The organism is Winogradskyella pulchriflava (assembly GCF_042434315.1).
Taxonomy (GTDB): Bacteria; Bacteroidota; Bacteroidia; order Flavobacteriales; family Flavobacteriaceae; genus Winogradskyella; species Winogradskyella pulchriflava.
This window is the reverse complement of record NZ_JBHLTQ010000001.1, coordinates 288,357-346,027: the sequence shown is the minus strand read 5'-3', so window position 1 is coordinate 346,027 and position 57,671 is coordinate 288,357. Positions and strand designations below refer to the sequence as shown.

Here is a 57,671-nt window from a genome sequence, read left to right as displayed (position 1 = left end):
CTAGATGAAGGCTCACCTTCATTAATAGGTTTAAATAAAATAGATGTAGAACTGACTGATTTTACAAATCAAATTTATGTCCAAACCATATTTAGAAAAGATTTTGCACTTCGTGTAGGTGCAGAATATAAGCGTCTTAAAATCACTTCTGAAACCATAATCGAAGACGAACAGGATGAAGATATTACTTTTGAAAACTCAAACTATTACAGCGTATTTGGAAATTTAATTTTTGATGATTACGATAGTAAATATTTCCCTAAAAACGGATTTTATTTTAATGGTGATTTTCATTTGTATTTAAATGCTTCAGATTTTATCGAAGGATTTGAAGAGTTCTCCATTGCTAAGGCAGATATTGGATATGCTTTTAGTTTTAGTGATAAAGTGGCTCTTAAAACCGAAACTAGTGGTGGGTTTAAAATAGGTGAAAGCTCTACAACAACTTTAGGCTTTGGTTTGGGAGGCTATGGTAATAATTTTATAAATAATTTTCAATCCTTTTATGGGTATGATTATTTAGAACTTTCGGGTGATAGTTTTGTAAAGGCAACATTTACGTTAGATTATGAGATTTTTGAAAAACACCATATTCTTTTAGCTGCTAATTATGCTAATATTGAAGATGGTTTATTTAAGTCTGGTCAATTCTTTTCTTCTCCAAATTACAGTGGTTATGCCGTTGGTTATTCTTTAGAAACTTTTCTTGGTCCACTTGAAGGGAAGTATGCATATTCACCAGAAACTGGAGATGGTCAATGGTTTTTTAACTTAGGCTTTTGGTTTTAATAAAATTAGTGTTGTCCTTTAGTATTTGTTTCAGCATTTCAGATAATTTTTAGATATTTGTATCATTATGAAACCATTCTGGCAAAACATAAAACTTTATCTTCATTTTCTCATCAAGAGAAACCCAGAATAAACACGCATTTTTTGTACCTTTAAAAACAGTTAGATTTATACAAATAAACGTATAAACCTTTTAACGTATAAACTTTATATAAAATGCCATTTTATCATAAATTAGGGAAAATCCCTCCAAAAAGACATACACAATTTAAAAAACCTGACGGCTCTTTTTATTACGAGCAGTTGTTTGGTACTATAGGTTTTGATGGGATGTCTACCAATAGTTATCATGAGCAACGTCCAACACAAGTCAAAGAAATTAAAAAACAGTACAGTGTTGCCCCAAAAGTTGCCAAGGCCAATAATATACAATCTTATCGTTTTCATGGATTTAAAGTAAAACCAGAAAACGATTATTTAGATAGTAGAAAGATTGTTTTAACAAATAGTGATTGTAACATCATTTTGGCAGCACCAAAACAATCAACCCAAGATTATTTTTATAAAAATACAGATGCTGATGAATTGATTTTTATCCACAAAGGCACGGGAAAATTGAGAACTCATCTTGGGAATTTAGATTTTAAATATGGAGATTATCTTTTAGTGCCAAGAGGTATAATCTACAAATTAGATTTTGACACAGAAGATAATCGCCTTTTTATAGTAGAATCTTACAGACCAATTTATACACCAAAACGCTATAGAAATTGGTTTGGTCAACTATTAGAGCATTCACCGTTTTGTGAGCGCGATTTACGTCAACCGCAAGAATTGGAGACTTATAATGAGTCTGGTGAATTTTTAATAAAAATTAAAAAGCAAGACGAAATTATAGAAATGGTTTATGCCTCACATCCTTTTGATGTTGTGGGTTACGATGGTTATAATTACCCTTATGCATTTTCTATCCATGATTTTGAGCCCATAACAGGTCGTGTACACCAGCCACCACCAATACATCAAACTTTTGAGACTGATGCTTTTGTGGTGTGTAGTTTTGTGCCGCGTTTATACGATTACCATCCTTTAGCTGTGCCTGCGCCTTATAACCACAGTAACATAGATAGCGATGAGGTATTATATTATGTGGATGGCGACTTTATGAGTAGAAATGATATTGATGCAGGACATATTTCATTACATCCAGCAGGCATTCCTCATGGACCACATCCTGGAGCTATGGAGCGTAGTATAGGTAAGGTAAAAACTGATGAATTGGCTGTAATGGTAGATACTTTTAAGCCGTTAAAAGTTACCGAAGAAGCACTAAAAATAGCTGACGAAGACTACTATAAATCTTGGTTGGAGTAGATTGTCATTCCTGTGAAGACAGGAATCCACATGAATTAAATAAAATAAACAGGTTCCTGCCTTCGCAGGAATGACAAAAGATTAAAAAATGAGTAAAGAAATAAAATCCGTTGATTACGGCTTAGAAAAGATTTTTGAAGGAGCGCAAGATTTTCTTCCGCTTTTAGGTACAGATTATGTTGAATTTTATGTGGGTAATGCAAAGCAATCCGCTCACTTTTATAAAACGGCATTTGGGTTTCAGTCATATGCCTATAAAGGCTTAGAAACAGGAAGTAAGGACACGGTTTCTTATGTGCTAAAGCAAGACAAAATAAGGTTGGTTTTAACTACACCATTAAACTCTAGCAATCCAATAAACGAACATATTGTAAAACATGGTGATGGAGTTAAAGTGGTAGCGCTTTGGGTTGATGATGCACGCAAATCTTACGAAGAAACCACAAGTCGCGGTGCAAAATCATACATGGAGCCAACAGTGGAAACGGATGAATATGGTGAAGTGGTTAAAGCCGGAATTTATACCTACGGTGAAACTGTACACATGTTTGTAGAGCGTAAAAACTATAACGGTGTATTTATGCCAGGTTTCACAAAATGGGAATCTGATTATAATCCAGAACCGGTAGGTTTAAAATACATAGATCACATGGTTGGGAATGTAGGTTGGGGAGAAATGAATACTTGGGTAAAATGGTATGAAGATGTTATGGGATTTGTCAACTTTTTATCATTTGATGATAAGCAAATCCATACAGAATACTCAGCACTAATGAGTAAAGTTATGAGTAATGGTAATGGTAGAATAAAATTCCCAATTAATGAGCCAGCCGAAGGTAAAAAGCGTTCGCAAATTGAAGAATATTTAGATTTTTATGAAGGTCCAGGTGTGCAACATATTGCTGTAGCAACAGATGATATTATAAATACCGTTTCAGCATTACGAGCAAGAGGTGTTGAGTTTTTATCAATACCTCCAGAAGAATATTACAGAGCAGTACCAGGACGATTAGAAGAGTTTAGCCACGAACTGCGTGAAGATATAGAAACCTTAAAAGGATTAGGTATAATGATTGATGCCGACGAAGAAGGCTATTTGCTTCAAATTTTCACCAAACCAGTTGAAGATAGACCAACTTTATTCTTCGAAATCATTCAGCGAATGGGAGCAAGAGGTTTTGGAGCAGGTAATTTTAAAGCCTTATTTGAATCTATTGAAAGAGAACAAGCCAAACGAGGCACATTATAAAAATAAAGCGCGTTTAACTCCCTACTGATAAACGCGCTTATAAAAAACCAACTCTAAATTTCTACACATAAATAATATCCTTAGAATCTTATGTGTTTCAGTTGTTCTGTATTACTATCGCTAAATTTTAAAAATGTGAGCATTAATCGAAATTTTTTTAAAATCAGCTAATGTTTTGGGTTGTTTTTCAGGGTTTTAATACATTTGGAATAGTAATTGTATTTAAGATAATTGTAACATGAAAATTGAGTTACATTATTTAAATTTACAAACTTGAGATTATGAAATATTTATTTACCATATTAGTATTCCTTGTAGGATTAAAAGGTCCAAACGCAAATCAAGAATCGGCTTTTCAGGAAGGCGAGTGGTTTAAGTTTAAGATGAGTTATAGTGGCTTTCTTAAAGCTGGTAATGCAACTTTATCACTTAAAGAATCAACGTTAAAAGGTAAGCCAGTATATCATGTTGTCGGCAAAGGTTGGACAACAGGTGCAATTAAATGGTTCTTTAAAGTGGAAGACCGCTACGAAAGCTATTTTGATAAAGAAACAGGGGCTCCTTATAAATTTATAAGAAAAATTGACGAAGGTGGCCATACTAAGGATATAGAAATAGATTTCGACCATAGTGAACGAAAGGCTATAGTGAAGGACAAAAAGAAAAAGAAAGTAGATACCTTCACTACAGCACAAGATGTTCAGGATATGGTATCTATGTACTATTATTTAAGAAATAATATTGATATTCCGTCTTTAAAACAAGGAGATGAAATAATGACCAATATGTTTTTTGATGAAGAAAATTATGGTTTTAAATTAAAATATTTAGGTAGAGAAACCGTTGAGCTTGATATCAACGGAACCGAAGTAAAAGTAAATTCCTTAAAATTCAGACCTTATGTAATGGCTGGACGTGTGTTTAAGGAAGAAGAAAGTTTAACACTTTGGGTAAGTGATGATAAAAATAAAATACCATTAAAAATTAAAGCAGATTTAGCTGTAGGCTCACTTAGAGCAGATTTAGTAGCTTTTAAAGGGCTTAAACATTCTTTTAAAACCTTTCATTAAAATTTATGCCAGACCAACCTAACTACGACGACATTATAAAAGCACTTCAGGAGAAGTACACAAAAATAGACCAAGATACAGACGACCATTTATTCGGCTTGCTTTATAGCAAGCCGATTACGTATTGGGATTATATACAAACAGATGCGTTGTTAAACCTTCAGATTCAACGAACTACGTTGCCAGATGAGATGGTGTTTATTGCCTATCATCAAATCAATGAACTTATTTTTAAGATGATTCTTTGGGAAATTTCTCAAGTAGCGGAAAAAAAGGATTTGGACGTGGTTTTCTTTGAAAATAAAATTATGCGCATCAGTCGCTACTTTGATATGTTGACAACCTCTTTCAATATAATGAGAGAAGGTATGGAGGTAGAACAATATATGAAATTCCGTTATACACTAACACCTGCAAGCGGATTTCAAAGCGCACAGTACCGTTTAATAGAGTTTGCATCAACAGAATTAATTAATCTCATAGATTACAGATTTAGAAAAGACATAGATAGAAATACTCCATACACTCATGCTTTTGAGCATTTGTATTGGCAAGCGGCAGGAAAAGATCATAAAACTGGAAAAAAATCCACACTTTTGGTTAATTTTGAAAAACGTTATAAAGATGAGTTTTTAAGGTTTATGGAAACGTATAACACTAAAAACCTTTGGACACGTTTTAAGGAATTACCACTTGAAGATCAAAAGGACGAAGACTTAGTGAAAGCCATGCGTCATTTCGATTATACAGTAAACGTTACTTGGGTAATGGCACACTATAATGCCGCTAAACATTATATTGAAAGTGGTATAGGTGATGGTGAAGCTACAGGTGGTAGCGATTGGAAAAAGTATATGCATCCTAAATATCAGAGACGTATTTTCTTCCCAGATTTATGGTCTGAAGAAGAATTAGAAAATTGGGGAAATAATTTATAATTAGCATCATTAATGCATTTAAAACGATTAATAGCAATAACCGTAATTATAGCATGTTTTTGGGCATGCAAAGACGATAATTCAGCAGCTGAAGCTTATAAAAAAGAAATAGCAGAAACAGTAGAAGAGGAAAAAATTCTAGAATTTGGCTTTGATCTTAGTCATTTCGAATTTAAAAGAGACACTGTAAAAAAAGGGGATACATTTGGGATTATTTTAGAGCGAAATAACATTGGTTACCCTGAAATCTATCAAATAGCAGAAAAAGCAAAAGATACGTTTGATATTGCAACAAAACTTCAAGTAGGTAAGCCATACACACTATTATTTTCTAAGCAGAATGTTAACGATAGTATTCAAAAGCCTACCACATTTATCTATCAAAAAACTTTAGAAGATTATGTGGTTATCGATTTTAAAGATTCAATACAAGCATACACAAGGACAAAACCAATAACCTACGTTGAAAAAACAGCAACAGGTATAATAACAAATAATATTTCCGAAACATTAGAAGAAAAAGGATTAAGCCAAATGCTAGCCTTTAAAATGGCAGATGACATATATGCTTGGACTATTGATTTTAGGCGTCTTCAACCAGGTGATCGGTTTAAAGTTATTTACACTGACAAATACATAAGTGATAGTATTTACGCAGGAGTACATAATGTAAAAGCCGCTTATTTTGAGCATAATGGCGATTCGCTATATGCATTTCAGTTTAAAACAGATTCTATTAAGAATATTGTAGATTATTTTAATGAAGATGCAAAAAACCTAAGAAGAGCATTTTTAAAAATGCCTGTTAAATTTGGAAGGTTATCATCTAGATATAACCTTAAAAGAAGAATTGCATATTACGGCTATAAAGTAAGACCTCATAAAGGAACCGATTTTGCTGCACCTATCGGCACACCAATTATGGCAACCGCTAATGGAACCGTTATAGAATCTACAAGAAGAGGCGGAAATGGCAAGTATGTAAAAATTAGGCATAACGATACCTACACCACACAGTATTTACACATGAAAGCCCAAAATGTAAAAAAAGGACAATTTGTAAAGCAAGGTGATATAATTGGTTGGGTTGGTATGACAGGTAATTCAGGCGGTCCACACGTTTGCTATCGTTTTTGGAAAAACGGAAAACAAGTTGACCCTTTTAAGCAAAAATTGCCTGAAGCTAAGCCTATATCAGATAGTCTTAAAGTAAAATATTTAGAGTATATAAAGCCAATTAAGCAAAGACTCGACAATATATTTTTCTTAGAAGCCGAACCTAAAGAAGTAGAAAATACAATAACTGAAGATCAAATTACAGACATACAATAATGGCATTAAAATCAACAAACCCAACTAAAACTGAATCCTGGAAAAAATTACAAGCGCATTTTGAAACTTTAAAGCCAAAACATTTAAAAGAACTTTTTAAAGACAGTGAGAGTAGAGCGAATGATTTAACCGTAAAATGGGAAGATTTTTATGTTGATTTTTCAAAAAACAGAGTTACTCCAGAAACTATAGATTTACTCATAGAATTAGCTAATGAAGTTGATTTAAAAGATGCTATTTCAAAATATTTTAAAGGAGATATTATTAATGCTACAGAAGGTAGAGCAGTTTTACACACAGCTTTAAGAGCTCCTAAAAATGCTGAGGTTTTTGTAGAAGGTGTAAATGTTATTCCAGAAGTACATGAGGTAAAGCAAAAAATTGAAGACTTTACAAATTCAGTAGTAAACGGAGTTCATAAGGGTTTTACTGGTAAAGCCATAACTGATGTAGTAAATATTGGTATTGGAGGCTCGGATCTTGGGCCAGCTATGGTTGTGGATTCACTTCAGTTTTATAAAAACCATTTGAATACACATTTTGTAAGTAATGTAGATGGAGATCATTATCAAGAGGTTATTAAGAGCTTAAATCCAGAAACAACACTATTTGTCATCGTATCTAAAACATTTACGACGCAAGAGACCTTATCTAATGCCAATTCTATAAGAACATGGTTCTTACAATCACTTCCTCAAGAAGCAGTTTCAAAACATTTCGTGGCAGTTTCAACAAACATAGAGAGCGTTAAGGCATTTGGTATTGATGAGGGTAATATTTTTCCAATGAAAGACTGGGTAGGTGGTCGTTTTTCATTATGGAGTGCTGTTGGTTTATCAATTAGTTTAGCTGTTGGCTATGAGAATTTTGATAGCTTACTAGAAGGTGCTAACAAGATGGATGAGCATTTTAAGACCGCTGATTTTGAAACCAACATCCCAGTATTATCTGCATTATTAACCATTTGGTATAACAATTTTTTTAATGCCGAAAGTGAAGCCATAATTCCGTACACACAGTACCTTAATCAGTTTGCTACATATCTTCAGCAAGGTATAATGGAAAGTAATGGAAAAAGTGTGGATAGAAATGGAAATCCTGTTGATTATCAAACCGGAACCATTATTTGGGGAGAGCCAGGAACTAATTCGCAACATGCCTTTTTTCAGTTAATTCACCAAGGAACTAAATTGATTCCAGCAGATTTTATTGGTTTTGTAGAGTCGCTTTATGGTAATAAAGACCATCACAATAAGCTAATGTCTAATTACTTTGCTCAGACAGAAGCCTTGATGAATGGAAAAACTGAAGCCGAAGTACTTTCAGAGTTAAAAGTTCAATCACTTTCAGAATTTGAAATAAGTAAACTTCTTCCGTTCAAAATATTTGAAGGCAACAAGCCTACGACTTCTATTTTAATTCAGAAGCTAACACCAGAAAGCTTAGGAAAACTTATAGCTATGTACGAGCATAAAATTTTTGTGCAAGGCATTATCTGGAATATTTATAGCTACGACCAATTTGGTGTAGAATTAGGTAAACAATTGGCAAAATCTATCCTTAAAGAGCTTAACACGGATGCAATTTCTTCAAACCACGATGCATCGACGCAAAGCTTAGTATCTTATTTTAAGAATAAACGTTAAAAAGTGTTAAAAAGTTTTTGAGAAATTAATTATGCACGCATAAAACTTAACGATTCTATAATTAACTTCAACGTGCGCAATTATTAACATTCAGTTAATATAGCAACTAGAGATTTGCGTAATTTAGCGCCGAATAAAAAACCAATTAACTTAAATTTTATATGAAAAAATTTAATCAATTTTTATGTGTTGCTGTTTTGACCCTATTCTCAACAGTAATGTATGCACAAAGCACTATCAAAGGAAAAGTTCTTGATGGTGACATGAACTCACCACTTCCTGGTGCTAATGTAATAGTAAAAGGAACGACTAATGGTGTTACAACAGATTTTGATGGTAATTTCACATTAATTGCTCAATCAAATTCTGGTGAGATAGTAATTTCTTATGTTGGCTTTGCAACTAAGGTTATTAAATTTAATGGCGATATTGATTTAGGTTCAATTACTTTAGACCTAGATAATTCTTTAGAAGAAGTAGTAATTGTTGGTAGTGGTGTAATTGATTTAGCTGAAGGAAGAGAGACTCCTGTAGCGGTATCTACAATTAAAGGTAAAGACATTCAATTAAAAATAGCAGGTAATGCTGAATTTGGTGAGTCTTTCAAAAACACACCATCTGTATATGTTTCTAATCAAGCAGGAGGATTTGGAGATAGCCAAATATTCCTTAGAGGTTTTGATCAAGTTAACACAGCATATATGTTAAACGGACAGCCAATTAACGGTATGGAAGACGGTAAAATGTATTGGTCTAACTGGTCTGGAATGTCAGATGTTGCTAACGCTGTACAAGTACAAAGAGGTCTAGGATCTTCTAAACTTGCTATTTCTTCAGTTGGTGGTACTGTAAACATTATTTCTAGAACTACTGATAAAAGAAAAGGTGGTTTTGTAAGATTTACAGGTGGTAATGATAGCTATGTGAAAACTACAGCATCTTATAATACAGGTGTAAATGATAAAGGTTGGGCATTTTCTTTCCTTATAGATCACTGGCAAGCACATAGAAAGTATTCAATTGGTACTGCTGGTCAAGGACAAAATTATTTATTTTCAGTTGGTTACAAGCCAAATGAAAGAAATACATTCAATTTTTTAATTACTGGTGCTCCACAATGGCATGACCAAAACTTCTCTCAAGATTTAGAGTTTTACCAACTTTATGGTGAAAAAGCTAATAGTAACACTGGATTTTTAGATGGTGAGCGTTTCACAGAGAGACGTAACTATTATCATAAGCCAGTGGCTAACTTAAACTGGGATTTTAATATAAATGATAAATTAGATTTATCAACTGTATTATATGCGTCTTGGGGACGTGGTGGTGGAACTGGTAACGTAGGTAATGGAAGAGTTAGAGTTGGTGGTGATGGTCTTAATGCTAGAGAGATTGACTTTGATCAAATTGTTGAAAATAACATTGCTACTGCTACTACTATAGATGGTGGTCAGTATGGTACATTTGGTGACTCTTATTTAAGAAGATCTTCTGTAAACGCACATAACTGGTATGGGTTGTTATCTAACTTAAATATTGAAGCTAGTGAAAACCTTAATATTAATGTTGGTATAGATGGTAGAACATATAACGGTATTCACTTTAGACAATTAGAGAATACTTTAGGACTTGATGGTTATAATGATAATTTTAGAACAGATCGTCCAAGTGATTATGTAATAACAGAAACATTTGAAGCTAACCCATGGTCTGCTTTATTTGACTATGCTGATAACGACCAAAGATATGATTACAACTATGAAGAAGTAATCCAATATGTCGGAGGTTTTGGACAAGTTGAGTATTCTAATAGTAACTTCTCAGCATTTGCACAAGGTTCTGTATCTACTCAGTCTTACCAAAGAGAAGGATTCTTTACTGGTAGAGGTAATGGATTAGGTAAGTCAGAAAAAGTGACTAAAGGTGGGTATAACATTAAAGGTGGTGCTGCTTATAAATTTAATGATAACCACTCTGTATTTGCAAATGCAGGTTTTTATTCTCGTCAACCTTATTTAGATAACATCTTTGCTGATATTAGATATGATAATAGATTAGCTGAGCCAGATGTAGATAATGAAGAAATCACTGGTTTAGAAGGTGGTTACCGTTTTAAGAACGATGTATTAAGATTAAATATTGATGTTTACAGTACTGAATGGGGAAATAGGTTCTTATCTATAAATGGACCTGTGCAACCAGGAGGTGATGGACAGTTAGGTACTTCTGATGATGAATTTAGTACTTACAGAATGACAAATGTTACTCAAAAGCATAATGGTATTGAGTTTGATATGGAATACCGTCCATTAGGAGCAAGATGGTCTGTAAAAGGTTATGGTTCTTTAGGTAACTGGAAGTATGATGGTGAAACACCATACACCTTACAAAATGACGATACAGGTGATTTTATTACTACTGATGGTAATGTAAACTTAACTGACGTTAAAATTGGTAACGCACCACAAACTTCTTTTGGTTTAGGGTTTGTTGCTGATATCTGCGAAGGCTTATCATTTGATTTAGATTACAATATATATACAGACCTTTATGAGTTCGTTGATCCTGCGGATGTTGCGGATGAGGCATTAAATGGAGGTAAATATGAGTCAATAAGATTACCAGCTTATACTTTAGCAGATGCTGGTATAACTTATAGATTTACTTTAGGAAGCAATCCATTAACATTTAGAGCTAACGTTTATAATCTTTTTAACGAAGCTTATATCAACCAAAGAGATTCTTTCGGTTACTATTTAGGTATAGGTAGAACGTTTAATGCTAGCTTAAGATATAATTTCTAATAATTATTTCAAAGCATAAAAAAAGCAGCCAATCGGCTGCTTTTTTTATGAATTATAAATCAAAGTTCTATTCTTTCCAGCGCACACTTTCCATGATCCGTTTAATGTCCTTTTTTAAATATTCTGAGGCAGGATAAATGGAATCGTAATTAGGTTTTGCGTAGAAATATAAAGAGCCACTTAAAAAATGGTTTGTACTATCCGTAACATAAAATTGTGATTGTGATGCTGCATCACCACCAATTTCATATAACATACCATAAACTTTAGCTTCTTTATTTTCAAAATCCTTATAAGCGATTTCATCAGCTTTAATAGTGTGCTTTTGAGTTAAATTTTGAGCATCTCGCAATAAACTATCTAAATTATCTTTGCTAACCGTTTTGTAGGTAAGGTAAATGGTAGCTTTTAAACCAGGATATTTTACGTCTATACCTTTTGCGTTATTTGATACTTTTATTTTTGAGATGGGTTGAGCTAGTTTGTTTTTTTCAAATGTAAAGGGAAGCGAAGGATTCGCTTTTTCATACACCGCATCAGGATACTCTAATCTTAAATATCCTTTTGGCTTGGGCAATGGGTCATCACCACAACCTATAAAAAAAAGGCTTAATATTGGTATTACGATGCGCTTCATAAGTTGGGCTTAATTAAAGTTAACTTTATTTGCTTTATGCGTTTACGTTCTAAAGCTTCTATAGTAAAAACGTAATTTTTAAAATTTATTTTACTTCCAATCCTCGGAAAACCACCAGAGATTTCTAATACAAAGCCAGCAAGTGTTTCTGCTTCGCCTTTTCTGTTTTCAAAATCTTCAGATTCATCCTCAATGCCAACTATTTTATAGACATCCTTTAAAGGTGTTTTGCCTTCAAAACTGTAGTTATTGTCGTCTAGTTTGGTGTAAACCAAATCCTCGTCATCATACTCATCGCTAATATCACCTACAATTTCTTCTATAATATCTTCTAAGGAAACAAGACCAGAAGTACCACCATACTCGTCAACAACAACAGCAAGGTGTACTTTTTTAGCCTGAAACTCAACCATTAAATCATCTAACTTTTTGTTTTCTGGTACAAAAAAGGGTTCTCGCAAAAGGCTTGTCCAGTTAAATTTTTTCTTATTTAAGTGCGGTAACAAATCTTTTACATAGAGCACACCCTTTATGGCATCTATACTTTCTTTATATACAGGAATTCGAGAATATCCATTGTCAACTATTTCTTTTATCATAGTTTCAAAAGGAGTGTCTATATTCAAGGCAAATAAGTCCATTCTTGGACGCATTACTTGCTTGGTGTCTGTATTTCCAAAAGAGACAATGCCTTGTAATAATTTGTGTTCTTCTTGCGTAGTGTCTTCATGGTTGGTGAGCTCTAATGCTTGTGACAGTTGATCGACACTAAGATTAGAATGTTGCTTAGCAAATCTATCTTGAATTTTTAGCGTTACAAATCGCATTGGTAAGCTAATTGGCGAAATAAGTACATCTAAAACTTTTAATGGCCTTGCCATAAAGGACGAAAACTTAACACTGTTTCTACTGGCATAAATCTTTGGAATAATTTCACCAAATAACAAGATTAAAAAAGTAGCAGAAACCACTTCTAAGAGAAACCTTAAAAGCAGATTAGTGACATTACTAAATAGAGTTTCGCCTATAAAAGAGAACAATAGTACTATGGCTATATTTATAAAATTATTAGCTACTAAAATGGTAGCTAGTAATTTTTTTGGACGTTCTAATAATGTTGAAATAATTTCCATAGCAGGAGATTTGTTTTCAATTCCTTCATCAATGTTAGATTTGGTTAATGAAAACAAAGCCACTTCTGCTCCAGAAATTAAGGCAGAACAAACCAGAAGAATAATAAGTAATACAACGCTTACTATAAAAGAGGTGTTGGTAACTAATAAATTTGAAATTAAAACCGTGGGTTCTGGATCCAAGAGAAAATTAAATTAAATTATTTAGAATGGTAAATCATCATCTCCTTCAGCTGGTGGTACAACACTATTCTGACTTGGTTGTTCAGGTTGATGCATCTGCTGTGCATGAGCTTGTGGAGAACCTTGTTGCTGTTCATTCTTATTTGTTAAGAATGTAAAATCAGTACACTGTATTTCTGTTGAATAGCGCTCCATACCTTTATCATCTGTCCATTTTCTGGTTTTTATACGACCTTCAATATAGACTTTATCACCTTTACTCAGATATTTTTCACAAATTTCTGCAGCTTTATTTCTTACTACGATATTGTGCCATTCTGTATTAGAAACACGCTCGTTTGTTTGCTTATTGGTATAGGTTTCATTTGTTGCCAATGGAAAACGACCGACACAATTTTTGTCGTCGAAATAATGCATTTTTACTTCATCACCCAAATGCCCAATTAGCATTACTTTATTTAACGTTCCTGACATAATTAATCTGTTTTAGATTGCAAAGTTACTGTTTTTAAATAGTAACATTAAAATTAATAAAAAAATGTGATGTTTATAAATTCTTAAAATTGAAAGTATTAATAAAATCACTTATTAAAACAGGAGCAGGATATTTGTTTAGGCTTTTAATAGGAATAGCTTCTTTTAAAGGAGCGTTAATTTCAACAATCCAAAATTTGGTATGCAAATGTTGGTGAGAAAGTTTGTGGACTTTATCCGTTGTGTTGTATAATGCGTAATCAAATTCTAGGTTGTTTAAAAAGGTGTCTTTTAAGTTTAAAAGATAAAACTCATCTGCTTTTAAGCTTTTTTCGGATTCAATTAAAGGAAATTGGTATAGATTTCTCCAAATCCCTTTTTCAGTTCTTTTTTCGAATAAGATATTTTTATTGGTATCAATACAAACTAAAAAATTAAAGTATTTAGTTGAGACTTTGGTCTTTTTTAATTTCACAGGAAGCACATCAACCAAATTCTTTTGAAGTGCAACACAACTATCTTTTAATGGACAAATTGTACAATCTGGATTTTTTGGCTTGCATTGTTGTGCACCAAACTCCATAATGGCTTGGTTGAATGTAGCAGGTTGCTCCTTATCTATTAAGGAGGAGGCTAAAGCCTTAAACTCTTTTATTCCTATAGTTGAATTAATAGGAGTGTCAATACCAAAATAACGTGCTAATACACGATATACATTTCCATCTACTACAGCAGCAACTTCGTTAAAAGCTATAGAAGCTATGGCACTAGCTGTATAGTCACCAATACCTTTTAGCTTTATGAGCTCCTTATAATTATCAGGGAATATCCCATTTAAATTAAAAGCAATATGTTTTGCAGTAGTGTGTAGATTTCTGGCTCTAGAATAATAACCCAAGCCTTGCCAAAGTTTTAAAATGGCATGTTCAGAAGCATTTGCAAGGTCAAAAATAGTGGGATATTGCGTCACAAAAGCTTCATAATATGGTAACCCTTGCTTAACTTGAGTTTGCTGTAAAATTATTTCTGAAAGCCATATATAGTATGGATTGGTAGTTTTTCTCCAAGGTAATTCGCGCTTATGAATTGAATACCAATTAGTTACTTTGTTTGTAAAATCCATCAGGTTTTTTTATGATTTGGTAAAATTAAATCTTTATACCATTAAATTTTAATTAATTACGCTTGAAATATTGAAATTAAATTACATATATTTGCATCCCTTAGAATTTATAGTAACCCTAAAACTAATAACAATGACAAAAGCCGATTTAGTAGCTAAAATATCTGATAAGTTAGGTATAGAAAAAGGTGACGTACAAGCTACAGTAGAAACTTTTATGGAAGAAGTAAAATCATCACTAGAAAGTGGAGATAACGTATATTTAAGAGGTTTCGGAAGTTTCATTATTAAAACCAGAGCTGAGAAAACAGGTCGTAACATTTCAAAAAACACTACGATTAAAATACCAGCTCACAACATACCAGCTTTTAAGCCTGCTAAAGTATTTATAGAAGGTGTAAAGTCTAATGTTGAAGTAAACTAAAATATTAATTAAAAAGCATTATTTATTATGCCAAGTGGTAAAAAAAGAAAAAGACACAAGGTAGCGACGCATAAGCGTAAAAAACGTAGACGCGCTAATCGTCACAAAAAGAAATAAATTGTTAAAAGTAGTTTTACGACTACTTTTTTCAGTTTTAAAGAAACGTTCTTTGATATAAAATTTAAGCACATTTAATAGAGTGTACTTAAGTTTGCTGGATACTCCTGATGAATTATCAGGATTCCTGTGTCAAATAATTTAGTAAAATCCATCTATCTCAATGAAGAGTTAGATATAAATTAACATTATGAACAAAGAATTAATCGTAAGATCGAGTTCGGATATTGTTGATTTTGCCTTATTAAAAGATGGAAAACTTATTGAATTACATAAAGATGAAGAGGATAATAACTTTGCTGTAGGCGATATTTTTATTGCTAAAATCCGTAAAGTTATGCCTGGTTTAAATGCCGCGTTTGTTAACGTAGGCTATGAGAAAGATGGTTTTTTACACTATCATGATCTTGGACCAAAATTACCTTCACTTTTAAAATTCATTAAACGTGTAAGCACAGGAAAATTAAGAGATTATACACTCCAAAACTTTCCGTTTGAAAAAGATTTAGATAAGCATGGTACAATTGCCAATGCACTTAAATCTAATCAATCAATTTTAGTACAAGTAGTAAAGGAGCCAATTTCCACAAAAGGACCACGCATTAGCTCAGAATTGTCTATTGCTGGTAGATACATTGTCTTAGTTCCTTTTTCTAACCGTATTTCAATTTCTCAAAAAATTGAATCGCAAGAAGAAAAAGACCGACTAAAAAGACTCGTAAAAAGTATTACTCCTAAAGGATTTGGTGTTATTATTCGTACTGTAGCTGAAGGCAAAAAAGTTGCCGAGCTAGATAGTGATTTACAGAATTTGTTGGCTAGATGGACAGCAATGTGTAAAAAATTGTACAAAGCGCATCATCCTACCAAAGTATTAGGAGAAATGAACAAAGCATCCTCTATTTTAAGGGATATTTTTAATGATTCATTTTCTGGTATTGTAGTAGATGACGAAGAACTGTACATACAAGTAAAAGATTACGTGCAACAAATTGCACCGAAAAAAGAATCTATTGTAAAGTATTACAAAAACGGAGTTCCAATTTTTGAAAAATTTGGAATTGAACGCCAAATAAAAACATCGTTTGGTAAAACCGTTTCCATGGCTAGAGGAGCGTACTTGGTTATAGAACACACTGAAGCTATGCATGTTATAGATGTTAACAGTGGTAACCGTTCTAACAAAGAAAAGAGCCAAGAAGATACCGCTCTAGAAGTTAATATGATCTCTGCAGGAGAAATTGCACGCCAATTGCGTTTGCGCGATATGGGTGGCATTATTGTTATCGATTTTATCGACATGGGACGTGCAGAGAACAGAAAAAAACTTTACAACTATCTCAGAGATGAGATGAAAGATGACAAAGCAAAGCACAAAATATTGCCGCCGAGTAAGTTTGGTTTAGTGCAAATAACCAGACAACGCGTTAGGCCAGAGCGCAATATTAAAACAAAAGAAGAGAACCCTAACCTTGTAGGAGGAGACGAAATCGAAGCACCAATTAAAGTGGTGGAACGCATTAAGCAAGACCTAGAGCGGATTCTCAAAAAAGACTATAAAAAGATAACACTAAATGCACATCCTTTTATAGCTGCCTTTTTAACCAAAGGGTATCCATCAATACGTACTAAGTGGTTCTTAGAACACAAAAAATGGGTAAAAGTTTTGCCTAGAGATGCTTACACTTATCTTGAATATCATTTTTTTGACAAAGATGGTAACAAAATCAATTAATATCTATTAGAAAAGCCCAACTGAAATTTCAGTTGGGCTTTTTGTTTTTTATAACTATACAGTTTTAAGTCGCAGGATTAGGAATCTCTGCATGCACTTCGTTAATAGCTTTCATTACTTCCTCTGATAACGAGATATTAATACTATCAATATTTTCTTCTAACTGCTCTAAATTGGTTGCTCCAATAATATTGCTCGTTAAAAATGGTCTTTCATTAACAAATGCCAATGCCATTTGTGCCAACGTCATGCCATTAGCTTCAGCAATTTTTAGATAACGTTTTGTCGCTTCTGTAGCTTGTGCACTACTGTATCTAGAAAATCTTGGAAATAATTTTAGACGTGCATTATCTGCTGCTGTTCCTTTTATGTATTTACCAGACAACACACCAAATGCCATAGGAGAGTATGCTAATAAACCAATATTTTCACGATGTGCTACTTCGGCTAAATCACCTTCAAAAGGCCTGCACAATAATGAATAAGCATTTTGGATGGTAATCACTTTTGGTAAATTATTGTATTTAGCTTCTTCTAAATAACGCATCGTTCCCCAAGCACCTTCATTAGAAATACCAATTTGCCTTATTTTACCGGATTTAATAATCTCATTAAGATTGTGTAGAATCTCATTAAAATTATCTTCCCATTTATCATTTGGATTATGCTTGTAATCTCTGACGCCAAAAGTGTTAGTGTTACGCTCTGGCCAATGTATTTGATATAAATCAAGATAATCTGTCTTAAGACGTTTTAGGCTGTTTTCAACCGCTTCGTTAAGTGCAGTTTTACTAAAACCCGTAGTTCTAATATGTGCTGTATAGTCTCCAGGACCTGCAATTTTTGAAGCAAGAATAACTTTATCTCTGTTGCCAGTTTTAGTAAACCAATTTCCAATAATACGTTCGGTTTCTGCATAAGTTTCTGCTGTTGCTGGTACAGGATATAACTCAGCAACGTCAAAGAAATTAATGCCTTTGTCTAGAGCCATATCCATTTGTGCAAAACCTTCTTCTTGCGTATTCTGGTTGCCCCAAGTCATAGTACCAAGGCATATTTTACTAACTTTAATATTTGTGTTTGGTAGTGTAGTGTATTTCATGTTTACTTCCCGTGAAAACGGAAATATTTTAAATTAAACTTCAAAGGATAAAGATAAGAAGACCTCACAGGTTTTTAAAACCTATGAGGTCTAAATATATCGTCATTTAGAACAAAATGACATCATTTTATTGAATTGGAACTTAAATTCAACAGATTGCTTCGCCGCTAAAAGGCGTCTCGCAATGACAATTATATCTCATTCAACAACTTAGAAATCTCATCTAATTTTGGTGTTAATATCACTTCAATACGACGATTTTTGGCTTTGCCTTCTGCTGTGTCATTCGTAGCTATTGGTGCATATTCACCACGACCAGCTGCTGTTAAATTTTCAGGATTTATAGCGTCATTCTCTCTTAGGATGTTTACAATGGCAGTGGCACGTTTTGTAGATAAATCCCAGTTACCACTGAGTTGTGCGTTGCCTTTATATGGCACATTATCTGTATGTCCTTCAATTAAAATGGCAATTTCAGGATTGTCTGCCAAAACACTTCCTAGCTGTTGTACAGCCTTACGTCCCTCAGTACCAACAGACCAACTTCCAGATTGGAACAATAACTTGTTTTCCATAGAAATATATACTTTTCCATCACGTTGTTCTACGGTTAAGCCTTTGCCTTCAAAATTTGTTAAGGCTTTTGAAATGGCATCTTTTAAAGCGCGCATATTGGCATCCTTGGCAGCGATTACACTTTCTAGTTCCGCTACGCGTTGCGAACGACTTTCTAATTCTTTCTTTAGTTTTTCTAAGCGTTCATTTTCTGCAGCTAAGGCTTGTTCTTTGGCTTCCAGCTGTGCTAATAACTCTCTGTTTTTCTTTGAATTTTCAGCAATTGAAGCCGAACTGTTTTTTTCTAAAGCATCGTAGGAAGCCTTTAAGTTTTCGAGATTGGATTGCGCTGCAGCAAAATCACTTTGTAATTTATCACGTTCGGAAACAGCTTTGTCATAAGCTTGTTGCAATGCATCTAAATCATTAGATAATTTATTTTTATCAGTATTTAGGGATTCTACTTCATCTGTTAAGCTCCTATTCTCTTTTTTTAGATTGGCATACTTATTTTCAAGATCTGAGTAGATTTTCTTTGATACACACGAAGTCATTAGACTTAGTGCTAGTACCATTGGTAAAATTCGTTTTATCATTATTTATGATTTGTTTTTAATTTATATATCTAGTTCTAATAAAATAGGGCAATGATCACTATGTACCGCCTCAGTGAGTATAACGCTTCGTTTTATTTTTTCTTGTAACGGTTTGCTTACCATTGCATAATCCAATCGCCAACCCTTATTGTTTGCTCTAGAATTGGCTCTGTAACTCCACCATGAAAATTCTTGCTTTTCAGGATGTAGATGTCTGTAACTGTCAATAAAACCACTGTCAATAAAATTACCAAGCCATTCACGTTCTTCTGGTAGAAAACCTGATACTCCTTTCATTTTAGGGTTGTGAATATCTATTTCTTCATGGCAAATATTATAGTCTCCACAGACTACAAGATTTGGTTTTTCTTTTTGAAGTTCATTGAGGTATTCATGTATCATATTCATGTATTCAAACTTATGAGCTAGTCTGGCGTCGTTAGTACCAGATGGTAAATACATACTCATTATAGATACTCCATCGTAATCTACCCTAAGGTTTCTCCCTTCTAAATCCATAGATTCTATTCCTGTTCCAAACTCTATATGATTGGGTTGTGTTTTACATAAAATAGCAACACCACTATAGCCTTTTTTTTGAGCACTAAACCAATAGTTGTATTGGTAACCTGCTTCGGTGAACATATCTAAATCGAGTTGTTCTTCCATGGCTTTTATTTCTTGTAAACAAATGACATCTGGGTTAGTTGCTTTTAGCCAATCAATAAAACCTTTATTTAGGGCGGCTCTTATACCATTAACGTTATATGATGCTATTTTCATAATCTCATTTTCTGATGAACTGCTAAATTAAATAATACCCTACTTTTACACTATTATTTTAAGCCTGTTTTAACTTTAAAATATTTTAAGCTTTAGACAGTTATTATTCTACATGAAGCAGATACTACTTTTTCTACTGATTATGAGTTCTTTTTTTGGTATTGCCCAAGAGAATTCTAGTAATTATATGAAAAAGCGTATCACAGTAAAAGATTCTATAAATATAGATTCTGTTAGCATCAATCCATCACGATTTATAATAAAAACCAAAGATGGGAAAGCTATAGATTCAACATTATATACCGTCGATTATGTAAAGTCCATTTTAGTTTTTAAACAGCCAATTGAGATAGATACCATTGAAATAGAATACTTACGCTACCCCAAATTTTTAACCAAAGTTTACAGGCAATTAGATGATAATGTTATTGTTGACAGGTCAGACTCTGGTACAAAGGCATTATATAAGCTTGAAAACACCAATAAACGCTCCGCATTTACACCATTTGATGGTTTGACGACTTCTGGAAGTATTTCACGAGGTGTAACCATAGGAAACAATCAAAATTCGGTTTTAAATAGCGAATTAGATCTTCAGATTTCGGGTAAGTTAAGTGATAAAGTATCGCTTAGAGCCTCAATTCAAGATGCTAATATTCCATTACAAGAAAGTGGGTATTCACAACGATTAGATGAGTTTGACCAGGTGTTTATTGAACTTTTTAGTGACAATTGGAATATACGTGCAGGTGACATTGACCTCGTAAACACCAATAGTTACTTTGCTAATTTTTCTAAACGTGTACAAGGTTTATTGGTAAGTGCTAATCTTAGTGATAAAACTTCAGCTTTTGTTTCTGGAGCTTTGGTAAGAGGGCAGTTTACAACAACACAGTTTACAGCACAAGAAGGTAATCAAGGGCCTTATAAATTAAAAGGACCCAATAACGAATTGTTTGTGCTCATAGTGTCTGGTAGTGAAACGGTTTATGTTAATGGTGTGCCTTTAGAACGTGGAGAAAACAACGATTATATTATTGATTATAATGCAGGAGAAATTATTTTCAATTCCACATTCCCGATTACTTCAGAAATGCGAATCACCGTCGATTATCAATTTAGTGAGCGCAATTACTCACGATTTACATTGTTTGGTGGTAGTACTTATAAAACCGAAAAACTAAACCTTAATGTTGCTGTGTATTCAGAAAGTGATGCTAAAAATCAGCCGTTACAGCAAAATTTATCTACAGAACAAACACAGATTTTAGCTGATGCAGGTGACGATACCAGTTTAATGGTTGCGCCATCGGCAACACCAGAATCATATTCTGAAAACAGGATATTATACCGAAAAGAATTTGTGGGTACCGAAGAAGTATTTGTGTTTTCTCAAAATCCAGAAGATGAATTATTTAGTGTGAGGTTTACTTTGGTTGGTGCTAATCAAGGAAATTATGTATTGAGCAACGATAATGCTGTTAGTAATATTTTTGAATATGTTGCTCCAATTGGTGGTGTGCCTCAAGGAAATTATGAACCGATTACACAATTAGTAGCACCAGAACGTTTGCAAATTGCAATTTTGAACGGTCGTTATCAACCTACCAAAAAAACAGATGTATTTTTCGAATTGGCCGGTAGTAAAAACGATAATAACTTATTTTCTAGCTTAGATGATAATGATAATGATGGTTTTGCTGGTAAGTTAAGAGTGAACCAAAAAATTATTAAAACAGATAGTTTGTGGAATTTATCTGCTTTAGTTGATGCGGATTTTATTCAAAAGAATTTTAGAACCATTCAGCGACTTTATAGAGCAGAATTTAATCGCGATTGGAACTTAGACAACACCCAAAATAACCAAGGGAATATCAACTTTGGAAATCAGGTATTAATGACAACAGGTTTGCAACTGTCACATTCAAAAAAAGGTATTGCTAACTATAACTTTGAGTACCTTGATTATTCAGATAATTTTAAAGGTAATCGGCATAATATCACTGCTAATTTGCGTTTGGGTAACTTTAGCATTTTTTCAAATTCTAGTTTTTTAAATAGTGAAAGTACCATAAACCGTTCTACTTTTTTAAGGTCTTTTAACCGAGTGGTATATGGTAATAACAACAAATGGGCTGGAGTAAAATTTGCCACTGAAGACAATGAGCAAACCGTTATTACAACAGATTCCTTAACACCTTTGAGCCAAAAGTTTAAAGCCTATGAAGCTTTTGTAGGTGTTGGTGATAGTACTAAGGTTTTTGCGGAAGTGGGCTACATTAAACGTTTCAATGACAGTTTGAGAAATAATAATCTGGAACGCGTTAATAGTTCAAACACCTATTATTTAAAATCGCGATTAATTCAGAATAATAACACTAACCTGCAATTATTTGTAAATTATAGAGATTTAAAAGCAGAAGATGACACGACTGAAGATGAACAAAGTTTAAATAGCCGTTTAAATTTTAATCAGAAATTATTAAATAATCTTATTGTCTGGAATACGAATTTTGAAACCAATTCAGGTACTTTAGCGCAACAAGATTTTACTTATGTTGAGGTAGAAGCAGGGCAAGGAGCTTATACATGGATAGATTATAATGAAAATGGCATACAAGAACTAAATGAGTTTGAAATCGCTCAATTTGCAGACCAAGGTAATTATATTAGGGTATTATTACCGAATCAAATTTTTGTAAGAACACACCAAAACCGACTGAGCCAAACCTTAACGATAAACCCAATTCAATGGAGTAAGTCCGAGGATAAGACAAAGAAGTTCTTTTCGCATTTTTATAACCAGACCTCTTATTTAATTGATAGAAAAGTGAGACGCGAAGGGAATAACTTTAATCTCAATCCATTTAAGGATGATGAAGAAAATCAACTTGCAATGAATAATAGCGTAAGAAATGTATTTTTTTATAATAAAGGAAAGCAACGTTATACAACATCATACACGTTCTTAACTAACACAAGCCGAAATCTACTATCTATAGGTTTCCAAGAAAATATTTTAACCAACCATCAGTTAAACTTCAATCATAAATTCGCAACAAACTGGTTGGCTAATGCTTTAGCCAGTTTTGGAAAGGATGAAAGTATTAGTGAGAACTTTGCCAACAGAAACTATATAATTGATGAGGAGCGTTTTCAACCAAAGTTATCCTATTTATTCAGTGAAAATGCTCAGTTTGATGTGTTTTATCAATACACTTCTAAAAAAAACACTATCGCCAGTTTAGAGTCTCTGGCCCAAAACAATTACGGCATATCATTTACATATAACAATGCTCAAAAAATTGCATTGACAGGAGAGTTTAACTTTTTTCAAAATGAATTTGAAGGCAACCCTAACACACCAGTAGCATACCAAATGTTAGAAGGCTTGCAGCCAGGAAAAAACTATACATGGAGTTTGTTGGCGCAAAAGAAACTAACCAAGTTCTTAGACCTAAACCTCAATTATTTTGGAAGAAAAACAGAAACGTCCAAAACGATCCATACAGGAACCATTCAGCTAAAGGCTTATTTTTAAAAATAAAGTAAATTCTTACGCAACCATTCATTTAATTTGTCATCTAAGAGGTATAATTATTGTGTCAGTTAAAACTTTAATCAATTACAATCCTTTATGAAAAAACATTTGATAACACTTTTAATGCTTTGCTCAATCTTTGCTATTAATGCTCAAGAGCAACAAAAAAAAGACATCCCTTACTTTGCTAAACACGAATTTAAGCTCAATGGCTTAATGCTAGTTGTTGGTGCTGTGGAAGTAGGTTACGAATATCTTTTAAATGAGGAGTCTGGTGTTGGGATTAGTGCTTTTATAGCTTATGACGAAGAGATAAAAGACGATGTGCAATACTATATTTCACCTTACTACAGATATTATTTCGGTAAAAAATATGCTGGAGGATTTTTCCTTGAGGGATTTGGTATGTTAAATCGCTCTGAAAGAGATATAGATTTCTTTTTTGAAGATGATGATGATAATTGGGTTACTGATTTTGCTCTTGGAATAGGTTTAGGCGGCAAATGGATAACTAAAAAAGGATTTGTAGGTAAAATTAATTATGGAATAGGAAGGAACTTATTTAAGACCGATGAGAGTGAATTTGACTTTATAGGGAAATTTGGCATCAGTATTGGTTACAGATTTTAAGAATAAAAAAAACCAAGCTAACTGCTTGGTTTTTTTATAATAGGGTAGAAACTTCTTATTTCATGCGCATTAACCAATGCTTAACATCGACTTCTGCTTTAATAATATCTTTTAATTCTTCAATTTTTACACGTTTTTGTTCCATAGAATCTCTATGACGAATGGTAACTGTGTTATCTTCTATAGTATCATGGTCAACAGTAATACAAAATGGTGTTCCGTTGGCATCTTGTCTTCTGTAACGTCTTCCTACAGCATCTTTTTCATCATAATCTACATTGAAATCCCATTTTAAATCTTCAACAATCTGTTTTGCAATATCTGGCAAACCATCTTTTTTAACCAATGGTAAAACTGCAGCTTTTGTTGGTGCTAAAACAGCTGGTAATTTTAAAACTGTTCGGGTTGTGTTGTTGTCTAGCTCTTCTTCAACCAATGAGTTTGAGAATACAGCTAAAAACATACGGTCTAACCCAATTGAAGTTTCCAAAACATACGGAGTATAACTTGCATTATCCTCGTGATCAAAATACTGAAGTTTTTTACCAGAGTATTTTTCGTGTTGACTTAAATCAAAATCTGTACGCGAATGAATCCCTTCTAATTCCTTAAAACCAAACGGGAAATTAAACTCTATATCTGTTGCAGCATCTGCATAATGTGCTAATTTTTCATGGTCATGGAAACGATAGTTTTCTTCACCCAATCCAAGAGATTTGTGCCATTTAAGTCGTGTTTCTTTCCAATAGTCAAACCATTCTTTTTGCGTGCCTGGTTTAATGAAAAATTGCATTTCCATTTGCTCAAACTCACGCATTCTAAAAATAAATTGTCTTGCAACAATTTCATTTCTAAAGGCTTTACCAGTTTGTGCAATACCAAAAGGAATCTTCATACGTCCAGTCTTCTGAACGTTCAAGAAGTTAACAAAAATACCTTGAGCTGTTTCCGGTCTTAAATATAAGTCCATTGCAGATTCTGCAGAAGCACCTAATTTAGTGCCAAACATAAGGTTGAATTGTTTAACGTCTGTCCAGTTACGGCTTCCTGTTAAAGGGTCGGCTATTTCAAGTTCTTCTATTAATGCTTTAACGTCTGCTAAATCTTCTTTTTCCAAAGATTGTCCTAATCGCTTAAGAATGGTATCAATTTTTTCTTGATAACCAAGTACACGTCCGTTAGTGCTTACGAATTCTTCTTTATTAAAAGCTTCACCAAAACGTTTTTCGGCTTTTGCGACTTCTTTGTTGATTTTAGCTTCTATTTTAGCACAATAGTCCTCAACTAAAACATCTGCTCTATAACGCTTTTTTGAGTCCTTGTTGTCAATTAAAGGATCGTTAAATGCATCAACGTGCCCAGAAGCTTTCCATGTTGTAGGATGCATAAATATTGCAGCATCAATACCCACAATATTATCGTGCATTTGTACCATGGCTTTCCACCAGTAGTCACGAATGTTTTTCTTTAGTTCTGCACCATTTTGTGCATAATCATACACAGCGCTTAATCCGTCATAGATTTCGCTGCTCTGAAATACGTAACCATACTCTTTTGCGTGAGAGATTACTTTTTTGAATTTGTCGTCGTTTGCCATGGCACAAAAATAAAAAACCGCTCTAATTAACAGAGCGGTTTTTGAAAAATTATAGTGTTTCTGTTATTTTAATTGAATACTTGTTCCTCCTAGCTTTCTATCTTTATGAAAAACATTAATAAAATAGTAGCCTTTTAGAAACGGTTGGTCTTCATCGTCAGCAACGATTGCTGTACATATCTCTAAGTTTTTATTATCGAAATTAAAGAGTTCTTTTTTACTGTAAATTAAAGATGTTTCTCCAAAAACAATCTCGCCTTTGTCAGCAATAACATTGCCTTGAGGGTTTACAATTTGAATGTAAATATCCTTTTTCCCTTTTATGGTTAAAGGGTTTTCAGCCAATCTTATACAAACATCGATAGCATTAGCACGTCTTGCTCTGGCTGTAAAACGTTTTGTCCCAGATTTTAATTTATAAGCTTGGGCTTCAACACTACTAGCCTTTAGGATGGCTGCATCGTCAATAGTTTTGTTTAGAGAATCGTTTGCTTGCTCTAATTCATTGATAGTAATGGACTTCTTTTCAATAGTATTGAGCGCATAACGTTTTTCCTTCTGCAATTTTATATTTGCAGAATTAAGAGAGTCTAAGGCAGCTAAAAGCACCTTACTTTTAGTTTTTAAAACTGAAAGCTGATCTTTAAACTTAGTGATTATTGATAAGTCACTTTTTAATAATCTTAAAGAATCTAAAGTTATTTTAGTTTCTAATTTCGCTTCTTGGAGCTGCGAAGCCATAAGATCATAATCTTGGCTTAAATCGTCATAACTTGATAACATTTCTGATAGCTCTTTTTCTATCAAACTTTTTTCTTGTTTTAGAAACTCTTCGTAGGATTTAATGGATTTATAATTTGTAAAACTATATATTCCTAAAACAGTTAAAACGACCAATAAAGAACTTATAATTAATCTGTAGTTAAATAATTGAGGGTTAACTATCATCATTAATTTCTTAGTTGGTGCGAAATTAGATTATATTGTACGGCAATTTTATTTTAATCGATTAAGTGGTAAAAAATTTGTTAAACTTGTTCTTTCCAAAAGTCTGCGAAGCATGCAACATGGTTTTGGTAGATGAAAAGTTGGTGATTTGTGTAAAATGCAGGCATCAGTTGCCGGTTACAAATTTTCATTTCGAGAATTCTGAGGACGTAAAAAAAATCGTTTATGGACGTGTAAAACTAGAAAACGCAACAGCGCTTTTGCACTTTTCTAAAAAAGGTATTGTTCAGCAATTACTTCATAATCTAAAATATAGAGGACATCGGCATATCAGTGCGTTTCTTGGTAAATGGCTTGGCGATGAGCTTAGTACAATTGAAGCTTACAAAGCAATAGATGTGGTTGTGCCAGTACCTTTGTACAAAACTAAATTAAGGAAACGCGGCTATAACCAAGTTGCAGATTTTGGAAAGGAAATTGCCAAGGCACTCAACGTTGCCTATAACGATAAGATATTAGTAAAAACCAAGGCTACAAAGACTCAAGTTTTTAAAGGAAGATTAACACGTTGGAACGATGATGGAGCACTATTTGATATCTCAGAAGAGAAATCGCTAATAGGAAAACATATTCTATTGGTTGACGATATTATTACTACTGGAGCAACGGTCGAGGCTTGTGCTACTGAATTGTTAAAAATTGATAATATTAAGTTAAGTCTTGCTACTATGGCAATTGCCGATTGATTTTTTCGTTTCTAAATTTTAAAATTGTTTCTTTGTGCTAAATTATTTGGAGCAGATGCGTTTACATTTAATACGACTTTTAAGTATTGTTTTTTTTGCTATTGTTTTGGTGAGTTGTGCCAATCGTGGCTCTCCATCTGGTGGAGAAGTAGATGAAGAACCTCCTGTAATTTTAAGTGCTTCACCTGAAAATTTTTCAACTAATTTTAAAGCAGACGAAATTAGAATTTACTTTGATGAGTATATAAAAATTAAGGATCTAAGAAAGCAACTTATCATTTCTCCACCAATGGATACCGAACCTGATATTATTCCGTTAGGTGGAGCCAGTAAGTATATTTCTATAAAAATAAAAGACACTTTAGAGCCTAATACTACCTATGCTTTTAATTTTGGTGAAAGTATTGTAGATAATAATGAAGGCAATCCTTATCCTTATTATCGCTATGTTTTTTCTACAGGAGATACTATTGATTCACTTTCGGTAAAAGGTTATGTTGAAGATGCTTTGTTAGAAAAGCCAGACACTTTTGTTTCCGTGATGCTTTACGAAGTTGATTCTACGTATTCAGACTCTATTGTATTTAAAGAAAAACCAAGATACATCACCAATACTTTAGATAGTGTAACGACGTTTAGTATAGATAATATCAAAGCAGGAACCTATAAGTTGATTGCTTTAAAGGATAAAAACGGTAATTATAAATTTGATCAGAAGGACGACAAAATTGGGTTTAAAGAAAGTTTTATTACAGTGCCAACAGATTCTATTTATCCACTGACTTTATTCAAAGAGAAGGTTAATTTTAAAGCGATAAAACCAAAACAAGATGGAGCAACTAGGATTATTTTCCCTTATGAAGGTGATTACGAATCCATGCGAATAAAAGTACTAGGAGATACACCTGAAGGCTATCAAACTAGAATTGTTAAAGACGAACTAACAGATACCTTGTATTATTGGTACAAACCACAATTTGAAGTAGATACTACCTTTTTTGTAGTTACCAATGAGAAGTATGTAGATACCTTTAAACATCGTTTTAGAAAACTTGAAGAAGATTCCCTTGAGATAAAAAAGATAAGCAAAGGCACATTGAATTTCGATCAAGATATTATAGTTGAAGGTAATCTGCCGCTTACAGAAATTGATAGGTCTAAAATAAAACTGATTAATAAAGATTCTCTTGACGTGGATTTTGAGATTAAGTACGATTCCATACTTAATCGCTATACTTTCCCAATAAAAAAAGAAGAAGGTGAGAAATACAGCTTTACAATGTTGCCTGGAACATTTTCCGATTTTTATGGTGGAACCAATAAGGATACTTTAATATTTAATGCTAGAACCAGATTAAAATCCGATTATGGAAATATTAGAGTTAATATTAGGAATGCTAAATTTCCACTAATTGTACAATTAGTAAATGATAAAGGAGATGTACTCTATGAACGTTATGCAAAGGATTCGCCTGTAGTAGATTTCACCAATTTAGAGCCAAAACCGTACAGCTTACGTGTTATTTACGATACCAATGGTAACGGTAAGTATGATACAGGAAATTACTTGTTAGGCATTCAACCAGAACGTGTAAGTTACTCTCCGCCAATTGAAGAAGTAAGGGCAAGTTTTGACTTTATTATTGATTTTACGCTTTTAGATTAAAGCTGTCTCTATCTTTTAAAAAGCCTAACTTTTCGCGATACTTTTTAATGTGCTCTTTTTCTAAAGTTATATTTTCGATAGCTTCTTTGCTTTCTGGAATAGAATCAATTCTATTTCCTAAAACATCATAAGCAGCGGAATGTCCTGAATATTCATAGTTATTGCCGTCTAGTCCAACGCGGTTTACACCAATACAGTAAGCCATGTTTTCTACAGATCGTGCTTTTAAGAGTGTGTCCCAAGCGTCAATTCTTACTTTTGGCCAATTGGCTACATAAAGTAAAAGATCATAATCTTCTATATTCCTTGCCCAAACAGGGAAGCGTAAGTCGTAGCAGACCATAGGGCAGATTTTCCAACCTTTATAGTCTAAAATAAGTTTATCTGTACCAGCTGTATAAACTTTGTGTTCTCCAGCCAATGTAAAGGTGTGGCGTTTGTCGTATTGAGAAATTTTACCCGAAGGCTCAACACAAACCAAGCGGTTGTAATACGTGTTGTTTTCAGAAATAACTAAGCTTCCAACGATAGCAGCTTGTTTTAGCCTTGCTAAATCTTTTAACCAGCTTATGGTTTTGCCATCCATAGTTTCGGCAACCTCAGATGCGTTCATGGTAAAACCAGAAGTAAACATTTCTGGTAAAACAATAAGGTCAACACTATTTATAGTATTGACCTTTTGTTCTATGTATTTTCTATTTGCTTCAGGGTTTTCCCAAATCAAACTGGTTTGAATGAGTGCAACAGTTAGGGAATTGCTCATGGTTTATAGCTTTTTCTTAGCTTTCTCTGCTTTTTCAGTAAGCTTTTCTATTTTTTCAAGCCATTTCCCTTCATCAACAGGAGATAGCTTACCTTTCTTTTTTAGTTTTTCGTATTTAGATTGCGCCTTTTCTAAACTGCTTTGTGCTTTTTCGTAATTCTTCTGGAGTTTCTCTCTTTTCTTTAATTCCTTTTCTGCTTTCTTTTGCGCTTTTTCAGCCTTTTTTTGTGCTTTTTCAGCTTTTTTGTGCTCTTTTTCAAGTTTTTTGGCTGCTTTTTCGGCTTTTTCTTGCTTTTTCATTTTTTCAGAAATGGTAGCAGCTTTATTTAATATCGCTTGTTTTTCTTCATTATTTAAGGTTTCTGTAACCTCTTTGCCATCTACAAAGATTTTTTCTTTTTTTACTTCGTAAGTTTTTCCATCTTTTTCAACCTTTTGAGCAAATGAAGACAGCGATAATGATAAGAATAAGAGTATAATATAGTATTTCATGGGTTTTTGTTTTTGTGTTCGCTTATCAGACACAGAAATGTACAAAAAGTAACTTAAATTTTACATAAAATTTCGGAAGCTTTAACTAATGTTTCGTCAGTTTTAGCAAAGCAGAAGCGCAAAACCTTATCATCTTTACCATTTTCATTAAATACCGAAAGCGGAATAGAGGCTATTTTAAATTCTTTAGTTAACCGTTTTGCAAATTCCACATCGTGCTCATCTGTAATCTGAGAATAATCTAAAACTTGAAAATAAGTTCCTTGTGATGGTGTAAATTTAAATCGCGATTTTGCAATGAGATTTAAGAACAAATCCCGTTTTTGTTGAAAGAAATTATTCAGGCCTAAATACGTTTCGGCATCTTGCATATAATCTGCAATGCCTTTTTGTGCAGGATGATTAACCGAAAACACATTAAACTGATGTACTTTTCTAAACTCCGACATTAAATAATCTGGTGCGCAGCAGTAACCAATTTTCCAACCTGTGTTATGAAATGTCTTTCCGAATGATGCTGTGATAAAACTTCGCAGTTTTAAATCTTCAAACAAACAAGCACTTTGATGTGCTTCACCATCAAATATTATATGTTCGTAAACTTCGTCGCTTAGTACAATAATATTGGTGTTTTTAGTCAATTTTTGAAGTTGTAACATATCGTCTTTAGACCAAATTGTTCCACTAGGATTATGAGGAGAATTAATCATAATCATTTTAGTCTTGCTCGTTATTTTTGAAGCTACTTCGTTCCACTCTACACTATAATTTGGTGCAGATAATTGAATTGGGATTGTTTTTCCTCCGTTAACTTCAACAGCAGGTTCATAACAATCGTAAGCAGGATTAAAAATTATGACTTCGTCATTTGGTCTCACAAATGCAGAAATAATAGTATAAATAGCCTGTGTTGCTCCTGCAGTAACCGTAATTTCCTTTTCAGGATGGTAGGTGCTTTTATACAGCAACTGATATTTATTCGCAATTGCCAAACGCAAATCCAAATTCCCTGCCATTGGTGCATATTGGTTGTAGCCATTATTCATAGCATTTGTAACCAAATCATTTAACTTTTGAGAACTCGGATAATTAGGAAAGCCTTGAGATAAATTCAATGCCTGATGCTTATTTGCCAAAGCGCTCATTACGGTAAAAATTGTAGTGCCAACATTGGGTAGTTTAGAGTGATGATTCATAAAATAACAGCTTTATATGCTAAAATCTTAAAGATATGAAACAAGCTTTTTTATCTTTACAAAAAACAAATAAACTTAATTATGCGCTTTATAAAATTTCTTTTCTTTTTTGTTGTTCTCCAAGTTTCAGCTCAACAAGGTGGTATGTGGATTCCTTCACTTTTAGAAGGTATGAATGAGGATGAAATGCGAAGTTTGGGTAGTAAATTAACTGCTCAAGATATTTACGATGTTAACAATTCTAGTATAAAAGATGCTATTGGTCATTTTAATGGAGGCTGTACTAGTGAGGTGATTTCAGATCAAGGTTTGGTACTTACTAATCACCACTGCGGATTTGGCCAAATTCAATCGCATTCGTCTTTAGAAAACGATTATTTAAAAGATGGGTTTTGGGCAATGTCGCTTGAAGAGGAATTACCAAACGAAGGCTTATTTATTGAATTTATTGTGAGTATTCACGATGTAACGGAAGCAGCCTTAAAGGGTATTACCGATTCTATGACCGAAACTGAAAAGCAATCATTAATCTCAAAAAACACAAACGCGGCTTTAAAAACTTGGCCAAAAGAATCTTGGCAAAATGTAAAAACAAAAGCTTTTTATGAAGGCAACCAATACTTCCTATTTGTAACGGAACGTTTTGAAGATATTCGTTTAGTTGGTGCACCACCAAGTAGTATCGGTAAATTTGGAAGTGATACAGATAACTGGGTTTTTCCTCGACATACTGGCGATTTTTCTATGTTCAGAATTTATGCAGATGCTAATAATAGACCTGCTAAATACAGTAAAGACAACAAGCCTTATAAGCCAAAGCATTACCTTCCTATTTCTTTAGACGGAGTAGAAGAAGGTGATTTTACTATGGTTTTTGGTTTTCCAGGCACAACAAGCGAGTATCTACCTGCTGTTGCCGTTGAACATATTACAAAAGAATTTAATCCAACAAACATTGCCATTCGCGAAGCTGCTTTAAAGGTCATTGATGCAAAAATGAAAGAAAGTGATGAGGTGCGAATTAAATACGCATCAAAACAAGCACGAATTGCTAACTCTTGGAAACGATGGATTGGTGAAAACTTAGGAATTAAAAAAAGTAATGCTGTTGCAAAACGACGAGAATTTGAAGCCACTTTTACTAAAGCTTTAAAAGAAAAAGGACTTGAAAGTAAATATGGAAATATTCTACCAGAATTTGATAAACTCTATAAAGATTTTGCACCTATAAACATAAAACGTAGAAATTTTATTGAAGTATTTATTACGACTACGGAATTACTACAAATGACCTTTAGAGCCTATCAAGTAGAGCAAGCTTTGATTGCAAATCCTGATAATCTTGAAAGAGGAAAAGACGTTTTAACAGGTCAATTAAAAGGGATTCACAAAAATTATGATGCCGAATTAGATAAAGGTGTGTATTTAAATGTGATGCCTTTATACGGTAAAAATGTGGATGCTTCTATTTACGATAAAACCGCTTTCACCAATTTAGATTCGGCCTTAAAATTATTGGAAGGAGATGCTAATGATGTTATCGAAAATTTAAACAAAGATGCTGCTTATGCGTACGCAAAGCCTATAATTGCAGAGTTTTTTAATGAAATTAATCCTGAATTTCAAGAAAAAAACGAACCTATTAATGCATTACAAACAAAGTATATGACAGCACTTATGGAGGCTTTGCCAAATGAGCGCTATTTTCCAGATGCTAATAGTACACTTCGTGTAACTTATGGGCAAGTTAGAGGATATTCACCAAGAGATGCTGTTTATTATAATCCTGTAAGTTATTTAGATGGTGTTATTGAAAAGTACATTCCTGGTGATTATGAATTTGATGTGCCTCAAAAACTTATTGATTTATATGAGTCTAAAAATTATGGGCAATACGCAGATAAAAATGGAAAAGTACCTGTTTGTTTTCTAGGAACTAATCATACCACTGGTGGAAACTCTGGAAGTCCTGCAATTGATGCCCATGGCAATTTAGTTGGTCTAAACTTCGATCGCGTTTGGGAAGGCACCATGAGCGACATGAATTACGACCCAGAAATCTGCCGAAACATTATGGTAGATTTACGTTACGTTCTGTTTATTGTAGATAAATATGCTGGCGCTAAGCATTTGATTGATGAAATGAAATTAGTACATTCAAAAAAGGATGGCTCTAAAACGAAAAAGAAACAAAAGAAGAGTAAAAAATAAATGCTATTTATATAACCTTAAAGCCCTCACAGAATTCAAAAAACTGTGAGGGCTTTTTGCATCTGACATTAAAGCTTCTCGATACAATTTACTCGTGCCTCACAAATCACTCGAAGTGACGTTATAATTATACTCAAAAATTGACAATTGAAATTGAAGTGTAGTCGTCAGTTCGAGTGAAATTGCTTTTTCTGCAATTTTGTATCGAGAACTCTTATCTGTTAAAACTTTTCTTTGCTAAGTTCGGAAGCTTCTCAAACTCACCATTAATGAGAGCCTCTTTTTTAACTCTTGACCATTTCTTGATTTGTTTTTCAGTCTGAATCGCTAAATTGATATCTGTGAATTCTGCGTAGAAAACTAAATCAATTGGTCTGCGATTGAAAGTATAACTGTCTTTGTGTTTACCAGTTCTATGTTCAATTAATCTTTTAGATAGGTTTGAAGTAACACCTGTATAATAAGAATTATCAGAACATTTAAGAATGTAAACGAAAGATTGTTTCATTTTTTAAAAGTAATACTTCTCGATACAATTCCTCATGCTTCGGAATCACTCGAAGTGACAGTAAAACTAAAAAACCCTCACATTTCTGTAAGGGTTAATTTGTATTAAAGTTTTAATTTATGAGATTCCTGCCTTCGCAGGAATTCTTAATATCTATAATGCTCAGGCTTATAAGGACCTTCAACTTCTACACCAATGTATTTGGCTTGGTCTGGTTTTAATTCCGTAAGCTCTACACCAATTTTGGCTAAATGCAGTTTTGCTACTTTTTCGTCTAAATGCTTTGGTAACATATACACATCATTTTTGTAAGCGTCCGCATTGTTCCAAAGTTCAATTTGCGCTAACGTTTGGTTGGTGAATGAATTACTCATTACAAAACTTGGATGACCAGTTGCACAACCTAAGTTAACCAAACGACCTTCAGCTAAGATGATAATATCTTTGCCGTTTACATTGTATTTATCAACTTGAGGCTTAATGGTATCTTTAGTATGGCCATGGTTTTTGTTTAACCAATCCATTTGTATTTCGTTATCAAAATGACCAATATTACAAACAATAGTCTTGTCTTTCATAGCTTCAAAATGCTCAGCTCTAACGATGTCTTTATTTCCTGTAGTCGTAATAACAATATCAGAGTTACCAACAACAGTTTCTAGTTTCTTCACTTCAAAACCGTCCATTGCAGCTTGTAACGCACAAATTGGGTCGATTTCAGTTACTGTAACAATTGAACCTGCTCCTTTAAAGGAAGCTGCAGTACCTTTACCAACATCGCCATAACCACAAACGGTTACACGTTTTCCGGCCAACATAATATCTGTTGCTCTACGAATAGCATCTACTGCAGATTCTTTACAACCGTATTTGTTATCGAACTTAGATTTTGTAACCGAATCGTTTACATTAATCGCTGGCATTGGTAAAGTACCATTTTTAACGCGTTCGTAAAGTCTGTGAACACCTGTTGTAGTTTCTTCAGAAAGACCATTAATGCCTTCGGCTAAATGTGGATATTTATCTAAAACCATATTGGTTAAATCACCACCATCATCTAAAATCATGTTTAGTGGTTTACGGTCTTCACCAAAGAATAAAGTTTGCTCTATACACCAATCAAACTCTTCTTCAGTCATATCTTTCCAAGCGTACACAGCAGTACCAGCAGCAGCGATTGCAGCAGCAGCTTGATCTTGCGTAGAGAAAATATTACAAGAACTCCAAGTTACTTCAGCACCTAAAGCTTGTAATGTTTCAATTAAAACCGCAGTTTGAATCGTCATGTGTAAACATCCCGCAATACGTGCACCTTTAAGAGGTTGTTCATTTTTATATTCTTCACGAAGACTCATTAAACCTGGCATCTCAGCTTCGGCTAATTCTATCTCTTTTCTTCCCCAAGCCGCAAGCGACATATCTTTCACCTTATTAGGTACGTAAGCAATTGTTTTTGTACTCATATTCTTTTTATCTTTTTTTAAATTATGCTTGCCTTTGGGTTTAACATTGAAATGGTTAAATTCGCTTACCAAAAAATGCCAAATCTGCCTTAGGCAGTGCAAAGATAATCAATAGGATTCAGAATATTAAATGCCACTGTATAAATCCATTAGTGTAAACTCACAAACTACTGTTAAAATCTGGAAGATTGAAGAATCTTACGATGCGTTGTTGTCTCCTCTAGAGTTAAGACCAGAGAGTTTAACTCGTGTTTTGGGCATGAAAAGTGAGCTCCACCAACGCGGTTTTTTAAGCGTACGTCATTTGCTTAGTGAATTTGGTTATACAGACCAAGATCTGTTTTATGATGAAAATGGAAAACCACATCTAAAAGATGGCAAACATATTTCAATCACACATTCATTTACTTTTTCTGGAGTGATTGTAAGTGACAATGAAGTAGGTATTGATATTGAAAAGCAACGTGAAAAAATAAGCATTATAGCCCATAAGTTTGTGGATTATGAATTTGAATATCTTAATAAAAATTCTGATGCTTACATTAGAAAACTAACTGTTATTTGGGGCGTTAAAGAATCCTTATACAAGTTATTTGCCACACCTGGCATGTTGTTTAAAGAGCATTTTTTAGTGATTCCGTTTATGCTCAAGGACGAAAACACAGTGGCTTGGATAGATTACGAAGGCAAAAAATACAGATACAATACTGCCTTTTTAGAGTTTGAAGGTTTTACTTGTGCCTATGTAATTCCTTAAGCCATGAACATATACCAAAACATACTTAATGCTATTTCTAAAGGCGAAAAACTTCTGGCAGTTTTAATTGATCCGGATAAAATGAAGATTGTGGACGTTTCAAACTTTATATCTAAAGTCAATCAATCTATTGCAACACAAATCTTTGTTGGTGGTAGTGAAGTTGATGAAGGCGTTACTGAAACTTTGGTTGTTGAAATTAAAAAGCATACGAAATTACCAGTGGTTTTATTTCCTGGTGATGTGATTCAGATTACAGATAAAGCCGATGGCATTCTGTTTTTGTCACTAATTTCAGGGCGAAATCCTGATTATTTAATAGGAAAGCATGTTGAAGCTGTTTCAAAATTGAGAGATACAAAGCTTGAGGTTATTCCAACAGGCTATTTATTAATTGAAAACGGAAAAGAAACTTCCGTAGAACGTGTTAGTAAAACAAAACCTTTAAAACGAAATAATCTCAAAACTATAGTTGATACTGCCAAAGCAGGTGAGTTATTGGGCAATAAACTTATATATCTCGAAGCTGGAAGCGGAGCAACACATGCTATTGAATCAGAAATCATTCAACAAGTAAAAAAGGAACTAAATATTCCGCTCATTGTTGGCGGCGGCATTAGAAGTAAACAAGAATTAGAATCCGCTTATAAAGCTGGTGCAGATATCGTTGTTATTGGAACAGCGTTTGAACAAGATGAGGCATTTTTTGATGAATTAAGATCCCTTTTGCCCTCTGGGCAATTCCCCAAAAGGGAAAAATAAAAGGTGGTTAATCATAAATATTAACACATAACAGTTTCTTCCCGAGCTTGTGCTGAGCGCAGTCGAAGTAGGAAGATTAAGATGGGCTTATTATGAAAATATCAATAGAACTAACACTTACTCCACTTAAAGACGATTACGAACCACATATAATTGACTTTATAAAAGCTTTAAGAGCTTCAGAATTTACGGTTTTAGAAAATCCTTTAAGCACGCAAATTTATGGTGATTATGATAAGGTGATGCCGTTTTTAACGCAAGAAATTAAGAAGTCATTTTCTGATTTAGATATTGCTGTATTGCAAATGAAAATGGTAAAAACAGACCGAAGTGACTATGAACCTCACTTTTAAAAACCTTGTAGAGATATAACATTATTATGAACCAGATTTTTGATTTTTTCTTCGCGCAATATTCTGAATATCAAACTTCTGATATTGCTTTAGAAATTATAGCTGTAATTTTTGGGTTTCTTTCTGTTTGGTATTCAAAACAAAATAAAATTCTTGTTTTTCCAACAGGAATGATTAGCACCTTAATATTTGTATATCTACTTTTTAAATGGGAGTTGTTAGGAGATATGATGATTAACGCCTACTACTTTGCTATGAGCGTTTATGGCTGGTATGTATGGACACGAAAAGTAGATGCAACGCATGTAACACCTATTTCTAGAGTAACGAATAAAGAGAAAAAGTTAAGCATAGGTATCTTTATTGCAACTTTAGCATTTGTATTTATAGTTTACAAAACTTTTGACAAATGGAACGGTTGGGTAGCTTATGTAGATACCATTACAACAGCCATATTTTTTGTAGGTATGTGGCTAATGGCACGACGAAAAATAGAAAATTGGATATTCTGGATTGTAGGAGATATCATATCTGTACCTTTATATTTTTATAAAGGATTTACATTTACAAGTTTCCAATATTTAGGATTCACGGTAATAGCAATATTCGGTTATTTAGCATGGAAAAAGCACTTAAACAACGACCTAGCAACTGCATAAAGGTAGTGTTATTTGGACCTGAATCTACAGGCAAAACAACATTGTCCCGACAGTTGGCAAGATATTATAATTCGGTTTGGGTGCCAGAATATGCGCGAGAATATCTTCAAAATAAATGGAATAACGAACGCAAAACCTGTGAGCCAAAAGACCTGTTGCCAATAGCAATCGGACAAATGAAACTTGAAAACGAATTGGCTCAAAAAACAGATTCTGTTTTAATCTGTGATACCGATTTGCTTGAAACCAAAGTATATAGCGAAGCCTATTACTCAGGTACATGTGACCCGATTTTAGAAACACATGCTCTAGAAAATTCGTACGACCTTTATTTTTTAACTTATATTGACACGCCTTGGGAGGCAGACGATTTAAGAGATAAACCAAATGAAAGAGAACGTATGTTTAGGGCTTTTGAAAATGCATTAAAAACCTACAATAAACCATACGTTTTACTAAAAGGAAATAAGGAAGAACGACTTAAATTGGCTGTTAAACATATTGATAATCTACTACAGAACAAGAAATGAGTTTTACAGAAAAAGACATAAAACAAATTGAAGCAAAAGGCTTAACTGTACAACAAGTTGAATCTCAGATTGAGCTTTTTAAAAATGGAATACCTTTTACAAATATTGCGGAAGCTGCAACCATTGGTGATGGTATTATAAGTCTAAATGCCAAATGTATTAATGAGGCAATAGAGCATTTTGAAACCAAAAAAAATAACATATCGCTCTTAAAGTTTGTGCCAGCATCTGGTGCAGCAACTAGGATGTTTAAGTTTTTGTTTCAGTTTATAAAAGAGTATAATCCCAATCAAGAATCTTTAAATGCTTTTATCAATAAAAAGAATCTCAGAGATTTAGCGTTGTTTTTAGTGGGTTTAGAAAAATTTCCGTTTTATAATCAAGTTATTGAACATCTTAAGACAAAGTCTATCGATTTTGATAGTTTGTCATCTGGAGATAAAGCATTGCATTTTGTTAATGCTATGCTAGATGAGAATCAACTAAATTTCGGGAACTCTCCAAAAGGATTGTTACCTTTTCATAAGTATAAAAGCAGTCATATTTCCACAGCTTTTGAGGAGCATTTGTACGAGGCTGCAATTTATGCTTCAGACCATAATAAGGCAGAACTTCATTTTACTATATCAGAACGTCATAAAGATAAATTTACTGAAGAGTTTAGACGCATAGAGGAATATGTTGAAGACAATACAGGAGTCTCTTTTAATATTTCATTTTCGTATCAACACCAATCTACAGATACCATTGCAGTAACCCTAAACGATGAACCATTTAGAGAAGATGATGGTAGTTTGTTGTTTAGGCCATCAGGTCATGGAGCATTATTAAAAAACTTAAATGCATTAGATGCTGATATTATTTTTATTAAAAATATAGATAATGTTGTTGTTAAGCAGTACAAAGAAGAGATGGCTAAATACAAAAAGGTATTAGCTGGAGTCCTATTAAAACTACAAGCTAAAGCATTTGAATGCCTTAGAGTTTTAGATAAGGAACACATATCAGAACAAGATTTTAATGATATCGAAACATTTTTATCTAATGAAATGTGCATTAAAATCTCTGGAGAATACAAGAAATATTTAGATAAATATAAAATTGAATATTTGCGCGAAAAGCTAGACCGACCAATAAGAATTTGTGGTATGGTAAAGAATGAAGGTGAGCCAGGTGGTGGACCATTTTGGGTTAGAGACCAATTTGGAAATCTGTCTTTGCAAATTGTAGAATCGGCACAGATTAACTTAAAGAATAAGTGGCAAAAGGATATTTTAACAAATGCAACACATTTTAATCCTGTAGATTTAGTTTGCGGTGTAAAGAATTACAAAGGGGAGAAGTTTAATCTTGAAAACTTTGTGGACCAAAATGCGGCTTTTATAACAATGAAAACAAAATCTGGCAAAGATCTAAAAGCACTAGAATTACCAGGATTATGGAATGGTAGTATGGCATTTTGGAATACCATTTTTGTTGAGGTTCCGATTATTACTTTTAATCCTGTTAAAACCGTAAATGATTTGCTTAAAGCACCACATCAAATACAATAAATGTGGATGTAGAAGCTTTAATATCAGAACTAACCTATAAGGCAGTCCGAAGCTCAGGCAGTGGAGGACAAAATGTAAACAAAGTAGCTTCTAAAGTTGTGTTGTATTTCAACCTTGAAGCATCTTCAATACTTAATGAAGAAGAAAAAGCGCAGTTAAAGGAATTTTTTAGCATTAGACTTAATAAACAAGGAATACTAATCTTAAATTCTGATGAAAGTAGAAGTCAGTTTAGAAACAAAGCTCTAGTAACGCAACGCTTTGTAGACTTAATTTATGAAGGTTTAAAAGAAGAAAAAGAAAGAAAACCAACAAAAATTCCTAAAGCAGTAAAGCGAAAGCGATTAGAAAATAAACGAAAAAACGCTGATAAAAAGGCAAATAGAAAGCCTCCTCAGGTGGATTAAAAGAATTCATCATTTATTATTTGTCAGTTATCATTTGTTACTATCTTTGCAGCGTTCTCAAAAAAGGGGTGCCTATTATCGGCTGAGATCATACCCATTGAACCTAGAACAGGTAATGCTGTTTAGGAAATTAAAGATGACTTTGTCATGCTGAACTGTCACACTGAGCGCAGTCGAAGTGTTGTTTCAGCATCTCACTCATCAAAAAAATCAATTATTAACAAAGAATAATTACCTCTTTTTATTCGATTATAAATTATAGTCGTAATGAAAACATTATTCAACAATCTCTCAAAAATAAGTAGGCAGAGATTAACACTTTTCATTTTTTTAATTAGCCTTTGTTCAGCTTATGGACAAGAAAAACAACAAGATTCAACAAGTGTTGAAAAGCTAGACGAAGTCTTAGTAAAAGCGGTACGTGTAAAGGAAAAAGCACCGATTACACACTCTAATGTAACTAAAAAAGAAATCGCTAAACGTAATTTAGGCCAAGATATACCTATGTTACTTAACTTTTTACCTTCGGTGGTTACTACCACAGATGCAGGTGCAGGTGTTGGTTACACAGGGATTAGAGTTAGAGGTGTAAGCTCACAATCTACAAATGTTACCATTAATGGTATTCCGTATAATGATGCGGAGTCGCTAGGTACATTTTGGGTGAATCTAGGTGACTTTGCATCTTCTGTAGAGAGTTTGCAATTACAACGTGGTGTAGGTACATCAACTAATGGTTCTGGCGCATTTGGTGCGAGTATTAATGTGCTGACAGATGCATTTTCGAAAGAAGCTACAGGTGAAATATCAAAATCTTTTGGAAGTTACAACACTAGAAAGCACACTGTTAAATACAGTACTGGTTTAATGAATGACCATTTTGAAATTGCTGGTCGTTTATCAAATATCATTTCAGATGGTTATATCGATAGAGCGTCATCGGACTTAAAATCTTACTTTTTACAAGGGTCTTATGTAAATGGTAATACTTTAATTAAAGCAGTTCTTTTTGGAGGAAAAGAAGTAACTTATCAGTCATGGAACGGACTTGAAGATTTAGACAAACTAAAAAATGATAGAACCTATAACACAGCTGGAGAGTATGAAGATGATAATGGAGATATACAGTTTTATGATAACGAAGTTGATAACTACAATCAAGATCATTACCAATTGCACTGGAATCAACGCTACAATAATAATTGGTCAACAACGCTAGGATTAAACTATACAGATGGTCGTGGTTATTTTGAGCAATACAAAGAAGATGAAGATTTTGGAGACTACAATTTAGAAGAAATTACAATTGGAGGTGAAACCATAAATACTACAGACTTAATCCGCAGACGTTGGTTAGACAATAGTTTTTATGTGGTTAATGCGAGTGCAAATTACAAGAATGACAATCTAGATATGATTTTTGGAGGTTCATTGAGTCATTACGATGGTGATCATTTTGGTGAAGTGATTTGGGCAGAATATGCTAGTCAGACCGAAATTAGAGATCGCTATTATGATGGTAACAGTCTAAAAAATGATTTCTCGGTATTTACAAAAGCCAATTTTAGACTTAACGATAAAATAAGTTTGTATGGTGATTTACAGCTAAGAAAAGTAAGTTACAAAACCTATGGAACAACTTCAGATTTAGTAACTTTTGAAGTGGACAAAAACTTTAGTTTTTTTAATCCAAAGGCTGGTATTACTTTTGAGTTAAACAACAATAACAGCTTTTATTTTTCTTATGCAAGAGCAAACAGAGAACCAAACCGTACCGATTTTGAAGTTGATCAAAGCATAAAACCAGAACAACTTAATGATTTTGAATTAGGTTGGAGACACAGAAAAGGAAATTTCACCTTCAATGCAAATGCGTATTATATGCTATATAATGAACAATTGGTGCTTTCAGGTGAATTAGACAATGTCGGAAACCCAATTAGAACCAATAGCGGAAAAAGTTACCGTTTAGGTTTAGAACTAGAAGCTATATTGCCTGTAACATCTAAATTAACGTTACAACCAAATATGACAATTAGCACCAATAAAAATAAGGAAACTATTATACCATTTGATGGGGAGCTACAAAACTTAGGCAAAACAGATATTTCATTTTCGCCAAATTTAGTAGCTGCCAATGCTATTGTTTTTCAACCTATTGAAAACCTTCAAGTAGCATTGTTAAGTAAATATGTTGGTGAACAGTATATGAGTAATACAGAAGCAAAATCTTCTAAGTTAGATAGCTATTTTATCAACGACCTTAATATTAATTATACATTAAAGACGAAATCTGTATTCGATTCTATAGTATTTACTGGATTGGTTAATAATATTTTTAATGAAAAATACATTTCTAATGGCTATTACTACACTTATGACGATACATGGTCAGACCCAAATGCAGTAACAACAATTGAAGGTGCAGGTTTTTACCCTCAAGCAACAACTAACTTTTTAGTAGGTATGACCTTAAATTTTTAGTTAGTCACTAAAAAAGTACCATTTCCAAGATTATCAACCCTGTATGGCATTAACGTACAGGGTTGTGTATTTCCGTCTAGACCCAAACCTGTAGAAAGACTATATTGATTGGCATCATCACAACCACAAACAACTACATCACCAGTTCCAGAATCTGTTAAGGTAGAGCATGCTCCAGGTGCATGGCTTGGGTCTGCAGCATCCCAAGCATAAAGTGTTGCCGAATTTAACCTCCATAGCCAAATACCATTATTACCTTGGTTAGAAACATAAACACCATTTTGAGGGAATTGTAGTTGACTAAACTGAGGTAAATTAGTATTTACGGTTAGATTTACTCCGGCATCAAATAAGAAGTTACAATTGCTTCTATTATTATCATCTCCACTACAGGTAAATACTAAAATTGAGAAGATTAAGACGAGTTTTTTCATTAAAAATTTTTGGTTTTCAATTTACGATTATTTCAACTATACCGTAAATATTTTATATATTTGTATAGTAATCTCGTTGACGCGAGATTTTTTTTATGCTGAACTTGCTTCGGCATCTTTTAATTAAACGAATGAAATATGAGTAAAGTATCTTATTACACTGCAGAAGGTTTAAAAAAATTGAGAGATGAATTAAATCACCTTAAAGATGTAGAGCGTCCAAAAGCGTCGCAAGCTATTGCAGAAGCTAGGGATAAAGGAGATTTAAGTGAAAATGCTGAATATGACGCTGCTAAAGAAGCGCAAGGTATGTTGGAAATGAAAATTTCTAAAATGGAGGAAACTTTAGCAAATGCTCGTGTTATTGATGAGTCTCAACTTGATACTTCTAAAGTTTTAGCATTATCTAAAGTGAAGATAAAAAACCAAACCAACGGTATGGAAATGACCTATACCTTAGTTGCAGAAAGTGAAGCAGATTTAGCTTCGGGTAAAATATCGGTTAACTCACCAATAGGAAAAGGGTTGTTAGGAAAATCTGTAGGTGATATTGCCGAAATACAAGTGCCAAATGGGATTATGAAATTTGATATTTTAGAAATCTCTAGATAAAAAGTAATATAGATTACACTGAGCACAGTCGAAGTGCTTAAGTAACATTGTATAAAAAAGGTTCCTTTCTTAAGGAATCTTTTTATCTTTATAAGATATTCCTCAAATTATGGCTACACTATTTACAAAAATCATTAATGGAGAAATTCCATCTTATAAAGTCGCAGAAACAGACGACTTTTTGGCGTTTTTAGACATTAACCCAAACTCAAAAGGGCATACGTTGTGTATTCCTAAAAAGGAAGTTGATAGAATTTTTGATTTAGACGAAGCTACTTACACTAGTCTTATGCAATTCTCAAGACGGGTAGCATTGGCTATTGAAAAAGCTATTCCATGTGAGCGAGTAGGTATGTCAGTTATCGGGTTAGAAGTACCACATGTACATGTACACTTAATTCCATTACACACTATGGAAAATGCACGTTTTACGTATAAGGAAAAATTAGAGCCAGAGGAATTTAAAGCTATTGCAAATAAGATAGCCTCATATTTGTAGCCTAAAAAGTAATAACTCCAGTCGCTACTAATATTACAAAAGTTAAAAGCATTGCATCTACAACTATTAAAATCCAAGCTAAAGACTTCAGTTTTATAGATTTGGGCTTTGGTTGTACTGCACGCTCATGATAGGCTACAACTTGTTCTATATCGTCTGTCCATCTCACAGGAAAAATATCAGTATTGCAATTGGCACAAAACATCTCATGAGACGTCTCATTGGTTATGGCCTTATATAATGCATTTTCAGTAAACTTTTGCTTAAAGGTGAGTTGCAACCCATCGTTAGAGTAACACTCAGGACAATTGTTGTTGAGCTTAGCTTCTTTTAAGGTAAAAAATTTTGAAGTTGCCATACCTAAAGTTAAGACAATAATTTTAAACTGATTTGAATTGTTGTTCCCTTACCAATTTCAGAATTGAGAACTTTTATTTTACCATCATGATAATCCTCAATAATACGTTTAGCTAAAGAGAGTCCAAGTCCCCAACCACGTTTTTTTGTAGTGTATCCAGGTTCAAATATTTTATTGAATTGATGCTTTGCAATACCCTTGCCAGTATCAGATATATTAATGTAAACATATTTGTCTGAAGGTAAAATCTCTAATTTCAATTTACCCTTACCCTTCATAGCATCAATAGCATTTTTTACCAAATTCTCAATGGTCCAACTGTAAAGTTGTGCATTAAGATTTACAGGGATTTCTTTATTTGGACTAACAATTTCAAAATCAATAAGTTTAGATGAACGTGTTTTTAAATACTGGTAAGAAGACTCGGTAGTTTCAACAATATCCAAGTTTTCTAGTGTTGGTGCAGAACCAATCTTACTAAAACGTTCGGTTATAGTTTGTAAACGATCTATATCTTTTTCAATTTCGGTTATATACTCAGGATTTACATTTTCTGTTTTTAAAATTTCTGTCCAACCTACAAGTGACGATAATGGCGTTCCTATTTGGTGTGCAGTTTCCTTTGCCATACCTGTCCAAAGTTTGTTTTGTTCAGCATTTTTAGAACTTCGGTAAAAGAAATAAACAACAGCGGCAAAAAGAATAATAATTAATAAAAGCGCTAAAGGATAATATTTTAGTTTGTTTAGTAGTGGTGAGTTGCCATAATATAGTTTCCCCTTTTCTTGATTGGGTAAATCAACTTCAATAGGTTCGTTTTGAGAAATCAATTTATTAAGAAATTGATTCATTTTATTAGTGTTTTCGAAAATGGAAGGGTCTATATTTCTGTCACTCAATATTTTATTGTCCTTATCTAGTAAAACCATTGGAATAGTTACAGTGGAGTCTATAATTATTCGTTCTGCAATTGAATTGAGTTCTACATTATCGTTGTAAAAATATTTAGTGTATTCAGGATAAGCAAAAGTCCATGTTTTCATCTTTTTTCGCTCTTCTGCCTTAAATTTCTGAAAGAAAGAATAAGTGTTCCAAAGAATTAATGAAACAATAAAAAATGAGGATAGTATAATAATCCAACGGATTACATTTCGATTAGAGTTAAAGGTCATGGATTAGTGCAATTTCTTTTAAATACTAAATATAATGCAAAACTGTTAATAATATTGTATGCTTATGTAGGCAAAATACTTTCATCAGCAATTCAATATAATTATATTTGCTGAAAATCAGGATACTGCATGATTTCATTCAACCCAAAAGACCTTTCAACAGGTAGATTACATGGCTATTTACTTAGTGCCGTTGCACCAAGACCAATAGCGTTTGCAAGTACCATTGATGCAAATGGCAATCCAAATTTATCGCCATTTAGTTTTTTTAATGTCTTTAGTGCTAATCCACCTATTATGATATTTTCACCAGCAAGGCGTGTTAGGGACAATACGACCAAACACACTTTGCAAAATGTTGAAGAAGTAAAGGAGGTGGTTATCAATGTTGTTAGTTACGATATTGTGCACCAAATGTCTTTAAGTAGTACAGAATATCCAGAAGATATCAACGAATTTCAAAAAGCAGGACTTACCATGTTACCATCAGATGAGGTAAAACCTTTTAGGGTAGCAGAATCTCCTGTTCAGTTTGAATGTAAGGTTAAGGACGTAGTGCACTTAGGAACTGAAGGAGGAGCAGGAAATTTAGTGATTTGCGAGGTGGTAAAACTTCATATTGCAGATGAGGTTATGAATGCAGATAGTACTATTAACCAAGAAGCATTGGATTTAGTGGCAAGGGCTGGTGGCAGTTACTACAGTAGAGCTAAATTAGGTTTTTTTGAAATCCCAAAACCATTACAAACAATGGGAATTGGTGTTGATGGATTACCAGAGCATATTAGAAATAGCATGATTTTAACCGGAAATAACCTTGGTATGTTAGCAAATGTAGAAGCTTTGCCAAGTAAAGAAGAGGTTAACCAATTTATTGAGGATATCAGTAAGCGTTATCCTGAAATTAAAACCGCATCTCACAGAAAAAAACACAAATTAGCTCAAAATTATTTAAGCTATGGAGATGTAGAAAGTGCATGGAAGTTATTACTTTCGTAAATTCAATAAAATAACATAAAATTAAATTATAGATTAAGCAAAAATGGAAGTACAAGGACGTATTAAAGTGATAGGTGAGACACAAACCTTTGGTAGCAATGGATTTAGAAAAAGAGAAGTTGTAGTAACTACAGAAGAGCAATATCCACAGCATATAATGGTAGAGTTTGTTCAGGATAAGACAGATTTATTGAACAATTTTCAAGAAGGTCAGCAGGTTAAAATTAATATCAACCTTAGAGGTCGTGAGTGGGTAAATCCACAAGGAGAAACAAAATATTTTAATTCTATACAAGGATGGAGAATTGAAGCCGTACAACAAGAAGCTGCTAGTGGTGATATGCCGCCAGTTCCTCCAACTGAAGCTTTTGAACCAGTTAGTGATTTAAATGAGGATAACAACGACGATTTACCTTTTTAAATTTGAAAAAATAAAATAGATTTTAAGAAAGACTTGTTTTGAAAAAAGCAGGTCTTTTTTAATAAAAAAGTCCCAATGGTTAGTTGGGACTTAGTATTGTGGTTTTAGGTTTTGACCCTTACAAACAAACTTTAAAAAAAAGCAATGATGAACAAAAAAATTTATTGCGCAAAGGTCAGGTCAAATATCAATAAAATTCTTATACTATCAAAACCCAAAGCTTAATTTAACAGTAAAAATAGCTTTAGTCGTTAAAGTGATGCATTTTTTAGGTCAAAAAATAGAATTTCCAGATGTGTCAGAGGCTTCAGCAGAAGGACTTCTGGCTGTTGGAGGTGATTTATCTCCAGAGCGCTTACTATATGCTTATTCAAATGGAATATTCCCTTGGTTTGATTCTGCAGAACCAATACTTTGGTGGTCGCCAGATCCTCGTTTTGTATTGTTTCCTGAAGATTTAAAGGTGTCTAAGAGCATGAAGCAAATTCTGAGAAGTAATAAATTCAAAGTTACCATAAATAAAGCTTTTAGGGCTGTTGTAGAAAATTGTGCAGAAGTTAGGCGAGAAGGGCAAATCGGCACCTGGATTACCAAAGAAATGATTGAAGCATATATAGCTTTAAATACTTTGGGTTATGCAAAATCTGTTGAAGTTTGGCAAGATAAAACCTTAGTTGGTGGCTTATATGGTGTGGATTTGGGCAATAATGTGTTTTGTGGTGAAAGTATGTTTGCTAAAGTGAGTAATGCGAGTAAGGTAGGTTTTATAACCTTTGTGCAAAATTCTAATTACAAGCTCATTGACTCTCAATTGCATACTAGGCATTTAGAAAGTTTAGGAGGAAAGCACATTTCCAGAGAAGATTTTTTAAAATACCTCTAAACTTCGTTATACCTAAAGCAAGACACTTCATGATCGTTTACCATACCTGTAGCTTGCATATGTGCATACATTACCGTTGTACCAACAAACTTAAAACCTCTTTTCTTTAAGTCTTTACTTATGGCATCGCTAAGAGCTGTGTTTGCTGGAGCTTTTCTGTAATCTTTAAGGCTATTTTTAATGGGTTTACCATCCACAAAATCCCATATATACTTTGAAAATGACCCAAACTCTTCTTGAATTTTTATAAATGCTTGTGCGTTTATAACAGTAGCATTGACTTTTAGTTTATTGCGTATAATGCCTTCATTTTGTAATAAAGCATCGATTTTTGATTGTTTATAGTTAGCAATTTTTTTATAATCAAAGTTGTCAAATGCCTTTTTAAAGTTCTCGCGCTTTCTTAAAACAGTAATCCAGCTCAAGCCTGCCTGAAAGGTTTCTAAAATTAAAAATTCAAATAAAGTTGCATCATCATATACAGGAACTCCCCATTCTTCGTCATGATAAGCTTCATAAAGAGGGTCACCTATGCACCAACCGCATCTGTGTTTTTCCATTTTTGTAAGGATTTGTGTTTTGTACTACTAAGGTAACAACTGTCACATAATATATGGCAATTACACCTTAAATTTACAACATGGAAGCAATAAAAGAACCTATAGTGAATACAATAATTTCGGAAAGTCTTAATAATAGTATGACTTATGATGCATACAGAACCTTAGTCAGCAAACTAGTTGAAGAAAAATCTACTACTGGAAACGAAAGAACAGAAGCATTGGTAAATTATACAATGCTTAATGACAGACGTATGAAGCGTTGGGACAAAACCGTGAAACTCTCTGATGAAGCGAAATCTAAAATTAAAAGCTTTGATAAAAAAGTGACATGGTTGGTTATATCTGAAAGTTGGTGTGGTGATGCTGCACATGTAATGCCTGTAATTAATAAAGTGGCAGAATTAAACGATAATATTAATTACAAAATAGTGCTTAGGGATAAAAACGATGCATTAATGAATCAGTTTTTAACGAATGGAGGTAGAGCTATTCCTAAGTTAATCATGATTGATGATGCATCTAATACCATTTTAAACACTTTTGGACCTCGACCAAGTGTAGCAACCAATATGGTTAATACTTTTAAAGCAACACATGGTACACTGACACCAGAGTTTAAAGAAGATTTACAACGTTGGTACAATAAGGATAAAGGACAATCTACAGTTGATGATTTGTTGGGGTTATTAAATTAACGTTTCCCTTTAAATAGAAATGTAATAGTACCTAATTGCTCATTTTTTGCTGAAGAATCAAATCTAACAGATTTTGCATATTCAATAGCATGGTCAATTAAACACTGATTGTTTGAATTTGATGAACCATTGATATAAGCATCAAACACATCACCATTGCCGTTTACCTTAATACTCACAACTATTTTACCGCCTTTTTCACAGAGATATCGAGGTGTTTTATAACGTTGCAATGTTCTGCCTTTTAGCGAATAAGTTAGTGTGCTTCTGGTTTTAGCATGCTCGTCTGCTTGTTTTTTGTTTTTTAGGCGTTTATTAAGCTCTTCTTGAAGCTTTTTGTAAGATTGCGTTTCATCAGCGTTTAAAGCATAAGCATTACTGTTGGCATAGGACTTATTTAGGTCGGTTTCTTCTTGTACGTCACTTGCTTTAGCTTCTTCTAAGGCTTTGGTAGTACGTTCAAAATCATCAGCACTAACAGTTTTAAAGTTGCGCATCATATCCTTAAATTCCTGATCCTCATTAAAAGCTTTGTTGGTTGATGCTGCTGTTAAATCTTCAATCTCATTTAATTCCTTTTCAGGTTGCTCAGGCTCAGGTTCAATCTCATAATAACTTTCGGTAATAAGTTTTTTTTGCTGTTTAAGCTGAATACTAAACATACCAAAAACCACGATTCCTGTTAAAAGAAATGTAATAATTAAGGCTTTATATTGTTCTATCAATTTCAAATAAATACAAATTTATCAACACTATGATATACGAATATAACAACGAAATAGTTTAAATCACAATATTAAACCCTTGTTAAAGTCTTATTATAAAGGAAGTTTTGCTATAAAAGCTTCGGGAGTTATGGCATTTTCAACCTTAAATTCACCAATTCTGGTACGTCTTAATTCCGATAAATGAGCACCAGTATTTAGAGCTTTACCATAGTCGTGAGCTAAAGAACGAATATAAGTCCCTTTACTACAAACGACTCTAAATTTTAGTTGAAGTTCGTTGATTTCAGTAATTTCAAATTCTGTAATTTCTACTTGTCGTGATTTTATTTCTACAGCTTCACCAGCTCTAGCAAATTCGTACAAACGTTTACCATCTTTTTTAATGGCTGAAAATACAGGAGGAAATTGGTCAATTTTACCAATAAATTGTTTTGTAGTGGTATGAATTAAATCTTCGGTAATATGGTCGGTAGAGAAATGAGCATCAATTTCGGTTTCTAAATCGTACGATGGAGTAGTGCTCCCTAAAATAAAGGTACCAGTGTATTCTTTTTCCTGTCCTTGAAAGGTGTTGATTTGCTTCGTCATTTTCCCTGTGCAAATCACTAGCAAACCTGTAGCTAGAGGATCTAAAGTACCAGCATGACCAACCTTAATCTTTTTTATTGAAAAGGCTTGTTTTATAGCCCAACGCAATTTGTTTACTGCTTGAAATGATGTCCAGTTTAATGGTTTGTCTATAAGCAGCACTTGCCCTTTGCTAAAATCTTGAAGTGTTTGCATTATAAAATAGACCAGATTATAGCAATAACACCAACAATAATACAATAGATCGCAAAATAGGTTAGTTTGCTTTGTTTTACGAGTTTAATCATCCAAGTACAGGCAAACAATCCTGAAATAAATGCAGCTACAAATCCAACACTTAAAAATGTAAAATTGGTGCTTGTGTAATCAATTTCTCCTGCCAGTATATCTTTAGCAATTTTGCCGAATATTAGTGGAACGACCATTAAAAATGAAAACCGCGCGGCTTTTGTTTTGTCTATTCCTAAAAGAACCGAAGTTGAGATGGTTGCACCAGAACGCGATATGCCTGGAAGCATTGCTATACCTTGCGCAATACCTATAATAAAAGCATCTAATAAGGATACTTTTTTATGAGTTTTTTTGGCCCTATCTGCTAAAAAAAGCAAAACAGCAGTTACGATAAGCATGGCTCCTACTAAGGGAATGTTGTTTCCAAAGAGTTGTTCAAAAACTCTTTCATATTTATAGCCAATAATTACAGCAGGAATCATGGAAACTATAATTTTAGCTGAGAATTTGGCTTCTTCTGTCCACCTTCTTGTAGCAACGGCATTATACAGCCCACCAAGTATTTCAAAAATATCTTTTCTAAAAATAACAATAGTACTCAAAGCAGTAGCAAAATGTAGTACTACGGTAAACAGAAGGCTTTCTTTAGGCATAGCATGACTGCCTAAAATGGCTTTACCAAGTTCTAAGTGACCACTAGAAGATACAGGTAAAAACTCTGTAAGTCCTTGAATAATACCTAAAATGACAGCGTCAAAAATTTCCATGCAGCAAAAGTAATCACTTAATATTGTGAGCAGCAGCAAAAGTAAGTAAAAAGAATGTTATTTTTTTGAGTCTTTATTTGGGTTTAAAAGTATGGCGTAAACCTCAATGCCAAAGCCAATAAGGACTAAGGTTGGTGCTAAACGAATACGTCTCCAGCTAAAAATCGAAGGGTCAAAAACATTTGGGTCGTCACTACCTCCACCAGACATTAAAATAAAACCAATGGTAATAAACGCTAAACCAATTAGCATAAATTTATAGTTCTTTTTGCCAAATATAAACTCTGATTTTGATGCTTCTTTACGTTTCTGTTCGCCCATAGTATTAAAATTCTGTATAAATGACTTGGTCTTCAATAGCCAACTGTGCTATATGTTTAGAGGGACCATAAATCATTTTTGGTAAGTGCAAAGTAACAGTTTTATTTAAAACTTTAGCGTTAAGAGTATCTAAAATTAGTCCAGATTCTATACCTCTATTAATGTAATAGGTTGTTCCTTCTTCGGTTTTAAACTGAATATCATACGTTGGTCCTGCTCGCAAAGCTATAATCTTAGCGTTTACAATTTCGCAATTTTCGGCTTTGGGATTATAAATGACGCAGGATCTAAGGAAGAGAAAAGGTAAAATAAGTACCAGAGAAACTATTATAATGGCATTTCTAATGGATTTGTTCATTGTTGGCGGTTTCTAGTAATAACGGAAACAACTTTAGTTTATTTTGGTCTAAGAGTTGTCATGAGAACTAGATTCAGCATCTAGGAAATTATTTAGGATCCTGAAACAAGTTCAGGATGACATTAATTACTTAATGTTAATAATACAACTGATCCGTTTTCAAATTCAAGAAACGTTGCGTTGCTATAAACGTGCTAATCCATGTAATAACAATGCCCAAAACAAAAATACCTGCAAAAAGTGCAATTATTAGTACAGTGTTTCTAAGCAATTCTAGTTCTGGGAATGTTATATCCAAGTAATACAGAACTACTCCCATACCAATTAAGGCTACGATAGCACCAATAATACCTAGCTGAACACTCTTCCAAACAAAAGGTCTGCGAATAAAACTTTTGGTAGCTCCAACCATTTGCATGGTTTTTATGATAAAACGTTTAGAGTAAACTGCTAAACGAATAGAACTATTGATTAATAAAACCGCAATTAACGTAAATAAGCCACTGATAATTAGCACCCAAAAGGTTATTTTTTTCACGTTGTCGTTCATTAGTTCTACCAAATCATTATCATATCTTATTTCTTCAATAAATGCTTTATTAGAAAGGCTTTCGGTAATTTCTGTTAACTTTTCGGTAGTTACAAAATTAGCTTTAAGATGAACGTCGATTGAATTTTTTAAAGGATTATAACCCACAAAATCCATAAAATCTTCACCAGTTTCAGATTTCATAAGTTCAGCAGCTTCTTCTTTAGAAACATACACAGCTTCCTTTGTATAATCTGCCATGGCTAAACTTTTCTTTAGTTGGTTAACTTCAACTTCCTTGGCGGTGTCGTTTAAATAAATAGTCATCACTACTTGTTCCTTAAAGTGATCAGCTACTTTTTTGGCATTAATAACCAAAAGTCCCAAGCAACCCAATAAGAATAAAACAAGAGCAATACTGATAACTACAGAGATGTACGATGAAATAAGTTTTCGTTTTTGATACTTGTCAAACGATGATGCCATATATAATAGATTAATTGTGTAAAAATAAAAAACAATAAGAATAAAAACTTCAAAAGATGTAAGTCTTTTAAATTCATTTAAAATGTCTTTTCCATTCAAATGTGAATCTCTTTAATTTTAAGAAAAAAATAATTGTTTCTCAAAGCTTTGATTCATTTCCATAATTACAACGTTTAGTTTTTTATTGTCTTGTAATACCTTTAAATTTGCACCTTATTTCAAGGAAAATACTGCAATGCGATACAATTTCAACGACATAGAAAAAAAGTGGCAAGACTACTGGGCAAAAAACCAAACGTTTAAGGCTGAAAATAATTCAGATAAACCAAAATATTATGTTTTGGATATGTTCCCTTACCCAAGTGGAGCAGGCTTACACGTTGGACATCCGCTAGGTTACATTGCTAGTGATATTTATGCACGTTACAAACGTCATAAAGGTTTTAATGTGTTGCATCCACAAGGTTATGATTCTTTTGGTTTGCCTGCAGAGCAATACGCCATACAAACTGGTCAGCATCCAGCAATTACCACTGAAACTAACATTGCTACCTATCGTCGCCAACTAGACCAAATTGGTTTTTCGTTTGATTGGAGTCGAGAAGTACGCACGTCAGATCCTAAATATTACAAATGGACACAGTGGATTTTTATTCAACTGTTTAATTCGTGGTACAATAACGAAACACAAAAAGCCGAAGACATTTCAGAGCTTATAAAGCATTTTGAAACAGAAGGTAATGCTTCTGTAAATGCCGCTTGCGATGATGATACACCAAATTTCTCTGCTGAAGAATGGCAAGCATTCTCTAAAGTAGAACAACAAGATATACTTTTAAAATACCGATTAACATATTTAGCAGAAACCGAAGTCAATTGGTGTCCTGCACTGGGAACCGTTTTAGCAAATGACGAAATTGTAAACGGAGTTTCTGAACGAGGAGGACATCCTGTCATCAGAAAAAAAATGACCCAATGGAGCATGCGTATTTCTGCTTATGCAGAGCGTTTATTGCAAGGATTAGATACAGTTGATTGGACAGATGCACTTAAGGATATTCAAAAAAACTGGATAGGGAAGTCGGTTGGAGCGTCAGTCTCGTTTAACGTCATTGCGAGTGAAACGAAGCAATCTCATAAAATTTCCGTATTCACAACACGACCTGACACCATTTTCGGTGTGTCATTCATGACCCTTGCGCCAGAACACGAATTGGTGTCTCAAATAACAACTCCAGAACAAAAAGCAGAAGTTGAAGCCTATGTAGAAGCTACAGCAAAACGTAGCGAACGCGACCGTATGGCAGATGTAAAAACCATTTCGGGAGTGTTTACAGGAGCTTACGCAGAGCATCCGTTTACCAAAGAACCCATTCCAATATGGATTGGAGATTACGTTTTGGCAAGTTACGGTACAGGTGCTGTAATGGCTGTACCATGCGGAGACCAACGCGACTACGATTTTGCAAAGCATTTTAATATTCCTATTCCTAATATTTTTGAAGGTGTCGATATTTCTGAAGAAGCTTTTGCATCTAAGGATAACGTTAAGATTGCCAATAGCGATTTCCTAAACGGAATGAACTATAAGAAAGCTACCAAGCGCGCTATTTTCGAATTAGAAAAAATAGGACAAGGAGAAGGTAAAACCAATTATCGACTACGTGATGCTGTATTCTCGAGACAGCGTTATTGGGGAGAACCATTTCCGGTATATTACAAAGATGGAATGCCACAAACGATAGACGCAGAGCATTTACCATTAACCTTACCAGAAGTTGAAAAATATTTGCCAACCGAAACAGGCGAGCCACCATTAGGAAACGCTACAAAATGGGCTTGGAATACAGTAACCAATACCGTCGTTGATAATAAGGAGATAGACAACAAAACAGTTTTCCCGCTTGAGCTCAATACTATGCCAGGTTGGGCAGGAAGTTCGCAGTACTTTAACCGCTATATGGATCCGCATAATGACGAGGAAATCTTCTCGCAAGAAGCCGTTAACTATTGGCAGCAAGTTGATTTATATATTGGCGGAAGTGAGCATGCCACAGGACATTTATTGTACTCACGTTTTTGGCAAAAATTTATGTTCGATAAAGGTTTAGTACCTGTTGATGAGTTTGCTAAAAAACTGATTAACCAAGGGATGATATTGGGAACCAGTGCTTTTGTTTATGAAATAACGCCTTATATTACTTATAAAGATAAGCCATCTCAAGTTATACTTCCATTGAAGCAAACATATTATATCAGTTATGATTATATTGAAAATGCGGAAAAAATATATGAAAATGGTGATTATAGGTTTATTCATAATGAAAAAATTCAAAATAAGTTTACATCTGAAATCAAAGAATCATTTAGAAATCAAAAACTAGATGAAGAGTATACGCAATTTCAAAAGTATGTAGATGATATAGATAATTGTAATGTGACAGCTCTATATATAAGACCAATTCATTCAGATGTGTCTTTTGTAGATTCTTCGGACAAATTAGATATAAAAGCATTCAAAAGTTGGAGACCAGAGTTTAAGAATGCTGAATTTATAATCGACGAGGACGGAACATTTAAGGTGAAGCGCGACGTCGAAAAAATGTCCAAATCAAAATACAATGTTGTAAATCCTGATGACATTGTTGCAGATTACGGAGCAGACAGTCTAAGACTTTACGAAATGTTCCTTGGTCCATTAGAGCAATACAAACCTTGGAATACAGCTGGTATTACAGGAGTACATGGTTTTCTTAAAAAACTTTGGAAACTGTATGTAGATGATAATGGATTAAAAGTAACGGACTCAGAGCCAACAAAAGACAACTTAAAGACCTTACATAAAACCATAAAAAAAGTAGAAGAGGATATAGAAAACTTCTCCTTCAATACTTCGGTTTCAACCTTTATGATCGCAGTAAATGAACTAACCGCTCAAAAGTGTACTAGTAAAGACATTCTTGAACCGTTATTGGTAGTGATATCGCCTTATGCGCCTCATATTACTGAAGAGCTATGGTCGCAATTGGGCAATACAGAGTCTATATCTACAGCGCCTTTCCCAAAATTTGAGGAAAAGTATTTGGTAGAAAGTTCTAAAAATTATCCAATTTCATTTAATGGTAAAATGCGTTTTACGTTAGAGTTGCCATTAGATATGAGCAAGGACGAGATAGAAAAAACAGTATTGGCTCACGAAAAAACACATGAACAGTTACAAGGACGCACACCTAAAAAGGTCATCGTAGTGCCAGGAAAGATTGTGAATATAGTTGGGTAACAATTCCTGCTTTGGCAGGAATCTCATAATTAATTGAAACTAAAAAACGTTTTTAAAATAATCGCTCTACACGACACAAACTCGAACTGAGCGAAACTAATTGACGAGTTTTGTAACCCTATAATTTCAATTTTCAATAAAATGATATCAAGGCTAAAAAGAAACGATAAAATTGGATTATTTTTCTTTGTGGCTTTTATATTGAGTTCATCTTTGATTTGGCTTTTTGAAGAACGTTTTGATAAAGAGCAGTGGAGAAGCAATCCTTCGCTACGTTACAAAATGGTGGACGATGTCATTGAAAGTCAGCTGCTAATAGGAAAACCTAAGTATGAAGTTATTGAATTATTAGGACAACCTAGCTCAAGGAGTTCTGCTGAAAAGGATGCATTTCTTTACAGAATAGGAAGGCAGCCA

The 57,671-nt window shown here is 33.6% G+C and carries 55 protein-coding genes (2 of these 55 cut by a window edge); 31 read left to right on the top strand and 24 right to left on the bottom strand.

From position 1 onward, the window contains the following. The 8 genes from ACFFGA_RS01535 to ACFFGA_RS01500 all read left to right on the top strand — a co-directional run. Positions 1-789, top strand: partial view of a patatin-like phospholipase family protein gene (locus tag ACFFGA_RS01535; protein ID WP_386058655.1) — the end only. It extends 1,449 nt beyond the left edge of the window; only the last 789 of its 2,238 coding nucleotides appear in the window; the start codon falls outside the window, past its left edge; its stop codon occupies positions 787-789. 216 nt (positions 790-1,005) lie between these two features. After that, positions 1,006-2,163: a homogentisate 1,2-dioxygenase gene (locus tag ACFFGA_RS01530; protein WP_386058652.1), complete on the top strand. Its 1,158-nt coding sequence runs from the start codon at positions 1,006-1,008 to the stop codon at positions 2,161-2,163. A gap of 88 nt (positions 2,164-2,251) precedes the next feature. Next, a complete protein-coding gene (gene hppD / locus ACFFGA_RS01525) occupies positions 2,252-3,412 on the top strand; it encodes a 4-hydroxyphenylpyruvate dioxygenase (RefSeq protein ID WP_386058649.1) in 1,161 nt (386 codons plus the stop codon). A 281-nt stretch (positions 3,413-3,693) separates the two neighbouring features. Further along, the gene (locus ACFFGA_RS01520) at positions 3,694-4,482 is read left to right on the top strand and encodes a DUF3108 domain-containing protein (protein ID WP_386058646.1); all 789 of its coding nucleotides are present in this window, start codon (positions 3,694-3,696) and stop codon (positions 4,480-4,482) included. Between the two features lie 5 nt (positions 4,483-4,487). Next, on the top strand, positions 4,488-5,420 hold the full coding sequence (locus ACFFGA_RS01515) for a tryptophan 2,3-dioxygenase family protein (protein ID WP_386058644.1): 933 nt from the start codon (positions 4,488-4,490) through the stop codon (positions 5,418-5,420). A gap of 12 nt (positions 5,421-5,432) precedes the next feature. Then, complete coding sequence (locus ACFFGA_RS01510; protein WP_386058641.1) at positions 5,433-6,752, top strand: M23 family metallopeptidase; 1,320 nt, start codon at positions 5,433-5,435, stop codon at positions 6,750-6,752. Next, positions 6,752-8,398, top strand: a complete 1,647-nt coding sequence (pgi, locus tag ACFFGA_RS01505; protein WP_386058638.1) for a glucose-6-phosphate isomerase — start codon at positions 6,752-6,754, stop codon at positions 8,396-8,398. The genes ACFFGA_RS01510 and pgi overlap by 1 nt, the downstream gene beginning before the upstream one ends. A 161-nt stretch (positions 8,399-8,559) precedes the next feature. Further along, the gene (locus ACFFGA_RS01500; protein WP_386058635.1) at positions 8,560-11,202 is read left to right on the top strand and encodes a TonB-dependent receptor; all 2,643 of its coding nucleotides are present in this window, start codon (positions 8,560-8,562) and stop codon (positions 11,200-11,202) included. Between the two features lie 67 nt (positions 11,203-11,269). Here ACFFGA_RS01500 and gldD read toward each other — a convergent pair whose 3' ends face one another. The 4 genes from gldD to mutY all read right to left on the bottom strand — a co-directional run bounded on the left by gldD (position 11,270) and on the right by mutY (position 14,752). Next, a complete protein-coding gene (gene gldD, locus ACFFGA_RS01495) occupies positions 11,270-11,839 on the bottom strand; it encodes a gliding motility lipoprotein GldD (protein ID WP_386058632.1) in 570 nt (189 codons plus the stop codon). Then, positions 11,836-13,155, bottom strand: coding sequence for a gliding motility-associated protein GldE (locus ACFFGA_RS01490; protein WP_386058629.1), 1,320 nt, complete (start codon positions 13,153-13,155; stop codon positions 11,836-11,838). Before ACFFGA_RS01490 ends, gldD begins: the two co-directional genes overlap by 4 nt. A 21-nt stretch (positions 13,156-13,176) precedes the next feature. Then, positions 13,177-13,629 (bottom strand): single-stranded DNA-binding protein, encoded by a 453-nt coding sequence (locus ACFFGA_RS01485; protein ID WP_386058626.1) that lies wholly within the window; start codon positions 13,627-13,629, stop codon positions 13,177-13,179. Between the two features lie 73 nt (positions 13,630-13,702). After that, a complete protein-coding gene (gene mutY / locus ACFFGA_RS01480) occupies positions 13,703-14,752 on the bottom strand; it encodes an A/G-specific adenine glycosylase (RefSeq protein WP_386058623.1) in 1,050 nt (349 codons plus the stop codon). A 133-nt stretch (positions 14,753-14,885) separates the two neighbouring features. On the opposite strand from mutY, the gene ACFFGA_RS01475 reads away from it, so the two are divergent. After that, complete coding sequence (locus ACFFGA_RS01475; RefSeq protein ID WP_386058621.1) at positions 14,886-15,176, top strand: HU family DNA-binding protein; 291 nt, start codon at positions 14,886-14,888, stop codon at positions 15,174-15,176. A gap of 307 nt (positions 15,177-15,483) precedes the next feature. After that, complete coding sequence (locus ACFFGA_RS01470; protein ID WP_386058619.1) at positions 15,484-17,028, top strand: Rne/Rng family ribonuclease; 1,545 nt, start codon at positions 15,484-15,486, stop codon at positions 17,026-17,028. Between the two features lie 64 nt (positions 17,029-17,092). Here ACFFGA_RS01470 and ACFFGA_RS01465 read toward each other — a convergent pair whose 3' ends face one another. The 3 genes from ACFFGA_RS01465 to ACFFGA_RS01455 form a co-directional block, all read right to left on the bottom strand. Beyond that, positions 17,093-18,130 carry an aldo/keto reductase gene (locus tag ACFFGA_RS01465; protein WP_386058616.1) on the bottom strand — a complete coding sequence of 346 codons (1,038 nt, stop codon included), beginning with the start codon at positions 18,128-18,130 and terminating at the stop codon, positions 17,093-17,095. Positions 18,131-18,321: 191 nt separating this feature from the next. Further along, positions 18,322-19,281: an OmpA family protein gene (locus ACFFGA_RS01460; protein WP_386058614.1), complete on the bottom strand. Its 960-nt coding sequence runs from the start codon at positions 19,279-19,281 to the stop codon at positions 18,322-18,324. A gap of 21 nt (positions 19,282-19,302) precedes the next feature. Continuing rightward, positions 19,303-20,064, bottom strand: coding sequence for an exodeoxyribonuclease III (locus ACFFGA_RS01455; RefSeq protein WP_386058610.1), 762 nt, complete (start codon positions 20,062-20,064; stop codon positions 19,303-19,305). A gap of 112 nt (positions 20,065-20,176) precedes the next feature. Here ACFFGA_RS01455 and ACFFGA_RS01450 point away from each other — a divergent pair, with 112 nt between their 5' ends. Further along, positions 20,177-23,605 (top strand): DUF8818 domain-containing protein, encoded by a 3,429-nt coding sequence (locus ACFFGA_RS01450; RefSeq protein WP_386058607.1) that lies wholly within the window; start codon positions 20,177-20,179, stop codon positions 23,603-23,605. Positions 23,606-23,701: 96 nt separating this feature from the next. Next, positions 23,702-24,235, top strand: a complete 534-nt coding sequence (locus ACFFGA_RS01445; protein ID WP_386058604.1) for a DUF3575 domain-containing protein — start codon at positions 23,702-23,704, stop codon at positions 24,233-24,235. A 55-nt stretch (positions 24,236-24,290) separates the two neighbouring features. On the opposite strand, the gene ACFFGA_RS01440 is transcribed toward ACFFGA_RS01445, so the two are convergent. Both ACFFGA_RS01440 and ACFFGA_RS01435 read right to left on the bottom strand, forming a co-directional pair. Then, positions 24,291-25,832, bottom strand: a complete 1,542-nt coding sequence (locus ACFFGA_RS01440) for a glycine--tRNA ligase (protein ID WP_386058600.1) — start codon at positions 25,830-25,832, stop codon at positions 24,291-24,293. Between the two features lie 63 nt (positions 25,833-25,895). Further along, positions 25,896-26,783 carry a DUF8428 domain-containing protein gene (locus ACFFGA_RS01435; RefSeq protein WP_386058597.1) on the bottom strand — a complete coding sequence of 296 codons (888 nt, stop codon included), beginning with the start codon at positions 26,781-26,783 and terminating at the stop codon, positions 25,896-25,898. Between the two features lie 83 nt (positions 26,784-26,866). Here ACFFGA_RS01435 and ACFFGA_RS01430 point away from each other — a divergent pair, with 83 nt between their 5' ends. Both ACFFGA_RS01430 and ACFFGA_RS01425 read left to right on the top strand, forming a co-directional pair. Then, the gene (locus ACFFGA_RS01430; RefSeq protein WP_386058594.1) at positions 26,867-27,526 is read left to right on the top strand and encodes a ComF family protein; all 660 of its coding nucleotides are present in this window, start codon (positions 26,867-26,869) and stop codon (positions 27,524-27,526) included. A 55-nt stretch (positions 27,527-27,581) separates the two neighbouring features. Next, positions 27,582-29,192 carry an Ig-like domain-containing protein gene (locus ACFFGA_RS01425; protein ID WP_386058591.1) on the top strand — a complete coding sequence of 537 codons (1,611 nt, stop codon included), beginning with the start codon at positions 27,582-27,584 and terminating at the stop codon, positions 29,190-29,192. Here ACFFGA_RS01425 and ACFFGA_RS01420 read toward each other — a convergent pair. Genes ACFFGA_RS01420 through ACFFGA_RS01410 form a run of 3 tightly spaced genes read right to left on the bottom strand, consistent with a single transcriptional unit; the run spans position 29,176 to position 31,643 of the window. Then, a complete protein-coding gene (locus ACFFGA_RS01420; RefSeq protein ID WP_386058588.1) occupies positions 29,176-29,955 on the bottom strand; it encodes an amidohydrolase in 780 nt (259 codons plus the stop codon). The genes ACFFGA_RS01425 and ACFFGA_RS01420 overlap by 17 nt on opposite strands. A gap of 3 nt (positions 29,956-29,958) precedes the next feature. Further along, entirely contained in the window at positions 29,959-30,447 is a 489-nt protein-coding gene (locus ACFFGA_RS01415; protein ID WP_386058585.1) for a hypothetical protein, read from the bottom strand. A 53-nt stretch (positions 30,448-30,500) separates the two neighbouring features. Further along, a complete protein-coding gene (locus ACFFGA_RS01410) occupies positions 30,501-31,643 on the bottom strand; it encodes a methionine aminotransferase (RefSeq protein WP_386058582.1) in 1,143 nt (380 codons plus the stop codon). 81 nt (positions 31,644-31,724) lie between these two features. Here ACFFGA_RS01410 and ACFFGA_RS01405 point away from each other — a divergent pair, with 81 nt between their 5' ends. Next, positions 31,725-33,854 carry a S46 family peptidase gene (locus ACFFGA_RS01405; RefSeq protein WP_386058579.1) on the top strand — a complete coding sequence of 710 codons (2,130 nt, stop codon included), beginning with the start codon at positions 31,725-31,727 and terminating at the stop codon, positions 33,852-33,854. A 214-nt stretch (positions 33,855-34,068) separates the two neighbouring features. Here ACFFGA_RS01405 and ACFFGA_RS01400 read toward each other — a convergent pair whose 3' ends face one another. Together ACFFGA_RS01400 and ahcY are read right to left on the bottom strand one after the other, a co-directional pair. After that, entirely contained in the window at positions 34,069-34,362 is a 294-nt protein-coding gene (locus tag ACFFGA_RS01400) for a GIY-YIG nuclease family protein (RefSeq protein WP_386058576.1), read from the bottom strand. Positions 34,363-34,508: 146 nt separating this feature from the next. Continuing rightward, entirely contained in the window at positions 34,509-35,825 is a 1,317-nt protein-coding gene (gene ahcY, locus ACFFGA_RS01395) for an adenosylhomocysteinase (protein ID WP_386058573.1), read from the bottom strand. A 130-nt stretch (positions 35,826-35,955) separates the two neighbouring features. Between ahcY and ACFFGA_RS01390 the strand changes: the two genes are divergently transcribed. From ACFFGA_RS01390 to ACFFGA_RS01355, 8 genes are all read left to right on the top strand, one after another. After that, positions 35,956-36,582: a 4'-phosphopantetheinyl transferase family protein gene (locus ACFFGA_RS01390; protein ID WP_386058570.1), complete on the top strand. Its 627-nt coding sequence runs from the start codon at positions 35,956-35,958 to the stop codon at positions 36,580-36,582. A gap of 3 nt (positions 36,583-36,585) precedes the next feature. Then, the gene (locus ACFFGA_RS01385) at positions 36,586-37,344 is read left to right on the top strand and encodes a phosphoglycerol geranylgeranyltransferase (RefSeq protein ID WP_386058567.1); all 759 of its coding nucleotides are present in this window, start codon (positions 36,586-36,588) and stop codon (positions 37,342-37,344) included. A 92-nt stretch (positions 37,345-37,436) separates the two neighbouring features. Further along, entirely contained in the window at positions 37,437-37,697 is a 261-nt protein-coding gene (locus ACFFGA_RS01380; protein ID WP_386058565.1) for a hypothetical protein, read from the top strand. 26 nt (positions 37,698-37,723) lie between these two features. Next, the gene (gene pnuC, locus ACFFGA_RS01375; protein WP_386058562.1) at positions 37,724-38,356 is read left to right on the top strand and encodes a nicotinamide riboside transporter PnuC; all 633 of its coding nucleotides are present in this window, start codon (positions 37,724-37,726) and stop codon (positions 38,354-38,356) included. After that, positions 38,317-38,886, top strand: coding sequence for an AAA family ATPase (locus ACFFGA_RS01370; protein WP_386058559.1), 570 nt, complete (start codon positions 38,317-38,319; stop codon positions 38,884-38,886). Before pnuC ends, ACFFGA_RS01370 begins: the two co-directional genes overlap by 40 nt. Beyond that, complete coding sequence (locus tag ACFFGA_RS01365; protein WP_386058557.1) at positions 38,883-40,439, top strand: DUF4301 family protein; 1,557 nt, start codon at positions 38,883-38,885, stop codon at positions 40,437-40,439. The genes ACFFGA_RS01370 and ACFFGA_RS01365 overlap by 4 nt, the downstream gene beginning before the upstream one ends. A gap of 2 nt (positions 40,440-40,441) precedes the next feature. Continuing rightward, the gene (gene arfB, locus ACFFGA_RS01360) at positions 40,442-40,846 is read left to right on the top strand and encodes an alternative ribosome rescue aminoacyl-tRNA hydrolase ArfB (protein ID WP_386058555.1); all 405 of its coding nucleotides are present in this window, start codon (positions 40,442-40,444) and stop codon (positions 40,844-40,846) included. Positions 40,847-41,113: 267 nt separating this feature from the next. Further along, on the top strand, positions 41,114-43,330 hold the full coding sequence (locus ACFFGA_RS01355; RefSeq protein ID WP_386058552.1) for a TonB-dependent receptor: 2,217 nt from the start codon (positions 41,114-41,116) through the stop codon (positions 43,328-43,330). Here the strand turns inward: ACFFGA_RS01355 and ACFFGA_RS01350 are convergent. Next, a complete protein-coding gene (locus ACFFGA_RS01350) occupies positions 43,327-43,764 on the bottom strand; it encodes a hypothetical protein (protein ID WP_386058549.1) in 438 nt (145 codons plus the stop codon). The genes ACFFGA_RS01355 and ACFFGA_RS01350 overlap by 4 nt on opposite strands. Positions 43,765-43,902: 138 nt before the next feature. Here ACFFGA_RS01350 and greA point away from each other — a divergent pair, with 138 nt between their 5' ends. Together greA and ACFFGA_RS01340 are read left to right on the top strand one after the other, a co-directional pair. Continuing rightward, positions 43,903-44,376, top strand: a complete 474-nt coding sequence (greA, locus tag ACFFGA_RS01345; protein WP_386058546.1) for a transcription elongation factor GreA — start codon at positions 43,903-43,905, stop codon at positions 44,374-44,376. 109 nt (positions 44,377-44,485) lie between these two features. Then, positions 44,486-44,875: an HIT family protein gene (locus ACFFGA_RS01340; protein ID WP_386058543.1), complete on the top strand. Its 390-nt coding sequence runs from the start codon at positions 44,486-44,488 to the stop codon at positions 44,873-44,875. Between the two features lies 1 nt (position 44,876). Here the strand turns inward: ACFFGA_RS01340 and ACFFGA_RS01335 are convergent, their stop codons facing one another. Together ACFFGA_RS01335 and ACFFGA_RS01330 are read right to left on the bottom strand one after the other, a co-directional pair. Further along, entirely contained in the window at positions 44,877-45,233 is a 357-nt protein-coding gene (locus ACFFGA_RS01335) for a hypothetical protein (RefSeq protein ID WP_386058540.1), read from the bottom strand. Between the two features lie 8 nt (positions 45,234-45,241). Further along, positions 45,242-46,405 (bottom strand): sensor histidine kinase, encoded by a 1,164-nt coding sequence (locus ACFFGA_RS01330; protein WP_386058537.1) that lies wholly within the window; start codon positions 46,403-46,405, stop codon positions 45,242-45,244. A 129-nt stretch (positions 46,406-46,534) separates the two neighbouring features. Between ACFFGA_RS01330 and ACFFGA_RS01325 the strand changes: the two genes are divergently transcribed. The 3 genes from ACFFGA_RS01325 to aat all read left to right on the top strand — a co-directional run bounded on the left by ACFFGA_RS01325 (position 46,535) and on the right by aat (position 48,708). Continuing rightward, a complete protein-coding gene (locus ACFFGA_RS01325) occupies positions 46,535-47,404 on the top strand; it encodes a flavin reductase family protein (RefSeq protein ID WP_386058534.1) in 870 nt (289 codons plus the stop codon). Between the two features lie 43 nt (positions 47,405-47,447). After that, positions 47,448-47,825, top strand: coding sequence for a DUF3127 domain-containing protein (locus ACFFGA_RS01320; protein WP_386058531.1), 378 nt, complete (start codon positions 47,448-47,450; stop codon positions 47,823-47,825). Between the two features lie 259 nt (positions 47,826-48,084). After that, entirely contained in the window at positions 48,085-48,708 is a 624-nt protein-coding gene (gene aat / locus ACFFGA_RS01315) for a leucyl/phenylalanyl-tRNA--protein transferase (RefSeq protein WP_386058528.1), read from the top strand. Here aat and ACFFGA_RS01310 read toward each other — a convergent pair. After that, positions 48,705-49,268: a DNA-3-methyladenine glycosylase I gene (locus ACFFGA_RS01310; protein ID WP_386058525.1), complete on the bottom strand. Its 564-nt coding sequence runs from the start codon at positions 49,266-49,268 to the stop codon at positions 48,705-48,707. The two genes, aat and ACFFGA_RS01310, sit on opposite strands and share 4 nt — an antisense overlap. 80 nt (positions 49,269-49,348) lie before the next feature. Between ACFFGA_RS01310 and ACFFGA_RS01305 the strand changes: the two genes are divergently transcribed. Continuing rightward, positions 49,349-49,966 carry a thioredoxin family protein gene (locus ACFFGA_RS01305; RefSeq protein WP_386058522.1) on the top strand — a complete coding sequence of 206 codons (618 nt, stop codon included), beginning with the start codon at positions 49,349-49,351 and terminating at the stop codon, positions 49,964-49,966. Here ACFFGA_RS01305 and ACFFGA_RS01300 read toward each other — a convergent pair. The 6 genes from ACFFGA_RS01300 to ACFFGA_RS01275 all read right to left on the bottom strand — a co-directional run bounded on the left by ACFFGA_RS01300 (position 49,963) and on the right by ACFFGA_RS01275 (position 53,974). After that, complete coding sequence (locus ACFFGA_RS01300) at positions 49,963-50,697, bottom strand: hypothetical protein (RefSeq protein ID WP_386058520.1); 735 nt, start codon at positions 50,695-50,697, stop codon at positions 49,963-49,965. The two genes, ACFFGA_RS01305 and ACFFGA_RS01300, sit on opposite strands and share 4 nt — an antisense overlap. A gap of 87 nt (positions 50,698-50,784) precedes the next feature. Continuing rightward, on the bottom strand, positions 50,785-51,477 hold the full coding sequence (gene truB / locus ACFFGA_RS01295) for a tRNA pseudouridine(55) synthase TruB (RefSeq protein WP_386058517.1): 693 nt from the start codon (positions 51,475-51,477) through the stop codon (positions 50,785-50,787). Beyond that, entirely contained in the window at positions 51,477-52,280 is an 804-nt protein-coding gene (gene uppP, locus ACFFGA_RS01290; RefSeq protein WP_386058514.1) for an undecaprenyl-diphosphatase UppP, read from the bottom strand. Before uppP ends, truB begins: the two co-directional genes overlap by 1 nt. Before the next feature lie 57 nt (positions 52,281-52,337). Then, entirely contained in the window at positions 52,338-52,601 is a 264-nt protein-coding gene (locus ACFFGA_RS01285) for a DUF3098 domain-containing protein (protein ID WP_386058512.1), read from the bottom strand. Positions 52,602-52,605: 4 nt separating this feature from the next. Next, positions 52,606-52,959, bottom strand: a complete 354-nt coding sequence (locus ACFFGA_RS01280) for a hypothetical protein (RefSeq protein WP_386058509.1) — start codon at positions 52,957-52,959, stop codon at positions 52,606-52,608. Between the two features lie 136 nt (positions 52,960-53,095). After that, a complete protein-coding gene (locus tag ACFFGA_RS01275; protein ID WP_386058506.1) occupies positions 53,096-53,974 on the bottom strand; it encodes a cell division protein FtsX in 879 nt (292 codons plus the stop codon). Between the two features lie 235 nt (positions 53,975-54,209). On the opposite strand from ACFFGA_RS01275, the gene ACFFGA_RS01270 reads away from it, so the two are divergent. Both ACFFGA_RS01270 and bamE read left to right on the top strand, forming a co-directional pair. After that, positions 54,210-57,254 (top strand): leucine--tRNA ligase, encoded by a 3,045-nt coding sequence (locus ACFFGA_RS01270; protein WP_386058504.1) that lies wholly within the window; start codon positions 54,210-54,212, stop codon positions 57,252-57,254. A gap of 141 nt (positions 57,255-57,395) precedes the next feature. Further along, positions 57,396-57,671 carry the 5' portion of an outer membrane protein assembly factor BamE domain-containing protein gene (gene bamE / locus ACFFGA_RS01265; protein ID WP_386058501.1) on the top strand. 87 nt of this gene lie beyond the right edge of the window, so only the first 276 of its 363 coding nucleotides appear in the window; the start codon lies at positions 57,396-57,398; its stop codon lies beyond the right edge, outside the window.

Bases quoted from the DNA above. Each gene is read 5' to 3' on its own strand.
- ACFFGA_RS01530 (WP_386058652.1), top strand. From the start codon at position 1,006: ATGCCATTTTATCATAAATTAGGGAAAATCCCTCCAAAAAGACATACA.
- hppD (WP_386058649.1), top strand. From the start codon at position 2,252: ATGAGTAAAGAAATAAAATCCGTTGATTACGGCTTAGAAAAGATTTTT.
- ACFFGA_RS01520 (WP_386058646.1), top strand. From the start codon at position 3,694: ATGAAATATTTATTTACCATATTAGTATTCCTTGTAGGATTAAAAGGT.
- ACFFGA_RS01515 (WP_386058644.1), top strand. From the start codon at position 4,488: ATGCCAGACCAACCTAACTACGACGACATTATAAAAGCACTTCAGGAG.
- ACFFGA_RS01510 (WP_386058641.1), top strand. From the start codon at position 5,433: ATGCATTTAAAACGATTAATAGCAATAACCGTAATTATAGCATGTTTT.
- pgi (WP_386058638.1), top strand. From the start codon at position 6,752: ATGGCATTAAAATCAACAAACCCAACTAAAACTGAATCCTGGAAAAAA.
- ACFFGA_RS01500 (WP_386058635.1), top strand. From the start codon at position 8,560: ATGAAAAAATTTAATCAATTTTTATGTGTTGCTGTTTTGACCCTATTC.
- gldD (WP_386058632.1), bottom strand. From the start codon at position 11,839: ATGAAGCGCATCGTAATACCAATATTAAGCCTTTTTTTTATAGGTTGT.
- ACFFGA_RS01485 (WP_386058626.1), bottom strand. From the start codon at position 13,629: ATGTCAGGAACGTTAAATAAAGTAATGCTAATTGGGCATTTGGGTGAT.
- mutY (WP_386058623.1), bottom strand. From the start codon at position 14,752: ATGGATTTTACAAACAAAGTAACTAATTGGTATTCAATTCATAAGCGC.
- ACFFGA_RS01475 (WP_386058621.1), top strand. From the start codon at position 14,886: ATGACAAAAGCCGATTTAGTAGCTAAAATATCTGATAAGTTAGGTATA.
- ACFFGA_RS01470 (WP_386058619.1), top strand. From the start codon at position 15,484: ATGAACAAAGAATTAATCGTAAGATCGAGTTCGGATATTGTTGATTTT.
- ACFFGA_RS01465 (WP_386058616.1), bottom strand. From the start codon at position 18,130: ATGAAATACACTACACTACCAAACACAAATATTAAAGTTAGTAAAATA.
- ACFFGA_RS01460 (WP_386058614.1), bottom strand. From the start codon at position 19,281: ATGATAAAACGAATTTTACCAATGGTACTAGCACTAAGTCTAATGACT.
- ACFFGA_RS01455 (WP_386058610.1), bottom strand. From the start codon at position 20,064: ATGAAAATAGCATCATATAACGTTAATGGTATAAGAGCCGCCCTAAAT.
- ACFFGA_RS01450 (WP_386058607.1), top strand. From the start codon at position 20,177: ATGAAGCAGATACTACTTTTTCTACTGATTATGAGTTCTTTTTTTGGT.
- ACFFGA_RS01445 (WP_386058604.1), top strand. From the start codon at position 23,702: ATGAAAAAACATTTGATAACACTTTTAATGCTTTGCTCAATCTTTGCT.
- ACFFGA_RS01440 (WP_386058600.1), bottom strand. From the start codon at position 25,832: ATGGCAAACGACGACAAATTCAAAAAAGTAATCTCTCACGCAAAAGAG.
- ACFFGA_RS01435 (WP_386058597.1), bottom strand. From the start codon at position 26,783: ATGATGATAGTTAACCCTCAATTATTTAACTACAGATTAATTATAAGT.
- ACFFGA_RS01425 (WP_386058591.1), top strand. From the start codon at position 27,582: ATGCGTTTACATTTAATACGACTTTTAAGTATTGTTTTTTTTGCTATT.
- ACFFGA_RS01420 (WP_386058588.1), bottom strand. From the start codon at position 29,955: ATGAGCAATTCCCTAACTGTTGCACTCATTCAAACCAGTTTGATTTGG.
- ACFFGA_RS01415 (WP_386058585.1), bottom strand. From the start codon at position 30,447: ATGAAATACTATATTATACTCTTATTCTTATCATTATCGCTGTCTTCA.
- ACFFGA_RS01410 (WP_386058582.1), bottom strand. From the start codon at position 31,643: ATGAATCATCACTCTAAACTACCCAATGTTGGCACTACAATTTTTACC.
- ACFFGA_RS01405 (WP_386058579.1), top strand. From the start codon at position 31,725: ATGCGCTTTATAAAATTTCTTTTCTTTTTTGTTGTTCTCCAAGTTTCA.
- ACFFGA_RS01400 (WP_386058576.1), bottom strand. From the start codon at position 34,362: ATGAAACAATCTTTCGTTTACATTCTTAAATGTTCTGATAATTCTTAT.
- ahcY (WP_386058573.1), bottom strand. From the start codon at position 35,825: ATGAGTACAAAAACAATTGCTTACGTACCTAATAAGGTGAAAGATATG.
- ACFFGA_RS01390 (WP_386058570.1), top strand. From the start codon at position 35,956: ATGCCACTGTATAAATCCATTAGTGTAAACTCACAAACTACTGTTAAA.
- ACFFGA_RS01385 (WP_386058567.1), top strand. From the start codon at position 36,586: ATGAACATATACCAAAACATACTTAATGCTATTTCTAAAGGCGAAAAA.
- ACFFGA_RS01380 (WP_386058565.1), top strand. From the start codon at position 37,437: ATGAAAATATCAATAGAACTAACACTTACTCCACTTAAAGACGATTAC.
- pnuC (WP_386058562.1), top strand. From the start codon at position 37,724: ATGAACCAGATTTTTGATTTTTTCTTCGCGCAATATTCTGAATATCAA.
- ACFFGA_RS01370 (WP_386058559.1), top strand. From the start codon at position 38,317: ATGGAAAAAGCACTTAAACAACGACCTAGCAACTGCATAAAGGTAGTG.
- ACFFGA_RS01365 (WP_386058557.1), top strand. From the start codon at position 38,883: ATGAGTTTTACAGAAAAAGACATAAAACAAATTGAAGCAAAAGGCTTA.
- ACFFGA_RS01355 (WP_386058552.1), top strand. From the start codon at position 41,114: ATGAAAACATTATTCAACAATCTCTCAAAAATAAGTAGGCAGAGATTA.
- ACFFGA_RS01350 (WP_386058549.1), bottom strand. From the start codon at position 43,764: ATGAAAAAACTCGTCTTAATCTTCTCAATTTTAGTATTTACCTGTAGT.
- greA (WP_386058546.1), top strand. From the start codon at position 43,903: ATGAGTAAAGTATCTTATTACACTGCAGAAGGTTTAAAAAAATTGAGA.
- ACFFGA_RS01340 (WP_386058543.1), top strand. From the start codon at position 44,486: ATGGCTACACTATTTACAAAAATCATTAATGGAGAAATTCCATCTTAT.
- ACFFGA_RS01335 (WP_386058540.1), bottom strand. From the start codon at position 45,233: ATGGCAACTTCAAAATTTTTTACCTTAAAAGAAGCTAAGCTCAACAAC.
- ACFFGA_RS01330 (WP_386058537.1), bottom strand. From the start codon at position 46,405: ATGACCTTTAACTCTAATCGAAATGTAATCCGTTGGATTATTATACTA.
- ACFFGA_RS01325 (WP_386058534.1), top strand. From the start codon at position 46,535: ATGATTTCATTCAACCCAAAAGACCTTTCAACAGGTAGATTACATGGC.
- ACFFGA_RS01320 (WP_386058531.1), top strand. From the start codon at position 47,448: ATGGAAGTACAAGGACGTATTAAAGTGATAGGTGAGACACAAACCTTT.
- aat (WP_386058528.1), top strand. From the start codon at position 48,085: ATGCATTTTTTAGGTCAAAAAATAGAATTTCCAGATGTGTCAGAGGCT.
- ACFFGA_RS01310 (WP_386058525.1), bottom strand. From the start codon at position 49,268: ATGGAAAAACACAGATGCGGTTGGTGCATAGGTGACCCTCTTTATGAA.
- ACFFGA_RS01305 (WP_386058522.1), top strand. From the start codon at position 49,349: ATGGAAGCAATAAAAGAACCTATAGTGAATACAATAATTTCGGAAAGT.
- truB (WP_386058517.1), bottom strand. From the start codon at position 51,477: ATGCAAACACTTCAAGATTTTAGCAAAGGGCAAGTGCTGCTTATAGAC.
- uppP (WP_386058514.1), bottom strand. From the start codon at position 52,280: ATGGAAATTTTTGACGCTGTCATTTTAGGTATTATTCAAGGACTTACA.
- ACFFGA_RS01285 (WP_386058512.1), bottom strand. From the start codon at position 52,601: ATGGGCGAACAGAAACGTAAAGAAGCATCAAAATCAGAGTTTATATTT.
- ACFFGA_RS01280 (WP_386058509.1), bottom strand. From the start codon at position 52,959: ATGAACAAATCCATTAGAAATGCCATTATAATAGTTTCTCTGGTACTT.
- ACFFGA_RS01275 (WP_386058506.1), bottom strand. From the start codon at position 53,974: ATGGCATCATCGTTTGACAAGTATCAAAAACGAAAACTTATTTCATCG.
- ACFFGA_RS01270 (WP_386058504.1), top strand. From the start codon at position 54,210: ATGCGATACAATTTCAACGACATAGAAAAAAAGTGGCAAGACTACTGG.